Here is a 57,671-nt window from a genome sequence, read left to right as displayed (position 1 = left end):
AGTCTCCACTACAACCACTATTTGAAAATATAAGATGTAATGTATCATTTATTATATAAGCCGAGTCAACTTTTGAAGCGGATACATTTTGATATAATTCTTCGTCAATGAGCACTTCAGAAAGGTTTTCATCCTCTTCTGGAGACATATTATCGTCCACTTTGTTATCTTCACAACTAAAAAAAGAAAGTAGAATCCCCAATAAAATAACTGTCCTTAGTATCATTAGTTAATTAACTTTTGTTTTGTGAATTATCCTTTTTTGTTAAAAAATATTGATTAATTTAGATAAAACTTTTTAATCTTATCCATCAAAGTAAACTAAATTTTTAATGAACTTAAAGCGTTTGACGGGTTTATGTCTACCTGTTTTTGTAGGGATATTTGCCTGTACAGAATCTAAAGATGTAGTTGAGGAAATTATTGATGAAACTCCAGACCTTGAATATGAACTCCCAACTATAGCAGTAGATTCTATCGATTCATATGTAAGAGGTGACTATAGTATTTCTGTGGCATTCAGTGATTACCAAAGTGACATTTTAACACTAGAGAATATTGTACTTAACCATGAGGGAAAACAAATTTCTGAAGGTGTTATCAATGATGAAACTTCAAAAATCACTTTCGAAATTGATTCTAAGACAATAAAAGACGGCATTACCAACCTTGAAGTTAAAGCAACTTTCGAGGCATTAGAGGGACTTAGTGAAACCGAAGCATCTCTAAATTTTGATATTGAAGTAGATAATTACTTCCCGGCCTTATATGTAGGAAATGGATACTCTGATCGCAACTATGACAATAATTATAGTAGAAGAACTGAATATTCTTTAGACTTCTTTATTACTGATCAGAACAACAATCAGATTTCTGAAATTTATAACAGTGCTGAAATTGAAGGAGATTCAGTGATGATTGAAATCCCAGAAGATTTTGAAGGTCAAACTTATAACATTGTTAGAGTAGAACATTATATCGATGAGATATATGGAGATACAAGTGAGGAACCTTACAACAATAATAATAAGAGAAATAATAACTCAATTACGATTGAAACCAAACATACTAATGGAGAAAGTAATGAGTTTAAGTTTCGAGATCCTCTAGTAGAAAAAAGTATCACTTTAGCTATTAGTAAAGATATTGAAGATTATTATGTTAGTGGGTATTATCAAAGTGGTGCTGATACTAGATCTGAAAGCTCTGATGATAACTATAACTACATTACTTATGAAAAAGTAAAAGTCCCAATCTCTTACCGTAATATGTTTATGGACAATGTAACCGTATTTAGTGGTGAGAAATATGCTACTGTCTTACTTAGCTTTATGGAAGATGGTGACACTATGAAGATAGAACAAAACTCTCTCACTGATGAGTATGTGGAATTTCGTTTTAACGAAATAGATCAAGAATACTTCCATATGTATACATTTGGGATAAAAGGAGATCAAGAAGGCTTCTTATCTTCGATGGAGACTTTTGGTTATGAAGATGATGAAAAATTTTATAAGGTAAGAAAACCACTAAATAGTGATACAGAAATTGAATACCTTATTATAGCTACTAAGTATTTTGATGGTGGTAATACTACTGTTAGAACATCAGGAAGAGAAACTCCTATCAACAACTACAGACAGTATATTACAAAAGATAACTTTACTACTGTAAATACTTCTGACAAAATTGGTTTAAAAAGTGATTTAGTTTTAGATAACCAAACAAGAAGAATCACCTTATCAAACAATACGGGAGATAATAAAGATGAGGTAATCAGTGAAATCAGATTATATAGCCAACAAGATATTGAAATGGGACGAAGTTTTAATTTTGATATTTCTTCTCTAAACAATAGTATTCTAAATGAGCTATTATCTTCATCTAGTCACGATGTAAGTTATAGTGTTTCACAATATGATGCTGCTTCAAATTCGCATTTAATTGATGGATCATTTAGTATTAATTGGTCTGATGTTCCTACTCCTGCAAGAGTTCAAAGAACAACAGAACATTATATTAATCATCAAAGAGTACTTCAATAAAAATTAAGGCCGTTAATAAAAAAATTAACGGCCTTAATTTTTACAATCTATGAGGATATAATTCTATTAAGAAGCAGAAAACAATACTATTTGTACCTTCTTATGCTTGACAATTCAACTTGATTTTGTAATATTGGTTCTTAATTTAATCTAACATACAATAATAACTTAAGCAAAGTATTGATATAAAACGCTATTGTAGAAGTAATAGACTTCTATTTTGATCAAATAAGGTATTGATAATTTTTTAACGCTACATCTTCTCATCAGTATCCTTAAGAAAACAAATTCTCAACTTCAATTCAATTAATTAAGTAACTATAGATCAATACTTTAATGCTGTTATTATTGATATTTCCATCGCTAAAACAAAATTACAAATCACTATGATTAAGCAACTATTTTCCATCTTATGTATTTCAATACTCTTTTTTAATGCTTCTTGTACTACCCAAAAAGAAGTAGTAGAAGAGCTAGAAGAAGAACAAGAGCAAAATGAAGAAGACCTTGAGACTGAATTTGACCTTCCCACTTTAGTATCAGACTCTACCTTATCATTTCTAAGAGGTGATGATACTTTATCGGCTTCTATTCAAGACTTGGATCTCGAATATTTAGAAATTACGACAGTTGTACTTGAACATAATAATCAGCAGATATCAGAAGGTATTTTCTCTGAGGATTCAACTTCCATTAATTTTCCAATTGACAGTAAGGAGCTACCTGAAGGTTTTGTAAACTTGGAGGTTAAACTTTTTTTAAAAGAAGTTCTATCAGAAGAGGAAGTAGAAGTTACTACGACAATAAGTATGGAAGTTGATAATTATTTCCCCGCTATCTTTTATGAGAGTAATTATATTCAACTTCAATACTTCTCATACACTGATGTCTGGACGGCTTTTTCAATAGATCTATTTTATGCAGATTTAGAATACAATAGAATTACAGACATTTATAATGTTGCAAATATTGAAGGTGATTCTCTTACTCTTGAAATCCCTGAGGGGTATGAAGGACAAGAGTATTTCCTCTGTAAACTCATTAATAATACCCAAGAAAATCCTTCATCAAATGGTTCTACTGTCACTTCAGTGATTAATAGTATGTATATTGATGAAATTTCTTCAAATGGTTCTTCTAAGATCAATTATGCTTCTTCTAGCAATAAGGGTGATTACAAGTCCGTTACTGTTGCAATTAACAATTCGATAGACTACAGCTTTTCAGGTAGATATGGTAAGTATGAAACTACAACAAAAGATGGCTATCAATTTACAACTTTCGAAAATATTATTGACCCAACTGCAATTAAAAGAGTTACACTAAATGACTTAGTGATCTCTTCAGGTGACAATTCAAATATCGTTGTACTATCGTATATTAATAATGGAGACACATTATGGGTAGAAGAAGATCAATTAACTGAACCTACAGATTGGAAAGCTCTACCTTACAAAGATCGAGAAAGACTACTAGTTTCTTGTTTTGTTAAATCTGATGGTATTGTAGGTCAAATTTATAATATGTTTGACTTCTACGATGAGAATAATATCGAATATTATAAGACGAGAAAAGTACTTAACGAAAATACTGAAGTCATTTATTCATTAAGAGCTGATAATAATCAAACAGAATATTATTCCCTCTTAACTACAACGACAAAAGAACTTCCTTTTACAAATTATAGAAATTTTTATAGTCCAGAAGATTTTGGAATTTCAATTCAAGATGGCGATGTAACAATAAATAATCACAATGCAGATTATTTTTATAAGTTCGTTATGGTGAAGGAATTGGATCAATCAAACCCGAATTTTAGACAGGCCATCTATATTACTTTAAATAAGTCTAATCACTTGACAAGGGAATTTAATTTCAATTTATCTTCTCTAAATCAAGAAAATACCAATACGTTATTTGATAATCTTCCTTTAAATTATGAAGTAAATGTCACTAACTATGATGATAGCTATTATGATGCACTCAATAATGGTGCATTTAAAGTTAATTGGGATCTAGAATAAAACATATAAGGCTACCTATTTGGTAGCCTTTTTTATTATCCTTTTACTTGTACTCTAACCACCTGATTATTGATGATTACTGTAAATCTTGAAAAGTCATTGGATAACTCTCCACAGAGTTCTTCTTCCAATTCAGACTTTTCTGACATCGTAATACCGGTACCTTCTGAGAACTCTTTATAGATCATCACTGCTCCGACAGTGTTTTCCCAAAGTTCAATAACAGAAGCCATTATTGGTAAATTTGGTACACCTTCCATTTGTTTAAAGATCTCCTCTTCTTCATCATCAGTTTCAGATTCTGCCAAATCCATTAATAAATCATAGTGATCTTCATCTAGAATATATTCTACATCGACCTTTTGGCCGTCGCTGTTTAATTGTTGAATCTGTTCTAAAGTATTCATTTTACCTATAGATTAATTTTGAACCGAAGTTAAAAATAGATTGGGTGATATCACATAACATTTATCATAACTTTACTAAATCAAAAAAATGGCCCATGAAAATCTTTCACAGGCCTTGCAGGATTGGTTCTAAGTCACTATTTATTTCTTTAAATTACTTTTATTAAAAACATGGTCAGGAATAGGAACATTATCTTGTAGATCCATAATAATAAAATCGGTTCCTTTTCCATCTTTCAATACGTCTTTATAATTCATTTTAAAAGGGAAATACCTATCTCCTACTTTTCGAATATCAGACATATTCATCTGCTTTAGCATTTGACCACTTTTGGCAAAAAGATCTTGTCTCATGGGTACATAATGATCTTTAGTTACCCACATTTTCATTTTGTAATAAGTTATATCTGCTACTTTCGCCTCTAAATCTAGAACAATACATTGCTCTCCATTCATTTCTTCTTCTCCTACCAATGTAGCTTTGTAGGTATCTACTAACTTACGTTCTTGCATCATATCTTCGTAAGACATATCTGATCCATTGACTGACTGCCTTAACATATGACCCGAGATTTGAATAGTACGATCCGAAGATGGGGAATAGATCCAAAGTTTATCCTCTAATTTCAACATTTTTGTACCTTTTTCTCTTGCGGGAGATAGGTATTCTGAGAAGGAATCTGAAGTTCCTCTAGTATAACCTTTTGAAACAATTTCCTTAGTTTTCCTTTTTCCATAGACGATCATTTTCGACGTAGAAATTTTAGTTTCAGAATACATGTTTTGATCAATCTTCTTTAAGATACTCTGTGCATCTTGAGCAAGTGATAAAGAGGATATATAAAGTAAAACTATTGTTATTATTTTTTTCATTGTTCTAGTATTTAAACACCCAATTCGTTAAATAATTCTGATGTTTGACGCTTAAAAACACCTCTTCCTGACAATAAAGCACCAAGGAAAGTGGCCATTACACCAGGTATAAAACCTATCCAAAGTTGAGTTGAAACCAATTTAGCCCGAATGACATTGCTAATCAAAACACTATTTTGACCAGATGTTACATTAGAAATATCTAAACCTACTTCTTGTAAATAAAATGTAAGAAGCAACCCGAATACAGTTCCTATGATAGAACCTATGACTCCAACTATTACAGACTCCAACAAAAGGCTTTTATAAATTGCTTTTTTAGACTCTCCAATTGCGATTCGGATTCCGAATTCAGTATACCTTCTTAAGCCACCTAATAAACCTGTGTTCCATAAAACAATAGACATCGCGAAAATAAAGAAGATATTAAAAATTGATGCAAATGTGTTCATCAAGTCCAACATAGTGCTTAAACCATTCTGATCTCTCAATGCCAACATTTCTGGTGCATATTCATCAGTATCATTTTCATAAAGTGCATTGAATGAATTCTTTACTTCCTGTATCTTATCTCCATCATAAATATCAATGGGAAGAAAACCGAAAATTTCCTGAGCGGCATTTTCCATATCCAAGATTTGCTCAGCATCTTTTGTATCTATAATAAAAGTTCTATCATCCATGACAGACATTCCAAAAGATACTGCTCCCACGTATGTGAAATTTTGAAAAGACATACTTCCATCCATAGTAGCTCCGAAGAAGGTAATTGTATCCCCTAACTTTACTCCCATTCTTTCGGCCAGACCTTTTCCCAACAACATTTCAAATGAACCAGAAGGCATTTTTCCTTCGACTAGGTTCTCTCGGATCTGCATTCTTTCTAGGTCTTTAGATGAAGATGATAGGTTAAATGCCATTCCACCTGCAATACCTTGTGTTTTAGTAATTCCATTTTTATCGGGTACATCAAGAATACCACCAAAGGAGAACCTTCTTACCCAATCCATCTCTGGGTATTTATCATTCAGTTGTTCTAATAACTTATCAGCTTCTAAGATTGATAAATCTAAAGGACGTTGTGATATATTTTTAACATACTCCCTTGTCATTACTTTCACATGACCAGTTCCAAAACGAGCATTTTGACTAATCATATCTGTAGAAAATCCTTCAATATAACCTATGAAGAATACAGATAATGTTACTCCCAAGCTAACAACAATAACAGGGAGTAAACTTCTACTTTTGTCTCTAATAAGACCTTTAAATAAAAACTCAAACATTATTTCTTCCCTTTTAATGCGTCAACAGTATTCATTTTAGAAATTTTTCTCACCGGTAGATAGCTAATAACAGCCGATAAAAGCACCACCAATATTATAGTTTTGAAAAATAACTCTGGAGTTAACAATGGGTATATAAACTCATCAATAGTAATTCCCATCTTTCTTGATTGCTCCAAATTGGAAGTCATAGGAATACCGACTTTGTTCAGCCACATAATTAATGGAATAGCCACTGCTGAACCGACAATTGTCGCAATAAACGCATACATTGTGCCTTCTAGAGTAAATAAGAAAGTGACTCTTTTTTTGGTAAAACCTAAAGCTATATAGGTCCCAATTTCTTTCTGACGTTTAAAAACAGAAAATACCTGAGAATCGAAAATGGCGATTAATGCGATTAACATGAGAATTCCATATAGAAATGAAGAACCTCCTTTTTTCATTTCTATCAAATCATAAAAAGGTTGAAGTAATTCCTGTTTTGATTCGTATTCCCAACCTTCTATATTTTGATGTTTATATTCTTTATCTGCTAGAAGGTAAGTGGCCTGCTGATGAAACCCTGTTAGTTGATTCAATTTCTCCAAACCTATCCAAACTTGGTTAGCATCAACTGTTGGTACAGTTGTTTCGAAAATATCAACAATAGTAACATTTTGAGCGTCAAAGGTTCCATTTTTATCTTTCCACCTCATTAAGATTTCATCACCCTTTTTCAAGTGATTGTCTTGGGCCATCCCTTGACCAATAATTACCGGAATTGGCACCTTAGAATTGGATAAAACCTTTGTGGGTAGTTTAACTACGTCCTGTTCTGACGCAATCCCCTTTAATAAAATTGGTAACATTCGACCATCAGGGTAAATATTTGCCTGACGGATTAATACTGGGGTTAAATGTGCATTTTCTGAATATTGGCCATGTCCTGACTCAATCGTAAATGGATCCATTTTATCATAATCTGCATGAATCAATTGTCCTTCTGCAAACTCCCAGTTCACTTGATCCTTGATCCCTTGGTATTCCCAACCCATATATAGGCTATTGAAAAATAGGATCATGACAAATGCCAGAGATAATGTGATTATCGTTAACCAAGTTCTCAACCCTGAACTAATGATATTCCTAAAAGCTAGTCGAAAACTTAGTAATATATTATGTATCGTTTCCATCGCTTTATTTACTTTCGTCGTTCTTTACCTTACCATCTTCTAATGATATTACTCGATCGAGTGATTCTATTACTTTATTATCATGTGAGGAGAATATAAAGGTGATGCCTAATTCTTCGTTTAATTGCTTAAGAATCTCCATGATTTTATAAGCATTCTTTGAGTCCAAATTTGCTGTGGGTTCATCTGCTAAAACAATATCTGGTTTTTTCACTATTGATCTAGCTATAGCCACTCTTTGTGCTTGACCTCCTGAAATTTGTGATGGCTTTTTGTTTGCAATATCAGCTAAACCCACCCATTCCAGCGCTTCCATCACTGCTTCTTTTCTTTCTGCTTTTGTACGTTTTTGTAGTAGTAAAGGAAATTCTACATTCTCATAAATGGTATAAACTGGCAATAGGTTATAACTCTGAAAAATAAAGCCTATATGTTGATTCCTGAGCAATGCCGATTCCTCATCAGATTTTGCTGCTACGTTTTTACCACTTATTAATATGTCACCTTCAGAACAGGTATCCAATGCACCAATTAGATTCAGTAATGTTGTCTTTCCAGATCCACTTGGGCCAATTAACCCAGCAAATTCTCCTTTTTTGAAATTGAGTTCGATATCACTTAATGCAGTAAACTCGGATTCTCCTACAGGAAACCGTTTCGTTACTTTTCGAATTTCAATAATGTTGTTTGTTTCCATTTTCAGTTCTATTTAGTGATTTAATGTTGCCATAAGTCTCAATCCAAAACCAGGTGTAAATTGGTTAAGATCGTTATTTACATATGGGGTTGAAATTTGAGTTGTTGGGTTATAATATGCCATGATATACCCTGTCCAGATATCAAAATCATGGTTATAAGTGGCATAAACACCTGTACCATCATTCGTCCAATCCTGATAGACCATCAATGAAATATTATCAAAGAAGCTGACAGGATAATTGAATGAAATGGCACTTGTATTACCTTTATATTGTGGTTGATTGATTTCTTCTCCATATCTAGTAAATAAATGCTCGAAAACGATATTCACTCCTTTGATGGTATAATCTATTCCGACATCCAATAATGCTTGGTGAGTCAATCCTAATGGATCGCTATTAGCATTTAAAACGATAGGATCTTTAGTCTTTGTATATGTCCCTTCAAACCAGATACCAATGCCAATATCCCACTTCCCATCCACACCATACTTGTTCTCTGGTGTTTCAATAAAAAGCGGATCATTGATGTTCCAACGGTTATCAAATACAGCAGTTCTATGGTGATAGGAAAAGGCAATTTCTCCTTTCGGGGTAGGTAATTGTAACCTACCTCCTAGCTCTGGATGATTTCTTACTGTTTGAAGTATATCATATCCTCGCGTCTCTTCATTTCCATATAAAGCCCAAAACCAAATATTTGCATTGTTCTTAAAGTAATACTTCCCTAATGCAGCATAAACTCCATTAGTTAAGCCTAAAGGGTCTCTTGGGTCTATTTGATTAAACCATTGTAACGGTCTTAATAAAGTAGAAGAACCAAAGTCTATTTTCTGTAAGCCAATTCTCACTTCACTGTTTTCGTAAGCATAACGAACCCATGCTCTATAAGGTGCTACTGTTCCCTCCCAAATGGAATTACCTCCTGCATATTGAACAGATCCATAGATATTAGCGGAAACGTAAGCAGAGATACTCTGTAAGGAATCTATTTCAAATTCATATTTCAATTCTGGGATATATCGTACACCGGTCCAAAGCTGTTGTTGATCTGACTCAGGTGAATAAGTAGTAAACCCCTGAAACAGTCCATTGAAATCTAAGGTAGACTGAGCCGTTACATTTATTGATAGACCAAGTAATATGTAAATTAAAGGATACCTCATCATCACATTATTTACTGATACCAAAGAAAAAAAACTTAGTAATCGACCTTGTCATTTCTTCTGATGATGAGAACATATGAAGAAGGTGGTCATCGTTCATCATCTCTTGGAGTTTATTCATCATATACATAATAAATTCAACTGATATATCTTCTGAAATTTCTCCTTTAGATTTAGCCAAAAGTATTTCCTGAACAAACAAAGCATTACTTTCACTTTTTATACGCTCTAATGCTGTGAGGACTTCTGTATCTTTTTGTGAAAAATAACTGTACAAGTCCTGTAAAAAAGTGAGGGATAGATGCTTGCTATACTCAATCTTGAAATTGATCACCTCTATTAATTTTTCTTGAAAAGTGATTTCCTTTTTTATCACTTCCTTAAAGTCCTGAATTCCTTGGTTTGAAATTCCAGTGACTATCTCAAGAATAAGTTCATCTTTATTTTTGAAGTTTCTATAAAAAGTCATCTTAGAAACATTAGCATCAGAAATTATTTCTGTGATACTCACCTTTATGATTCCTCTGTCAAAAAAGAGGTTTTTTGCTGCCTGAATGATCTTATCTTTTGCCTTCATAATGTTACTTATTCAGTAATATGTTACTAATTTAGTATCATTTTTTATTTTAAGTAACTTTGTAAAGAAATTTTAACAATAGTGAATGAAAACAATTTGATCCGAAAAATATTATAACTTAGGAAAACAATATACTTCTACTATAAACTCATGACTTCTAATATATTACACATCTCAACTATCATCGACGGAGAGGAATCCGAATTATACCCAACTTTAATTAAGAGTCCTCTAGGTAACTATCTTGTAGACACTGGTTATAATGAGTCTTATGCCCAATTAGAAATAGAGCTTCAAAAACATGGACTATCATATCAACACCTACAAGGCATTATTATTACACATGATGACATTGACCATATTGGTTGCGTAAAAGCAATTAAAGAATCAAACCGTTCAATTCAGATCATTTCATCTAGAAAGGAAAAAGCTTCATTAGAAGGTAAAGTAATTTCAGAGAGATTAGAACAGGCAATTTCTTCGTTTGATCATTTACCTGATGCTTATAAGCCTTGGGGAAGAAAATTTATCTATTCGCTTCAAAACGTTAGAAGGTTCAAAGTGAATCATACTGTAAAAAATCAAGATGAATTATTAAATACTTGGAAGGTAGTGGAAACTCCTGGTCCTACCAAAGGTCATATTTCACTCTTCAATAAAAAGAGTCATACGCTTATTGCTGGTGATGCAATTGTTTTTAGAGATGGGAAATTAGATATTGCCAACTCTCAGTTCAATCTTGACCTTGATACCGTAGTTGATTCGGTAAAAACCATCAAGAGTTTATCCCCTAAAAAAATCATCTGTTTCCATGGAGGTGAGGTAACAGAAAATATAGATTCTCAACTGAATGATCTGATTAAAAAGTACTCCACTTTTAAAGAAAAGAAGGTAAATCAGTTCAATGTTTTTTATCGTTAAGTTATATCACAATCTGTTAGTTAAAGAAATAGTCAATCATAATTGATTGACTATCTCTATATTTTTATACTAAACGCCTTCTTTCTGTAAATAAGATAAATAACAGAATTAATACTGTCCCAATGGTAATGGCAACAGATTGTGGCATTCCAGAAGTTTCAACTGTTTTCGTAAAATGGTCTGTAAAATCATTTCGATTAGATAAAATGGCTTTACCATTAGACTCACCAATTTTATAAACAAAGAGAGATTGGTGGTCCTCATTTTCAGAAAATGCTTCAATTTGTACTTTTAAAGTATGAATTTTAGAGGGGACTTCAGTAGTGATAAATTTTAGATCGGTTTGATGCTTACCCAACTTAATACCACCATCTAAAAGTATGATTTCCTTTCCATTGATATTCAACTTAAAGTTTTCTTTTATATATCTTACTATTAGTGATTTATATTGCCCTACGGTATAATTTTCAAACTCCTTTTCACCGTATGCTTTTAGTAGAGCTGCATCTACTCCATCTTGGCTGAGGTATATACTTAATAGCCCTTGCGAATCTTGTTTTTCAAGATAGAATTTTGCTGATAGAGGATTATGTGCTTTAACTCCATAACTTAAGCATAACCCAACGATTAGGAAGATTATTTTATTCATATCTGAAATTGTTTGAACGAACGGCCACTCCTTTTAAACATACCGGAACATTAGGTGCATCGGTTGTACTTGCTACATAATGATATACACCGTCAGGATACTCAGTTGTGATAGCTGATCTACCTCCACATTCATCTAAATCATCGGGTTCCACAGCATAAGCGTAAATAGGGTATCCATCTTTTGCAAAACCTACCAACTTTGTTGCATCTCCTAGCAATTGATCGACATAATCTCCGCAATTTATATCTGTGATATTATTAGCAACTAATACTCGATCCATTACTTCTGCAATAAAATGCCAATGGTAATACCCAGCAGGATCCTTATGACCTCCACATCTATCCAAAGATGGTATTTTTGCACTAGCCATTATTCTATTTGTTGGACCACTAATGGCCGAAGGTGGTGTTCCATTAATTGGTACTCCATCTATAGATACACCAATCAATTCTACTGTTTCTATAGTATTTACAGATGAAGCTAGCTTTGGAGTTTTAGGAATTATATAAGTTAATTCTAAGTCATCATCTGGAGCCGCATCAAGACAATAAGAAAGGTTTTTCTCTAATGCTCCGCTTTGGAAATCATCGATTCTAATATTTCCTTGATCATCTACAATATCATAACCATCCTGTTCCATGGCTTCAAATAAAGCCCTTTTCATTACTTGAAAACCTGGATTTGTGTCTCCATCATATATTCCAAGACCTCCTACATCCTCTAAAGTTTCAGGACAAAGTGGGCTATCATTTTCTACGGGGTTAGCAGAGAAAGTAATTTCAAAACACTCTGCAGTAGTGCCATCTTCAAGAGTAGCAGTAACTGTTTCAATAGATATTAGTGATTCCTGATTAAAATACTCGGAGGCAATTAAAAATTCTGGAGTTTCTTCTTCTTCTTCAGTATTCGTTGAATCGTTTTCACTTTGATTTTCATCAGCAGTCTCATCTGTAGCATCTTCGTCAGATGTATCATCATCGCTGGATGTATTTGTAGTGGTATTATTTGAAGGGGTTGCATCATCTTCAGTCGATGAACATGAGTAAGAGAAAATACCAATCAACAAAGTAACAATAAAAAGCAGGGTATACTTTTTCATTAATAATAGTAGTTAAATAAAAAAATAGAATAATATAGATTTTTGGTTTCTGTAATAATATGAGATTAAAATGGTTTTAGCAGAATTAATAAGGTTACAAATAGTAACAAAACCTATAACAAACTGAATATCAGTATTAATTTACAGAATATTTGAATAAATAGAAAAGAAAAGGTCCATCAATAACAAGAATTATTGATGGACCTTTTTGGCGATAGTATGAATTTGTAATGAATTACCCTGCGATTAAGTTCACCACAGAAAGAACTCCAATCACATACATTGTAATTGGTAATTCTTTACCTTTTCCTCCTAAGATCATTAATACTACATAAGAAATAAATCCGAATGTAATACCCATTGAAATAGAGTAAGTTAATGGCATCATGATAATCGTTAAGAACGAAGGTACCGCTGTTAACATATTATCAAATTTGATATGCTTGATGTTCATAAACATATAAACACCGACCATTAATAATGCTGGTGCTGTCGCATAAGCAGGAACGATTCCGGCTAATGGTGCAAAGAATAAACAAGCAGTCATAATTAGTGCTGTAAACACCGATGCTAAACCTGTTCTTGCACCAGATGCAATACCTGAAGCAGACTCAATAAAGATAGTTGTTGTAGAAGTACCTAAAACTGCACCCGCTACTGTAGTTGCTGCATCTGCTTCTAAGATTTTTTCTAATCTTGGTACAGATCCATCCTCTTTCGTTAAACCTGCTTGATTTGAACAAGCAATAATTGTAGATAATGAATCAAATAAATCTACAAACATAAACGAGAAGATTGGTCCGATAAAAGCAAATTTCAAAGCACCCATAATATCTAATTTCATAAATACAGGCTCAATTGAAGGAGGTGTACTTACGATAGAAGAAGGTAATTCGACATAACCGAAAATGGTACTTACTACCGTAATAGCTACGATACCAATTAAAATACCACCAGTTACTTTTTTATATTCTAAATATGCGATTAAAATAAAGCCTAGTAACGATATGATTAAAGTAGGTGTAAATGGACCTAAGCTTACTAATGTAGCTGGGTGATCCACAATTAAACCCATGTTTTTCATACCAATAAACGTAATAAATAATCCAATACCTGCCGTTACTGAAATACGTAATGACAATGGTATAGCGTTAGCAATTTTCTCTCTAACACCAACAAAAGTAAGTATTACGAAAACAACACCTGAAATAAATACAATACCTAAGGCAGTTTCCCAAGGAACACCTGCACCTAAAACGATTGTATAGGTAAAGAAAGCATTAAGTCCCATTCCCGGTGCCATAGCAAATGGCATCTTACCCCAAAACGCAGCCAATAATGTACCTACGATTGAAGCTAATAATGTAACAGAGAATAAGGCATCTTTATCCATCCCAGCTTGTGATAAGATATCAGGATTGACAAAAATGATATATGCCATAGTAAGGAAAGTAGTTAAACCACCAATAAACTCCTTACTAATTGTGGTATTATTTTCTTTTAATTTGAATACTTTTTCCAGTAATTCCATTTCTCTTTTATTTAAACCTGAATGATTATTTGGCGAATATAAGTAGTCAACTTATAAATTAGAATGTTAATCGCACACAAGGTTGTGGAACGAATGCTGTAGCATCGTTTTCAGCCAAGTTTTTGTTAAAGTGCATGTAGATATCACAACCGATTTCCAACTTAGAGTTCTCATCGTTTTTAAATACTGTGTTTCTACCAACGTCAAATAAAAATCTTGTTTGTGAAATGAAATCTGTACCCATGTCTGTACGACCAAACTCAGACTTGTTTGTTGCATTTGGAATTAAATCGAAGAAACCTTGGATTCTGAAACCAGCCTTCTTCCAAATAGGTAAATCAAATACCCCTGTAAACTGAACTGCATCTTCTCTGATGTTGTCAGTTCTCCAATACGTAGAAAGTTTTAAGAAACCACCTTTAGGTGCTTTAAAAGTCATACCTAAACCAGCAAGACCTGCAAAAAATCCATTACCCATGTTTACTTGAGTATCAATTGAAAAATCTGCAATTGGACCTAAAGAAAAATCTTTACCCGTGATACCACCTAAACTGATCCAAGGAGAAACCTCAGAGTATACACGGTAGTTTGCTGCGGCTGGGTCTAAATCTTCGTTATTGAAACCCGTTAAGTAGAAACCATCAGGTGCTCCCATAAAGTTTACGAAGCCATAAACACCACCCCATTTTGTTACAGTAGTATGATCTAGTGTGAAAAGGTTCATGCCACCATTTTTAGGATTGGCACCTGTTACATAATCGGTATTGTTCCAACCGTATGCATATTCAATAAATGTACTAGAAAAGTTTTGTGCTTGTGTTTGAGTAGATGCAAACAAGCCAACCATCATTAGGAAAGGAAGTAAAAGTTTCTTAGAAACCATTGTGTAGATTATTTAAGACGTTTTTTAAACTCGCTTTAGAAACCTTCTAAAACGCACAGATGGTAATCGCCAATACATCTGCTTTTTCAGTGCAAATATGAACCTATTTATAGGTGAATATCAATGCCTTTTTTACACTTATTCTGCAAAGTGTTATGTGTAATTGAAATATTTAAATAAAAAATAGGATTTTCAATACGTTAAGGGAAGTTTTCGGTAGTGTTAAATATATCTAAATATTTCTTAACAGGTACAACTATTCATCTAAAATAGATTTTATAATCGGCTTCATAGCTTTTCGTTGTCACAAACATTTTAATATCGGCTTGGTACAATTGATCTACAAGAATCCAATCGGCACTGCTTTCATAACTTTTTGAAGATACAATGATATCGGCCTGATACGACTGCCCTACGACAAAGACTTTGTAGTCTGCCTTCCAAGACTGGTCAACAATAAACACTTTTGGTTTAGGTTCGATACTGGCTTCAATATCACAATTGGCTGTCAGTGTAAGAAACGTAAATAAAGAAATTAGGTAAAGTAGTACTCTTCTCATCTCTGTTTTGCTATAAAATTATCACAGAATAAATATAGCTAATAATAAGTACTAGTTAAGAATGTGTTTAGAAAAATTATCTATCAAAAATATAGCAGTCACAAAGAAAAATTATTATTTGTAATTCAAATTAATATAATTCACATCGTTCATTTATCCTTTCAGAAGGGTAATTGATACAAAGCTGATTATATGATCAATAACTTTTTGAAAAAGTTCACATCTATCAATTATTGGCTACTTTTTGTCTATATACTACTTAAATATTCCTTTTCCTTCTTCAATATTTGTAATAACAACACTTAATAATATTTACTATAAAGATAACCAGCGAATGTTATCTATTAAATAAAATAGAAACGAATTATACTATGAGATTAAATTTTACAGCTTCTTTACTATTTACGCTATTTACCGTGGGTGTATCCATTTCTAGTTTTGCACAAACCTTCACTGATGACTTTGAATCACTGGAGTTTGTTCATGAACATTCGGATCACCTAATAATAGATCATGGCAACCCTCTCAATTTTAATAATGATTCAAGTAGAATTGTCAGGAGCTCTACAGAGGATGCTTCATTAATTTACCATTTTACAGAAATCACTGATTTCAATTTACACTTTTGGTCTGTCGATGGCGATCAGAATGCCGGAGATCTTTCAATATTGAGTTCCAATGATGGGGTAAATTATACTTCAGTCAATGTAAACCGCTCATTTTTAAGTGATAACAGCTCATTAAGAACACTTGAAAGCATCACCCCTACCAGTACCCTTTCTCACAGTTATTTAAAAATCGTAATATCGGGAGGAGATGCATCTTGGAAAGCTCAATTGGGGGCCATTCAAATTTCATATAAGGAATTACCAAATAGTATTAACACAGATGAATTGACTGACTTTAACCAAACTGTAGACCATTCCGGCTTTATTCTTTCTACAGATAGCGAAGTCAACTTTAATAATGATAATAATAGATTAGTCAGATCTACAGTAGAAGATGCTCATGTTACCTATGCCGTAAATAATCTTCAAACATTAAATATAAAAACATACACTGTAGCTGGAGATGTAGGTAATGCTGATGTCAATGTTTATTATTCAGAAGATAATATAAACTTTACTGCACTTTCAATATATAATTCACTTACTATTGATCTTGGGTACAGAGCAGAAGTTATCTATTCAAATTCGGGCATAATTCCATCAAAAGCCAAGTACATTAGAGTTCAATTTTCAAATGGAAATGCAGCTTGGAAAACTCATTTAGGAAGTGTTGCTTTTGGTACTTCAAGAGCTAGTAGAGCATTTTATTTAAGTAATGATGGTAATGATACTAATAACGGTAGTATTGCATCACCTTGGGCATCACTAGAAAAAATTAGTGCAACCTCTGTTGGCGTTGGTGATAGTATTCTTTTTGAAAAAGGAGATACTTTTTATGGACACTTTATTGTCAATGGATCAGGAAGTGAAAATTCTCCTTTATTGGTGTCATCATATGGTAATGGAGAGTTACCAATCATCAGTGGTGTGGTGGGAAATGAAAACGGTGGAGATTATCAAGAGGCGTTGTTGATTGAAAATAATGACAATATTATTATTGATGGAATTGAAATTAACAATGAAAGAATTGACAACAGAGAGGGTGTCAGTGAACTGGATGCTTTTGGGATTCAAATTGTTAATTCAGGTTCAAAATCACTTTCTAATTTTATAATACGAAATTCAATAATTAGAAATGTATATGCACCAAAAGCTATTTTAAAAGAAGAAGGAGAAGATGCCTTTAATAGTTTAGAAGTTTCAGGTATTAAATTCTATTCCACTAAGAATTCGGTAAATGGTGAAGAAAAAAACATTAATAACATTTTAGTTGAAGACAATTATTTTACTGATATACAACGTTTAGGGGTCTATGTAAAACACGACGGTGGAGATACAGGAGTTGGTAATGACTCTTTAAATGCAAATTATAATAGTGTTTTTAGAAACAATGAATTTGTTGAATTAGGTGGCACTAGTATCCTTCCTATAAGAACATTTAATTGTTTGATCGAACATAATATTTTTGATCGTCCGGGTTCAAGTAAAGACCCAAGAATGCCTGGTAGAGGAAGTTCGGTTTGGAATTGGAGATGTTTCAATACAGTGATTCAATACAACAAATGTTTAAGTACAAGAGGACATTTGGATTCTCATGGTATTCATATAGATCATGAAAATGTCAATACCTTTATCCAATACAATTATATGGAAGATTGTGAAGGGGGATTTGTTGAAATTTTAGGTGGTAACTTAAATTCTATCTATAGATTTAATGTATCGATCAATGACGGTTGGAGAGAAAATCCTTCATGGACTAATAGTAATCATACAATATGGGTTAATGAAGTAGTTCCTGCCGGAACACATTATAGTGATCAGAATTTTATATATAATAATACAGTATATATGGATAGCGCCTATTCTACTTCTATCGATATTGATGGTAAGGCAACATATATTTTCAACAATGTATTCTATGCTAAAAAGGGACGTATTGGTGGTAAACAGGTAAAAATTGATACACATGGAGAAACGCTGTACGTTCAAAATAACCTATTTTATGGGGATGTTCACAATAATTTTTCTAACCTTGACAATAGCAAAGTAGTTGCTGATCCTTTATTTTATGCCGAAGGTGCAAGAAATGCATTAGGGTATCAATTAAAGAAAAACAGTCCAGCAGAAAATAGTGGTGTTTTAAATGTAGGGCCTCCAATACCAAGTGCAGGAACAGGTATTTTTGCCCATATCCCTGCCTATCCTACAGAAGATTTTTATGGAAATCCTGTTGATCTATTTAGTGGTTCTCCTAATATTGGTGCTATCAATAACAAAAATGGACAATTAGTACCAAGTGAGGTGGCTCCTGTAGAAAGCTTACAATTGTCTACTGACGCTATTGCATTAAATTCAGGTAGCCAAGAAACATTAATAGCAACAACACTACCCGCCTATGCTAGTAATCATTCTGTAAATTGGACTTCTAATAACACTGGTGTGGTTACTGTCGATGATAATGGAACGATTACCGCTATCTCTGCAGGAGTTGCAACAATTATTGCAACAACTGAAGATGGTAGTTTTACCAAATCATGTACGGTTACTGTCAATGATGACCAACCTGTTTCGAAGCCAATAATTACAGATGTACTTGCATATATTTATGCAGCAAAAATTACTTGGCAAGAAGGAAATAATGCGACATACCATAGGATTCAATATAAGCAAGAAGGTAAGGCTTGGAATACTATTGATAATATCCAAAATGTAGACCCTGATGAGTTTTGGATATCAAACTTACTGCCTGGTCAAAACTACTCAGTAAGAATTCGAGCAATGAATACAACCTATATGTCAGCTTGGTCGGATATCGTTAATTTTACTATGAATGAAGACAGTAATAGTCGAATTACCTCTTCAGAACAGTTGGTTTCAGAGCAACCCTACTTGGCTCCAAACCCAGTGCAACACCGTTTAAATATTAAAGGGTTATCTGAAGACACACCGATTAAAGTACTTGATTTAAAAGGTAATATTTTGAAGCAATCAACAAGTCATCAATCTCTGGATGTAAGTGGATTGCAAAAGGGAATTTACATTGTAATGATTGAAGGGTTCAGTCCTATTAAATTCATAAAGCAATAATGATAATACAGTATCTTCATAAAAAGTAAAACTGATTATTAATTACTGTCACCCCATTTGTCTTATTAAGACGTTTGGGGTGTTTTTCTAATCTCTTTGATTTAGAGATAAACTAATCTTATCTCCTATTGCTTTTACTACATTTACAGCTACTGAATTTCCAAATTGTTGATATGCTTGTGTTAATTTTGAAGTGATCTTGAAGCTATCTGGAAAACCTTGCAATCGAGCACATTCCCTTGGGGATAGTTTACGTACTTTACCTTTTACAAGATATAAACCGGTTCTAGAACCTACGCCTCCACCATACGCCGAAAGAGTAATTGCATGACCATTTTCATGGTATATTCGTTCGCCTTGACCACCTTTATTTACAGTCCCAATTTGTATAGGCTTATTGGGGTATTCTGTTTCTTTTAGCATATCAAAAGCTGAAATGTCTTTATAAAATCGGATATCATCACGATCTATCACCTTCCCATCCTTTGGATCTTCTAAAAGAAACTCTTTCAAAGCCACCTTTTTATGTGTTCCTATCGGAAATGAAAAATCTATTTCTAAATCTTTTCTAAAAGCTACAATATATAATCGTTCTCTATTTTGAGGCAATCCAAAATCTCTTGCATTCAGAAGTTTTGTTTTTGCCGTATAACCCAATAACTCTAAAGTTGATAAAATCGTTTTTAGTGTTTTTCCTTGATCATGTCGAATCAGATTCCTCACATTTTCAAGAAAAACAACTTTAGGTTTTTTAGATTGAATAATCCTTGCTACATCAAAAAACAAAGTGCCTCTAGTATCCTCAAATCCTTTTTGTCTTCCAGAAATAGAAAAAGCCTGACAAGGAAAACCCGCACATAGAATATCATGCGTAGGAATATCTTTCTCATCCACCTGTGTGATATCTCCTTGTGGTAAGATACCAAAATTGGCTTCATACGTTACTTGGCATCGCTTCTCCCACTCTACAGCAGATAAACACTTTGCTCCTAAACTCGACAAAGCCAAATGGAATCCACCTATTCCTGCAAACAGATCAATAAAGGTGTATCCATGAAGAGGATGAGATGAAGATGATTTCTTAGACATATTCCTTAAAAAAGTTATTTACTTAAACTTTGGAATGTCCACGCAACAAATCTACTTTTCTTTTGCCCTTGCCCCATATCGATAACATGAAATTCAGCAGGTCGTACTGTTTTCATATGCTTTTTAATAGGAACAACATTCGTTGATTTAGAAACTAATGATGTAAACCAAATGACTTGATCTTTAAAATCTTTACTCTCATCAATCATTTTTTTGATGAAGGCAAGTTCGCCTCCTTCACACCAAAGTTCATTACTTTGGCCTCCGAAGTTTAGGGTAACTTCTTTACTATTTGGGTTTAAGTTCTTTACCTTTCTTGTTGATTGTTGTAAAGCCTCTTCCGCACTTTTATGGAATGGAGGATTACACATTGAAAATGCAAACCTGTCTCCTTCTCTTATCACACCTTTAAAAATACTATCCATATTTTTTTGTTTACGGATACCTATTTCTTTTGGTGAAATCTTATTCTTTTTTAGTATATCAAGGGCATTGTCAATAGCAACATCATCAACTTCTGTTCCTACAAATCTCCAACCTAGCATTCCTTTTCCAATTAAAGGGTAGATGATATTTGAACCAGACCCAATGTCTAGCCCTTTTACCATTGTAGGTCTTAATGAAGTGGTTTGCTCTAAAATATCCTCAATTTTTAAAATATAATCTGCTCTACCCGGAATTGGTGGACACAAATATCCTTCTGGAATATCCCAATATTGAACTTTATAGTACGATTTCAATAATGCTGAGTTCAAAGCTTTCACAGCTTTAGGATCAGAAAAAGTGATCGTTTTTCTACCTGATTTACCCATTATCACAAATGGAGCTAAAGCAGGATGTGCTTTTACAAGCTTATCGAAATTGTAACCTTTTTTATGTAAATTATTAGGATGCATGAAGGATTGATTTTATTAAGATGCGAAGTTAATAATAATCTTAGAATCCAAAATCAATAAAATTAAATAGAATAGGCTGAAGAGTATAAAAAAACCAGAACCTATATTTTAGATTCTGGCTTATTGGTACCAATGATTACTTATTTTTTCTTGAAAGTGATCACACTGATAAATTTCTTATGTTTCTCTGAAAATGTTCTTGATGATACTTTTGTGATGCCCATATCATCTTTTGGTTGAATGATATTTAGTTCGTATTCATCATTTAATAGCAACTTAACGCTAGTTGCATTTTCTCTATCTTTAAATTCTTTTATTTCTAAACATTTAAAATCTTCGTTTGTCCAGAAAATGATGTTTTCTGTATCTGGATTATAAATGTATTTTGTTTTACCTTCTTCTTGAATATCTAAATAGAAATCGATGACCTCATAAATTAAGGTAACATCAGAAATATGTTGTCCTTTTAACTCCTTTATTGTTTCCATTGTTAAGGCATTGCCATTTGGAGCAATTTTATCGTTAGGAGCAGCAAGCATAGTGTGAAGTAAATTCACGTTTAATGCAATGAATAAATAAAAAATCTTTTTCATGTATATGAGATTAAAAAATTATAAATACAAACTCATAAACGACCAAAAACCCTTTTAGATTCCTATTTATCAACGTTTTAAATATCGTTATCAATCATATTCATTTATTTACAATAGTAGTTTCATAATGCTTTTATGGACATTCAAAAAACGTCTTTTCAAGAAAATTTGGTCAAAAAAAAGCCTCCATCAATTTTCATATTAATGGAGGCTTTACCTGAAATATTTTTATTATTTATTTTCTTCTGTTACAACTTCGAAATATCTTTCCCAATCTGGAAAATACTTTCTAACGCGTACATCCAAGATATTATCTGTATCATTATAATACACAACATGTAATTTGATATCTTCATTAACGGTCATGTAAACATTAGTCAACTGACTTGTAACTTTACAGTCTGTCACTACTAATTTATCAATACCATCTTTAAAATACATCACTAATTCGTTGTTATCGGGATTGTAAACATAATCCATGTTTCCTTCTTCTCGAACAGACAAGTATTCGCTTAGAATTGCCTTGATCTCATTCGGTTGAGAAAATACTCTTCCCTTAAGTGACGAAATATCTAAAGTGTATTTATCATCAAGTTTATTATCATTATACTGATTATCTGAAGCAAAGGAAGTATTGATAATTAATAAGCTAAAAATTAATATGTTAAGTAACTTTTTCATAGGTATTAGGTAATAGACGAATTTATTGTTTTTTTATATTAACGTTAAATAGGTATTCGTAGCTAAGATTTAAAGACGACATTAAACATTGTTATCACTCATAAGCAGTTGTTTAGAAAAAGAGGGTATGATTAAGGATTTCTAACAGCTCTACTTGTTCCAACTATTCAATTAGATCTGTATATTTGTCGGCTAATTCATACAAAATGAGAGAAAAATTTATACAACTGATTGACTTATTCTATTTTATCTTCAAGCCTTTTATGCCTTTAAAAACATACCGTTATGCTGTATGTGGAGGTGGTAATTTGGTGTTAGATATCGTTTTATACTTTTTAGTCTTTCATTACGGTGTGGATGAACATAATTTGGATTTAGAATTTGTTACAGTAAGTCCTCATATTGCAGCTCTATTTATTGTTTACCCTATTACGTTAACTACTGGCTTCCTATTACAAAAATACATTACCTTCCAAGATTCTGATCTTAGAGGAAGAGTACAGTTTTTCCGATATTTTCAGATTAGTGTGGGAGCGATTATCATCAATTATTTTCTAATGAAGTTATTTGTTGATGTCTGTGGCTTTTACCCTACACCATCAAAAATGCTTACTATTGCTGTTTCTGTGGTTTATAGTTATATATCACAGAATTTATATTCCTTTAAAGTCACGAATAAGGAATCGTAGAACAAGGTCTGTCAATTAAATTCTGTAAGCTAAATAAAAAAGTTTTTTTCACTTTCTACTTTTCCTATCTTGATTATAGAAATTATTAATCAAGCATATATGAGAAAGTTATTACTCCTAATTTTTTTATCAATTAGCATTATGGGATGTAAAAAAGAATTGAATCTCCCTCAGACGAATGGTGTTAGCCTTACGTTAGCACAGCATCGTTTTGAAAATTTATCCAATATTAGATATGAATTACATTTTGTCCTTCCTGAATTAAAGGAAGAAGAAATTCAAGCTACAGCATATATAGAAGTTGATATTAAAGATGCTGACCATCCTTTACTATTAGATTTTGCTACTGAAAATAACGAGATCACTAACCTTGTTGTCAATAATCAACAGAGTGACTACCGCTACAAACTAGAGCATATTGTCATCCCATCTGAGAAATTAACTGAAGGAAAAAATAAGATTTCATTTCATTTTACGGCAGGCGATCAGTCTCTTAATAGAAAGGAGAACTATATGTATACCTTACTTGTTCCTGACCGAGCAAGAACCTTATTCCCCTGTTTTGATCAACCAGATTTAAAAGCTACCTACTTATTGAGCCTAGATATGCCCGAAAGTTGGAAAGCTATAAGTGCTGAATATGGAAAATCTACACCAAGTGAAGATGGAAGAACTTTAATCGTTTTTGGAGAATCACAACCTATGAGTACCTATCTTTTTTCATTTGTAGCAGGTGAATTTGAAGAGGTCGTTTATAATGATGGAAAACAAAAATTCCATATGCTACATATGGAGAGCGATGAAAAGATCAATAATAATAAAAAAGCCATATTTGACCTTCATGTCAATTCGATCAAATGGCTAGAAGAATATACAGGTATACCCTATCCATATCATAAATTAGACTTTGCATTAATTCCTCCATTTCAATATGGTGGAATGGAACATGTAGGTGCGATACAATATAGAGCCTCATCTTTAATTCTTGATGAAAATGCTGGACCTTCTGAACATTTAAGAAGAGCACAGTTAATTGCACATGAAGTCGCCCATACATGGTTTGGAAATTTGGTCACCATGAAATGGTTTAATGATGTTTGGCTCAAGGAAGTTTTTGCAAATTTCATCGCTGCAAAAGCTGTAGAACCTAACTATCCAGAAATAAACCACGACCTTCAATTCTATCTCTCCCACCAAAATAGAGCTTATGTGGTTGACAGGACTGCGGGGAGCCATCCGATCCAACAGCAATTAGATAACCTCAACTTAGCAGGAACGTTATATGGAGCAATTATTTATTCCAAAGCTCCTGTAGTTATGGCACAATTGGAAAAGGTAGTGGGGCCAGAAAATATGCAAAAGGCACTGCAATCCTATTTATCAAAATACGCCTTTAGTAATGCTACATTTGATCAATTAATTGCTGAGATCTCTACTGCCAGTGGATTAGAATTAAAAGAATGGGCTGATAGCTGGGTAAAAAAGGAAGGGATGCCTTTACTTCAATTTTCTTCACAAGAAGATTTACTTTCCATTCAATACTCTGTTCCGAATGCATCACAAATCATAGAGGTGAACAAGGAAGATATATTATTAGATCAACAGAAGATTCAGCTGAATTCTAAAATCAATGGTTTCCCTTTAGATCAATCTGCAAAAGGATACGGATATTTTGAACTAGATGAAGTATTGCAAGAACAGGTTATTAATTCTATCAATACATTGTCCGATACTGAAGCTGTCGTAGCATATGGTACATTATTCGAGAATTTTCTTCATCAAAAAGTAGATATCGAAGTGTATGTACAATTTCTTATTGAGCAAATAAAAGTAGAAGATAATTTATTATTAAAAAATATGCTATCCAGCCAATTGAATGAGGTCTATTGGTATTATCTAAATGATAAAGAGCGTATCGTTATCACTAATAATGAATTTGACACTTTTAAAAAATTAATGGAGTCCGTCTCAAAGAAAGAAATCAAGGCATTCTATTTTAATATTCTAAAATTATTTGCTCATACTGAAAAGCATCAGTCTTTCTTTTCAAGCTACCTAACAAAAAAGAACACTTCCCCAAAACTAAATGATAGAAATAGAATTGCTTTATTACAAAAATTGAGACTCGAACAGTTAGTGACTGATGAGGAATTAGTCGTTTGCCAAAGTTTAATTGAAGCATCGTATTATCAAGATTTTCTAAAATATATTTTACCAAGTAGTAGTCAACAACAAGATCAATTGGATCAATTTATTGAGGATATGAAAAAGGTGGAGAATAGAGGAAACGAACCCTGGGTGGAACAAGCGTTAGGATATATCAATCATCCATTACAGGCTAAATTATCATTAAAACATATACCCACAATTTTAGAACTCTTACCTGAGGTACAAAAGACGGGTGATATATTCTTTCCATACAATTACCTCAGATCTTCGATAGGTAAAAGAACGGAAAAGGAAGTAGTAAAGATCACGAATGATTACATTCAACAACATCCGGAAATTGACAGTAAATTGAAAGCAAAAATTCTTCAGAACTTAGATCCAGTAATCAGAAGGTCAAAATAAAAAAAACGCCACATAGAATTGAATATCTATGTGGCGTTTTGCTTAAAGGTTCATACTAACGTATTCTTGCTTAAAGTTCCTTAGTATTAAAGCTTCTTTATGTTTTGCTTTACTGATTAATATAAATGAATTATCTTCTTTAAAACACACACCCTTATAATCTGACTTCATAGAAGTCTTACTAAAGATAGGATGGTTATACATTAAATTATAGATAAGTGATTTATCATTTTTCAGATCCCAGATATGTACTGATTCATCTGCAATAATAGCCAAATGTTGTCCATTGTCTGAGATATCTACTGATCTTACATTTTTCAGGTTGAGCTCTCCTACTTTCTTTAAAGTACCATTTTTTGTTTCTACTGGCATAGTAAAGATTTCGCAACCTCTTTCATCATATGAGAAGAAGTAATATTGTTCTGAGGACTCATGTACTATTAACCCTTTTATATCTCTCGGTTTATTATGGGGATATAAGTATTCTTTTACTGTTGGTGCAACAAAATTATCAAAGATATCGCACTCATTAAAAGAGTACACTTGGATAGATTCCCTCTTTAAATCAGGATTTCCTGTATCACCAATATGGATCATTACTTTGCCATCTATGTGACTAGTAGAAAGGTCTTCCCAACCTATTGAAGTACCGCGCACAAAGATTTTATCTAATAATTTTCCATTATTGACATTATAAGAATATATATAAGGGTCATTTACAGTGCTTTCATGTACCCATACTTTATCATTTCCATTTGAAATAGCTATACCTGAAATTTGACTTAATGTTGGGGTAATCAACTCAGTATTAACTACTTGAAATGTTTGTCTTAAGGGTAACTCATTCTTATTTTCAATAGTTTTACAACCAGTAAGAATGCTGAAGGATATTAAAATGAATATATGTAAAATTTTATCAAGATTCATCTACGATGAAATTTAGAGAAGTTCGTTATTAATACAAATAAACATGATGACCTCCACGAATGATAAATAATTTATATTCATTGACAAAAAATGATGAAACAAAGCATAAAATGGCAAAACCACTTAAATATACATGCGGTATTTTTTCTTATTTATGCCCGTTTAAAACACTCGAACAATATTAAACCCAAAATAGATCTCTCCATCACTCCAATCTCCCGAAGCATAAGTTAGATAAGAAGGTTCCAAAGTAGATTGACCATTTGAAAATAGCAATTGAAATACATGCCCACCAGTTTCTAAATCAACACCTACTGATAATGGGTTCTGATAAGGGTTTTCACTTGGTCTTGAGAAGTTATAATCATACTCTGCAGTAATAGCTACTCTTTTTGATACTTTATACCTTCCACCTATTCCTAGAATCATATAGTTATAGACATCATAATCACTATACTTTAAATTTTGTCGGATGAACTTTGGTGATAATTCCAATGATAAATTCTCATTGAATCTCCTAGAAAACATCAGCTGATAGAGGTAACTTAAACGGTCTACATTGGTAAGATCAGGGAATGTTTGATCCGATAGTTGTGTATTGGCATACATCGCGACATACCCTACAATATGTAATGGCATCTTTTCTGACTGTTCTACGAATTTATATTTTACAGCTCCTGTGACGGTTTTTCGGTAAGATTCCCTTCCTATACTTACATTTAATTTGTCTGTAATCCCATAAAGTAAACCTAAGTAAGTGTTGGCATTATCTAAACCAAAAAAAGTAGAAATTCCATCTTTAATGCTTCCAAATCTATGAGCAATAATCAGATGAAAGTCTTTCTTCTTAGCCAGCTTGGTAGATTGTCCGTTAATTATTTTTGTCGCTTTGAAAGCTGGTAATTCAAATTTCTCAATTTCTACCTCCTCTTCTAAATCATTGAGTAAGTCATCTTGAGCGATTGTAATAGTGGAAAGAAAGAGAAAAGTTAGTAATAGTATTTGTTTCATTCTTTTGGTTTTAAATTCAATATCAGTTCTACGTTTACCTCTTCAGCAATCTTCTTTGTGATCACTTTAGGTATTTTTATCTTAAAATCTTCAGGTCGGATGACAAAATTGCTACGAACATATACTGAACCTTGTGTTCCTAAGTATACAATATCAGCTTCAATCCCTTTTTCCACTCCATGAATAGTCAACTTACCATTTACCTTACTTCTAGTACTGTCAGCAGATAATTGGAAATCATTAATCTTACCCGTAAATGTAGCCTTTGGAAATTTATGAGAATCCATGTAGTTCTCATTAAAATGTTCCTGCATTAATGAGATAGGAAAATTGAACGTAGTAATTTCTACCAATGCAGCTACCTCTCCATTCTCGGAATTTAAAACACCCAACATTTTTTCCGATTTTGCTTCGATAGGTTCAAAAGCTGGAACTGATGCCGAAAATTCACAAACACCTGTTTTTGTTATAAACTTCTGTGCATGTGAATAATGAAACAAAAAGGTAGCGAATAAAAAACATATTAATTTATACATTATTCTAAGAACCCTCCTTCTGCCCAATCTTCAATGGCTTTAATATTATCCTCTGACATTAGTCCAGCTTGAGGCATTGGATTGTTTACATCTCTTATTCTACTTAACACATTTCCATTTTGTGTACCGTTCTTAGCTGCAGTATAAGAATCCAAACTTAGCCCTCCACTAGGGTTTGCCCCATTATGGCAAGAATTACAATTGGATGCGAGAATTGTTGATACACTATTAGTGTAAGTGACAGCATCTCCATCCATATCATCCGATTGATCATCGTCATCATCATCCATCGGATCATTTGTTGTAGGAGGAGTGGTAGGTTGTGGTGTTTCTAGTTCACCTTCAGAACATGCCAAGCAAAAAAGAAACGTTGAAAGTAGAATGAGTAAGCTTAATTTTTTCATGGTTAATAAATTTAGTCGAAAATATAATTATTGTATTTTGGTAATTCTCCCCATTTATTTCGAAGCACTCTTCGTCTGTACAGGAAAATTTCTTTTAGTTTCTTCTCGATCATAAAAGAATTAGCAATCGCTCCAAGAAAACCAAAAGGAGGTGAATAAGTAACAATATCCTTCATTAAAACACCGCCATCTATTTCTTCTAGTATATGTTGATGGTGCCATAAAGAATATGGTCCTACTCTTTGTTCATCTACGAAATATTTTCTATCCCTGACATGTGTTATTTCGGTCATCCAATCCATCTTGATGCCTAACATTGGACTCACTTTATAGGTGATGATCATTCCGGCATACATTTTTTCTGGAATGTCTGTATTCGTAATATCAAAACCCATGTAATCAGGAGTTATTTCTTTAAGGTTTTTTGGAGATGAAATGAAATCCCACACTTCATCTATCGTAGCTTTAATTCTTTGTTCTCGTTTGAACTGGTAAAAGGAGTTAGATAACATAAAAGTCTAGAGTGATCGTTACCAAATAATATTAATTGAGTAATTGTGATAACAACTAAGTAGTATAAATTGTTTAAACAAATGTAAATAAATCAGTAGTTATATAATTCTGTAAATTGAAAATAAGATTATTTTACTGATTATCATAGATTTATTTAATCTATTTTTAAATAAAAAAATCAACAATACTTTGATACATTGTTGATTTTCTTTTGAGGCTCAAAAATTCGGTAAGCCTAATTCTTTTTTGGTAAATTCACTTAACAGTTTATCACCTAACCTTAATACAGACGTTATATTATATGTAATTTCTTCATTTTGTTTTTGCTATTAAGTGGATGTCATCTAAAAAGGAATTTCTTTCTTATCTCTGAAAAACTTTCCTGAAGCAGCTCCTTTTTGAAGTAATGCCGCCCATATAATTGTTTCAGCTCCTTCGCTTACAGATCTGTTCGCTCCTGCTCCTCCCATATCAGTTTTTACCCAACCTGGACAAACAGAATTAATCAAGATATCGTAATTCGATGCTATATGAGCAAAATTAATCGTCAAGATATTTAATGATGCTTTACTGATAGAATATCCCGGTGTCCCTACTGTCATATTGGTAATGGCTCCTGATCCACTACTTACATTAACAATTCTACCATAATTATTTTGCTGCATTAAAGGCAAAAATGTTTGAATCATTTTCCAAGCACCAAATAAATTAGTTTCTAATGTTTCTCTTACATTGTTCAAATCGGCCGATAATGCATCTTGCCATGTATCATAGTTTATCGCGGCATTATTGACCAATATATCCAATCTGCCATTTTCAAGTTTTATCCTTTCGAAAGCCTTTTGGATAGAATCTTCTTTTGATACATCCAGCTCTATCACTTCAATATTTTCGGAGTTGTTTATTTTTGATTTAGCTGCATTTCCTTTTTCAATATCTCTTGCTCCTAAATAAACTTTATGACCTAACCCTGCCAATTGTGTAGCAGTTTCCAATCCAATCCCTTTATTTGCTCCGGTTACTAATGCTATCATATGTTGTTTGTTCATTATTTAATTACATCTGTATATCTCTTTGGTGTTCAATAGGAAACGGTATTTCTTCCTTGTTATCACCAATCATTTGTCTAATATCTATCTCTATTCCTCTTGCCATTGTTGTTATTGGCACATCGTTGGCTACTCCTTCAAATGGGTTTTCAGAAACTTCTCCAATTCGCTCCATTGTAAAGAAAATCCAAGAGATAACGATACTAAAGGGTATCGTTAACCAGGCGAAATAATTCCCAAGATATCCATACCAATTAGTAGAATTTTCTTTTAAAATTGTTAAACCAATTTCATCAAAAACATTGATTAAGCCAATAGGTAATAGTAGCACAAAAATCCAAACGAAAAACCTATTCAACGTTGCAAATTGTCGAGGATATGGAAAGTTCTTTATTCTTTCTGATTTACCTTGAAGTGCAAACATCTCGATAATTTGTTTTTCCATTTCTAAGAATGAGAATTCCCAAATTCGTTTATCTTCTTGTAAGACTCTTAAATGTTTTGATTGAAGGTTTAGACAAGCCGATTGCTTATTTCCTTGACTTAAAACGTGATTAATTTCTTCCTCAGATAAATATCCTGTCAGTTCTTCTTTTAAAGTATATTTCCTTTCATTGATAACAATATCATCCATATATTCTTTATCAGAAGCATTGATATGAGACATCTCCCAAGGTTTTGGTGTTCTCAATGCATGTCTTAAACAAGTCATCCATGCTATATGTCTTAGTATAATTGTTTTTCGAATCGCAAATAACTCTTCTTGTGATAGATCATTATCTGCATATTGGTTGGTAATAAAATCATTGACCATAATGGTAAAAGATCGAGAAGTATTTACAATTCCTCCCCATATTTTTCTTGCTTCCCATAACCTTCCGTAGGATGCATTGTTTTTAAAACCAATGATAAATGCAAGCGCACTACCAACTAGAGCAATAGGTAACCAAGGTAGGTGGATAAACTTCCAATCCAATAAAACATATAAAGCCGTAGGTATAGCAGATATAAACAAGAACATATAAATGTACCTTCTTGTCCATAACGCCATTGTTCCTATGGAATAATTTCGTTGCGTATACATGTAGAAGTAGTTTGAAGAGAATTAAATAATTGATCGGTTCTTTTAATACATAGTGTTGTCGTTGGCACTTTGTTTTGGAATCTGTTGTATTGCATCCCAATGCTCACAAATTTTTCCCTTCTCATCAAACCTAAAGAAATCCATAGTTACATATTGGTCATCATCAGGCCATGTTTGATGGGTATGTAAAGCAACAAGATTTCCTTCAGCTATACATCTTACAAATTCAATAGACTTTTCAGGGTATTCTTTTTGCATTCTTTCAAAGTACTCTATAAAGCCCGTAAGTCCATCGCTTACATCAGGGTTGTGTTGAATGTATTGATCACCAACATAAAGATCCACTGCTTTTTTGGGGTTACCTTCATAAGCCATTCGATAGAAAGCTATCGCATTTTCTTTATTCTGCGTTAAATCCATTTATGAGATAGTTAGGTTAATGAATTGTAGTAATGAATATACATCAATTTTAGATAAAGAATAATATCAAGTATAAAGTTTTACTCATCAAATAGAGTAAATTATTGGAAGACAATCTCATTAGGAATAACCCCAACTTGAAAAGAATCTAACTTTACTCCCATCTGAGAATATCTGAAGACCCACCCTTTTTGCACATAATCGATAGCATCTGTCACATAGATATCGTTATTATGTGGAGAGACTCCTAGACCATAAAATAAACGTTTCCCTTTTTCTATCATTAATTCGGGGGTTAAAGGAGAATTATCTATAGGCAGTCTGTAAATATTCTTTCTTATATAGAATAACTCATCTTTTTCATTATTGATTCTAAGCCTTGAAGGCATACTCAAATAGTCATCCTTTGTGAAAGTTATCTGGTCTTGTATAGTAAAAGTCTTGGGATCTACCTTTACAATGGCGGCATCTTCTTTATCCAGTCCACCATTACAAAGTATCCAAATTTTATTGTTTTTATCTTTCTGAAGATCAATCGGACCATACGGCAAAGCAAGGCTATCTTCAACTAGATCTGTTGCTTTATTTATTTTAAGTAATAACTGTCCTCCTTGCCTTTTATCGAAAACCGTTCTGGTAACAGTCATATAAACATATTGATCCAATAGACACATTTTTTCCGTCCATCCACTTACTTTTACTTCTTTGGAAAGTGAGAAATTATTGTGGTCAACAACATAAAAACGGTCAGCATATAAATCTGTTACATAAGATTTCCTTTCATCAATCTGTAAAAGATAGCGTGGACTACTTTTCGGTAGATCTATTCTATCCACCCACTTCGATGTTTTTGTTTCAATAACATCAACTCTTGAGGAATTATTTACACAGATATACCCTAGGTCTCCGATAATTGTCATGGATTGAGCGACATTACCTATTTCGAAACTATTTACTTGCTTATATATTTCATTATAGACCGTATCCGAATCGTATTTTTTATGTGATAGTGTACCATGTCCCCAGTCAAAATTCCCTTCATTAATTACAAAAACTCCATCCGTCAATTGTAGAGATTCTGGTATTTCTTTCTCATCAGAAATTGGCATACTATCTTCTACTTCATTACAACCTACTAAAAGTAGAAAAACCATCATTAACTTTTTCATCACTTATATTTTATAGGTTAGACTGATTTGATATACTTGAGTGGGCATTGGTTTTCTTGCTATTGATTGATAATAATATCCAAAAACATTCTCAATTCTACCTTTTAGATCAATCGTATGTGATCCTAAATTCCATTGCTTTCCTAATACCAAGTTGGTGAGATAGTAGGGTGGTAAATATTCACTACCATCACTTTGAGTATATCGTTTACCATACATTTGTTGCTCAATAATTGTATATATTGATTTATAATTACAGCGTATATACCCTTGAAAAGAACCCACCGGTGTATAGATTAACTGCTTCCCTACTGAATTGTCCAACTCATCGTAAGCCTCAATACTTTCAGATTTCACAAAGGATAAAGATCCATACAAAAGGATAGAAAAATCGTCCTTAGAATAAGAAGTGGTAATGATTTGTTCAACTCCTCTACTATGTACTTTTTTTAGGTTTTCAGGTCTCCATAAATTACTGACAGCTGGCTTCCAAATGATCCAATTATTAATTAAACTATTAAAAGCTGTACACTCATATTTGAACAACCAATTTTCATCCTGATATTTTATTTCCAAAGTACCTTCATGGGTCCACCCCTCTTCGGGTAATAAATCAGGGTTTCCTACCGGGTACCAATATCTATCATTTAAAGAAGGAGCATTAAAATTTTTAGAACTATTCCCTCTTACGGAAAGCTGCCAGAAATCATTTTCATATGGATTATATTCTACACCAATAGAGGGTAAAAATGGCTTTTGGTTAAAATCAATCCATTCTTGCCTACATAATGTACTGATCGATAGATGAGGTAGCACCCACCAATCAAAACCTGCATAAACATCTAAAGTATTTTGATGAACCAAATGACTCGTAGTATCTTGAGTGGATTGATAAGCATTACTATTCACTTGATCCATAACCAAATCTACACCACCTTTTATTGTAAAGTTTTCGTATAGTTGATAATCACTTCGTAAATGATTATGCCATTGATACGTTTTACTATCTGATGTGCTTAGTTTTGGATTTTCATCATTATTCAACTCTTTCCGGTACCAAAGTGATTCTTGTACAAAGGCGGTGGATGCATCGATAGTCAAATCGTTTTTATTATAATTCCAATTAAGTAATACTCTTGTTGAGGCATCACTTTGCCATGAATCACCTTCCTGACTGTCCATTGAAGGGGTTAACTCCCGATCACTTTCCTGATACCAAAAATCTAACTTTATTTGTTGATAGTCATCTATTCTCCAACCTACTTCCTGTAAAACCCCGTATTGTATTTGTGCAGAATGATTGTTTTCCCAAGTGGGATTACCAGGTTGTAATGGATTGACGAAAGTAAAGTAATTACCAGCATCCTTATAGAATACTTTTGTTGTACTCTGTATTCTTTCATTCCCTAAAGTGACGCTGGCATTGCTTATATAATTTTGCAATGTGTTCGCCGTTTGGGATAGTAATACATGAGTCTTACCATCCCAATTTAAATTACTATTCATTTGGATACCACCACCCAAACCTCCTGTACCATACAATAAACTCGACCCTCCATAGTTTACCGTTACTTCATCTGTAAATGCCACAGGAAATAAGGATAAGTCTACTTGACCTAGCATTGGTGAATTTAAGTTGATCCCATTCCAATATACTTTGGTATGGCTAGCTCCTGTTCCTCTGAAAGACGGTGTTGCAGTTCCACCAGCACCATAACTTTTAATGAAAATGGGAGTATTTAAAGTCAACAACTCCCCTAAAGATGCAGAGAGATTTTCCTGTATTCTTTCTTTATTTATGGTGGTTGACTTAAAACTAATTCTCTCTGTAACTCTTTGTCCAATTACTTCTACTTCATTTAAGACTCTTGCTGTATCAAATGTTTGAGAAAAGGTAGAAGAAGTAAAGAATAGAAAGAGGCCACACAAGAAAAGCTTACTCTTCATCACTTAGTAAAGAAATATCTGCGGCTTTAAATACTTCTGTTGATCTTTCTCCCAACCAACCCGAATTATCAAAAGTTGCTGTATACACTTTTACAAAATCAATTGCGATCAAATGAACAGCTTGTCCATTATCATCAACTGCATTAGAAATATCAAATACATCTGCACTTCTTAGTATTCCTTCATTTTCATATCCTGCATTATCACAATATCCCCATTCGTATTTAGGATTATAATATATGTCCCCTTCTTTTATCACATTAGAGGCTAATAATGTTCCCGAAAATGTAATCTCATCTGTTAAATAACATGTTGGAAACATAGGTTGATCATGATAAGGAATTATTGCTGTCAAATCGAACTCACCTGTTTGCTCTTCTCCATTCCATTCCATTTTATATGGAATAATATGATCATTTTCCGTAGGTCTGTAGTAAGTGATACTCACATTATGCTTTGTCGTTGATGCATTATATTCTGATCCTTTCAGTTCGTACCAAGGCTCATTATCATCAGGGTAGCCATTGTGATTCAAATCTTGACATACCATAACAATTCCAGGTTCACTGGAGTTTTCAAACGAGTTAGCATAAATGGCTATATCATTTCCGTCCTTATTAAGGATCGAGTGATCAAATTTAAAGGTTACCTCTCCTCCAAATGCACCTAATGAGATAAATTGATCTGTATTACCTACAATGTTTTCTGCTGCTTCAAAATCATTTTCTACCTTATTCATAAACTGACCGGGAGCAGGTTTGAAATCTATTACCTCTGAGATATAAGGTTGTGCATCTGGATTATCAATATGTTTATAGCTTGTGTCTTCAATCTCTGAATTATCACACCCAAAAATGAGTATTACTGGAAGTATTTTTAAAATATTTTTCATAATTAGAATCGTTTGGAGGGAATACTTTTACGTATTCCCTCTTAGTTAGTGTTTAGGGTAAGATTGAAGCGTAAACTTGCAATGTATCTTTGTTTAAAACAGAAACTGTTTCACCTTCTACTTGGATAGTGTAGATATATCTATTCTGTTCTAGATGGTCGTCAAATAAAGATGTATCACTTTCGGATAAATTCTCGTATGTGATATTCCCTTGGCCATCCTCCACTCTCTTTTTAATCATTACTTCCTCAGTACCAACAACTACTGATAAACCTTTTTCAGCAGAATAATTCACTTCTCTAACGTTACCTCTAATAATTTCATCGAAAAACTCGATTCCGTAACGCATAGGTGCATTCCATTTTCCACCATCATAAGCAGGAGTTCCCGTTTCATCAAATTCCTCATTTCGCATATATCCAAAACCTAATTGAGGTGATGACATGTAAACATCTTTTACTAGATTAAATACATAAGTACCGCCCATCATTGGGTCATCGCTTGCTACTGATAATGGGAAAGTGAACATTCCGTAGTTTGAATGGCTATATAAGTCTTTTGAGCTATTTTCTTTATTATCAACAAGGTAAACCTCAGTACCCCAAGCCCAACCTCTAGATAGGTAATTGAGTTGAGCTTTTACCATAATATGATCCCCGTTACTTAAACTATTAAAATCATCTCTTGAAATGGTCGCATATTCAAATGTAGTTTCTCCTGCTACGATTTTCCACTTTGCTATTAAAGTAATATCACCATTAACTTTTGAAGTAAAATCATAAAGTTCATCATTTAAAAACCATCCTAGAAACTCATAATCTTCCTTTTGTGGATTTTCAGGTTCAGTTACTTCAGTATCTTCATCGACCGTTACTAATGTCATTTGCTCACCATTATTTGGGTCAAAGGAAACAACATACTGATCAATGACTTCTTCATAAATTGCCGTCAGTTCAATATTAGAAGTTACAGCCTCTCCAAATTTAAATTCAGCACCATCTTCAGACCAGAATTTAAAGATAAACCCTTCTTTTAGTGGGATTTGAGGAGCTTCTAATAGATTATTTTCGATGACAGTAGCTACACTATCTTCTTGTCCATTGTCAAATTTATATGTGACTTGATAAGTGACTTCGATTTCTTCCCATAACGCCGTTAATGTAAAATCATCAACTACTTCTTTTGAAAAATCGTATTCTTGATCATTTTTCGTCCAATATAAAAATTCGTGACCCTCTTTCGTAGGATCCGTTGGCGTAGTCACCTTTTCGCCCGCTAAAACTTCTTGGCTTTCTATTTTTGTACCACCATTACAATCAAAATCAACAGTATATGCAGTGATTGATGCCTCTTCTTTATCACAACTGAATAGTCCAAATAATAAGAGTATTACGAAATAGAATGATTGTCTTGTAAATTGTTTGTTCATCACTTTGCTTTTAATAATAAAAATTAGGTGACAAAACTCTAGGTAAGCTTATATTTCTTCGATAGAGGGGATCTACCAAGTGGTACCATGAAATTTTTCAAACTTTATTCCCGAAGTTTTGTCTAAAAAATAAATGCTTGGTAGGTCTCCTGACTTAGTTCTCACTTTTCGCCTTCTCGTATATTACAATGGCCTATTGAAAAATGACTTTTTGAACTTTTACAGTTGCGGGTACAGTTCTAGATTTTCACTAGATTCCCTGTTATTCCTTGCGGAACCAATGCGAAACAAAAGTGGTGTGGTTTAATTTAATTGAAAGTGATGTTGATCATTATTTAATCTTATTAGTAAATAATATTAAAAAAAGGTTTGCGGTATCTAATAACCACAAACCTTAACATAATACGATATTTAAACCGCTTATAATTTTTCTAATTCTTTTAGCACTTCGTTCGCTTCGTACATTTTAAGATCGCTAGCTTTTCGATCTGTATGCGACAAACGATGTGATTCTTCCAAAAGCTTCTTGTATTTCGCTTCTAGTTTTTCTTTGGGTGATTTCTTTTTAAATAGTCCAAACATGATGATTATAATTTAAGTGTTGATATACCTCCATCCACATGCAAGATTTGTCCTGTCATCCAAGAGGATTGATCCGATAAAAGAAAAGCAGATAATCTTGCAATATCTTCAGCCTCACCAATTCTCTTTAATGGGTGAGTACTGGCATTCGCTTCCTTCTTTGATTCATCACTAAGTAATTTTGATGCCAAAGGAGTATCGGTTAATGATGGTGCTATTGCATTTACTCTAACTTTTGGAGCATATTCTGCTGCCAATGCTTTTGTTAACCCTTCTATCGCACCTTTTGATGCAGCTACTTGAGTATGAAACTTAAAACCTGTCTGCACTGCAACTGTTGAGTACAATACAATGCTCCCTTGTGATTTTCTCAGTTTATTGATCACTGCTTGTAAAACCTTTACGGCTCCGTTGACTTGAAGCTGAAAATCATCAATAAAACTTTGAGGTGTTAATCTTGTAAAAGGCATCAGGTTTATACTACCAGGACAATATGCTACTCCATTTAGTTCATCTGGAAGCTGATCAAAGTTATTGGTCTCCGAAAGTACATCATACTGTTGGTAATGTGTATTTTCGTTCTCAAACGTAGGCATTGTCTTATTATAAGTTGCAAATACTCTATTTCCACTTTCTGCAAGTGTTTTTACTAATGCTTCTCCTATTCCGGATGCCCCTCCTATTATTAGATAATTTTTCATGGTCTACATAAGTGTTACAGAGAATTAACTACCTATGCTCGGAAATGTTTTCAATAAAAAAAGAGAACATCCAATGTTCTCTTCTCTTATTTCAGCCTAAACTTTACCTATTCTTTTCTCAATAGATTCTGTTTTTGCCTTAATCATCCCTGATTTATTTTTATTGTAATCCATGTTCATTACACAATAAATACGGTCAGAGATGGGATCCATAATCTTATAAGCATCGTCTACTACCTTTAATAATTCAGTAACCGTTTCAGCTTCGATTACCGTCCCCATAGGAGAAAACTGATATGTAAGACCAGAGTCTTTAATATGTTGTACTACTTTAGAAACGTATTCTCCAATATGATCACCTTTGTCTATTGGAAAAATAGCAAAATTCATTATTGCACCCATAAATCATTAATTTTTGAAGTTTATGGGTACAAAACTAAGGAATTATTAAGGATGAACAACTGAAGTGGATGCTTTTAAGTTCTCCTCTAATTCTTTATACCAAATCACGAAAAAAGCATCGTATTGATCATCAGATTTCTCTATATTAATTTCATACTCTACTCCCTTATTTTTGGCAAACATCATGGTTGCTTCATCATAAACCAATACAGAATCAAAGGCTACATCAAATTCTTCTTCCATTGATGATTGAAATTGGTCTACTTGTGTTTTATTTAACGTTGTAGGTACCAAGGTATCATTGTTCACCGGCATAATCATTACGCCTAAACATAATTCGGAGTCATCAGACTCCACTGGCATTATCTGATATGTATTTCCTTTAATCGATACGATTTTGTCTTTCTGTTTGCTTTGCCCAATCTTAATGCCTTCTACATCTTGCGCGTTCACCATTAACATTGTTAAGAAAGAAACCGTAGCTAAAATTATCTTTTTCATAATAGGTCATCAACAATAAATGTTGTTATATAAATCGTTAAACTTTTGTTGTAGTCATATTGGGTTTATCCAAATCAATCTTTGATACGTAACATCATACACACATAGTTACACTATTATTGTTAATAGATCATTTTAACAAAAAAATCCGCTCATGAAGCGGATTCTTTCTGTATCCTCCTACGACAAGAGGATATTATATAACTACTTATTTGACTTAAATTTTTTTTCTTTTTGAGTATATACAAATATTCATATTTTCAACGAATTTTTCAATAACCATTTGTAGGTATTTTTCATTATTTTCTTAAATATATGGTACTTAACGAACATATTTTTTTGAAATATAATTATTGCAATCGATTGTTGGATTTAAATTATACAATTTCTTAGGACACTTCTTTTCTTAAAGTGTTCGGTGTTATGTGATAATATTCATTGAAACATTTTGTAAAATAATTCGGAGTATTGAATCCTGTTCTAAAAGAAATCTCCGCCATGGTAAGATCCGTATTTAAAACTAATTCATGAGCATATCTTAACCTGATGTTTCTTATAAAAACACTACTTGATTGTCCCGAGATTGCTTTCACTTTTCGATGCAGCTGACTCCTACTCATTCCTAAGTGATTGGCAACTTCATCAACGGATAAATCGGTATTATCTAAGTTCTCTTCTACAAAAGAAGTAAGGTTCTTAATTAACTTCTCATCTTCAGATGGTAGGTCTGCTATTTCCTTCTTCAGCATAAAATTCGAACTGAATTTCTCTTGAATTAGCTTTCTATTATTGATCAAACTTTTTACTTGCAGTAATAACTCTTGCTTCTCAAAAGGTTTTGTCACAAAAGCATCTGCTTTTAATGAGTACCCTTCTAACTTAGTATCTAAATCAGCTTTTGCGGTCAGTAATACGACAGGTATATGAGATGATTCAACTTCTGCTTTAAGTTTATCCAGTACCTCTAGACCGTTGACCTTTGGCATCATTAAATCGGATATCACAAGGTCTGGTGCGTAGCGTAAGGTCTGTTCTATACCTACCTCACCATTCTCTGCTGTAATTACGTTGTATTCATCATTCAACATTCTTTCTAAATATTGAAGAATATCCTTGTTATCATCAATCACAACAATTGTTGGTAAATGAGCATCGATCACCTCTACTTGGCTTGACTTCACATCAAATGTCTTTTCAAGAGTCGTAGTAGAACTTTCAGAAATGACAGGTTCTAACTGAACAGGTTCTATGATTTCAACATCAATATTTTCCGCCTCAAAGTCTTCTTTTCGAAGTAGAATATTAATGGTGAACCTACTCCACTGTCCTTCTAAACTATCAACACTAATACTACCACCCATTGTTTTAATCAATTCTGATGTTAATGCAAGTCCAATCCCATTACTAGCCGCTAAACCAGATTCTGAATGATAATATTGATCAAATATTTTATCCAAGTTGGCAGCAGGGATACCTTCACCAGTATCATATACCTCAATAGACAGTCGATCATTCTTCTCCTTCAAAGTTACATTGATCTCATCTTGAGGGTGTGTAAACTTAAAGGCATTGAAAACTAGATTATTGATCACTTTGGTCAATTTATCGAGATCCATCAGCGCCTTTTTATCTTCTGATAAGACAGACCAAGAGAAGTTCACCTCATTCTGTTCCGCAAAAGATTCAAATGAACCTAACATGACTTTGAAAGTATCATTAATACTATATTCAGACAGTTTCACCTTCTGTTTTTTATTGTTCTCTAAAGAAGAAAGGTCTAATATCTGATTGATTAAGCTTAATAGCTGTTTTGACTGTCTTTCGATTGTTTTAAGGTGTAGAGGACTATGCTTACTTTTTGTTCTAAGTTCCGTTACTGCACTTAATATAAGCGTTAAAGGGGTTCTAAACTCATGAGATATATTGGAAAAGAAGCGGGATTTAAACTCATCCAATTCCTTTAACCTTTTCTCATTCTCGATAAGTAACCTCTGCTTATGTTCAATTACTACCCTTTTTCCCTCTGACAATATATATTCTTTGTCTTTGTCCTTGTAGCTCTTGTAATAAAAGACACCTCCACCTGCAAAGGTGATAATGAGTATAATTGAGAAAAGAATAAGATTCTGCTTTTTTGCTAATTCTTCATTGTAAGTCAGTTGAGCCTTAAGCTTCTCTTCTTCTTTTTTAACGACTTCATAATTTGCCTCAAGCTTGGCTATCTTTTCAAATTTCTCAAGATTCAGGTATGCTTGTGATAAACTATCATGAATTCGATTTGTCAGATAAGCATTCTTATAGTCTTTTACATTAAAATAAGCCTGACCTAACATACCTGTTGTACCTACTTCATTTTTTAGATTTTTTGTCTTTTTAGATAAAGCGATACTCTTTTTAAACGCTGTGATTGCTTTGTTATAATGTTGTTGATCGTACTCAATATGGCCTTGAATCACATAGAGTAAATCTTCATCTTTTGTTTCACATTCTGCATCTAATGCAATCCCTTTATTAATATAAAGCATCGCACTATCATATTTCTTGGATTCTCTATACGCCTCTGCTATGGATGGATAGATACCTATTTTAAAACAATTTTGGCCGAGTTCATTACGTAATTGCAGAGCTTTTTTAAAATATCTAATTCTGTAGTCTACTGTTTCTAAGATCGCCTCAGTTTCTGTATTCGGATCTAATTGACTCGATAACTTATCATAGGCTCCTCCAATATTTGTTACCACTGTAGCCTGATAGTGTTTGTTGTTTAAATCTATAGAATACTCCTCTGCCAATTTGAACATTTCAATGGCTTTGTATATATATTTTTTAAACAGTTCTTTGTCTTTAACTGATAAGTTTTTCCAGATTAAAGCTTCGTTGTTGACTACTTTAAATAGACCCATTTTATGGTCATGTAGTTCATAAATCAAACGAGCTTTCTTAAACAGTTCCATCGCTTCATCATAATTACCATGATTTCTATAATAGAGTCCTGTTGAATTATAAATATCTGCCAATGGAATTTCCATCCCTTCTTCTTTGAATATTTGAACCGCTTTATCAAAATACGTCAAACATTCTTCTTTATTTTTGATATTATAATAAAGGCTAAACCCAGAATATGCCTTACCTAAGCCTGCATTGTTATTTGACTCTTTTGATAGTTGCTCTACTTTTTCAAAATAGAAGTATAGGCTGTCCAACTTTCTTTTAATAAGATAAGTCTTTGCCAAAATATCATATAAGTCAATTTCAGCATTAATATTATTCGCTGATTCTGCTTCAAAAATCAATTTTTGAAGGCCACTAACGGCATCATTGGGTTTTGAATAACGTAACTGGTTATAATATTGGCTACCCGTACTAAACTTGTTAGACGGTGTTGAATTCTCAAAAACTGTCCTCAACGAATCAATTTCGCTTGCATAAATAGAGGTAGCAGAAAAAATGATAAGGGTGTATATCAGAAATTTCATCAAATAGTAGTTGTGAGCGAAAAAATCAGAGTAATTAAATTATTCTACAGTAAAGCTTAATATTAAAATATCATCGGTTTGCGGCTCCCCTTGATATTTCCTCCAATTGTTCAGTGTAGTGTCAAGAACACTTTCTTGTTCTCTGACAGGTAAATCTTTTATTTCTTCCAACAAGTTTCTAAAGTTATTGGCCATAAACTTTCTATCTTTTGGCCCTCCTAGCTGGTCTTGGTAGCCATCAGTATAGAAGTAGAATTTAGTTCTTCCTTGAGAGATATCTATCTCATGGTTAATAAAACTATTAAATCTTGTATCCATTCCACCAATACTTCTTCGGTCACCTTTAACCACCTGTTGTTTTCCATTTTGGAAGTAAACCCAAGAGTTTTTAGCACTACTTACGGTTACTATCTTTCTTGAGTAGTTGATACAAGCCACCGTAATATCCATACCGTCCTGCACTCCGTAAGTTTCATATTGACTTAAGGTTGTTTGCAAACGTTGGTGCAATCCTTCAAGTATTTCTTTTGGAGAATGAATGTTTTTCACCTTAATGATTTCATTTAAAATACCATTACCAATAAGGGACATAAAAGCACCTGGAACCCCATGCCCCGTACAATCAATAGAGGCAACTATACTTAGGCGTTCGTTGTTTTTATATAATTTCCCTGAGTAATAATAAAAGTCTCCAGAAACCACTCCACATGGCTTGTAGAAGATCATTAAGTCGTCTAACAACTTCTCCATCTTTCTTCTTGATGGTAAAGTCGCAGACTGTATTCTTTTCGCATAATTGATACCCGATTGCACTTGCTTATTCTTAGTATCTAATAGCTTTACATATTCTTGTAAATGGTCTTTTTGTGCTAAGATTTCTTCCCTCTGGGCCTCAATTTCATTGTTTTTCTCAGTAATATGGCTGTATGCTTTCTTGAGATTGAGGTAAAATTTTAAAAGAAGATAAATGCCTAGTACCATCAAAAGGAACATCAAAACCATCACAAAAATAAACTGACGTTGTTGCTTTAATACCTTTTGATTTAACTCTTGCTCTGTCTTTAAAGATGAAATCTCCGATTCTCTTTTTTCTGACGAATAATTTTCTTTGATCTTAGCAATCCTCTCTTTGATATCAACATTATCAATTTGTTCTTTTATTGTTTGATATTCTTTATAGTGATGGAATGCGTTTTCAATATTGTTTCTCTTATATTCAACTTGGTATAGCATTTTGGACGACTCCATTTTCCAGAAGTCGCTGTCTTTTATATCTGCTCGATTATAAACATCTAATGCTTTCTCTTTAGCGAGGATGTACCGATCTAATGTCAGGTAATAATCAGCCAACCAGATTTCATACTCACAAAAAGCATCAAAATTATTGTTCTCCTTGAAATAAGCTAATGCCTCTTGTATTTCTTGAATCGCTTGTTTTACCTTTCCTTGGTTAAAAAGTACGCGAGAACGAATTGCAATAACATAAAACTCTTGTTCTTTAAAACCATACTTTAAAGACTCAAAAAATGACTCATTCAAGTAATACAAAGCAGAATCATTCTCGTTTAGAATAGTATAGGCTTCTCCGATATTAAACATCATCGATACCTGATTTTCTCTCTGATGTAATAGAATGGTATCCGATTCAGCCATAAATCTATTGATCGATGTTAAACCCTTATGGTAAAATTCTATGGCTTTACGATAATCTTTGTCTCTAAAATAGAATACACCAATATTGTTACTGATAGTTGCTACATCAGCCCAATCTTTTAAGGATTCAGAAATCGTTAATGCTTTTAACTCGTAATCAAAACCAACGGCCATGCGTCCTTTCTTGATGTAATAAGACCCCATGAATTGATAAGCGACACTTTCCCACTGCTTACTTTCTATCATCTTACTGACTTCAAGAATTTTTGTCGCGTAGAATAATGTCGAATCTGAAGCAGTGCGAATATGCTCGTAACACTTATCTTCATATTTTTTCAATATATCAATCCCTTTTCGATGTGTGTCAGAAGCTTGCACAGGTGCAAAGACAAATAGATAGCATAGGATGATGATGAAAAAACCGTTAGTATATTTTTTTGTAGTTATCAATGTTATTGAATACAAGTACAAGTAGAGTTATTTACAAGAAAGAAAACAATTTTCAAAAAGTATAATTTTTAATGGATTAATTTATAAGAATCACATAATTTATTGGGTGAGTTGTTAATGAATTCGAAAAATGGTTTAATTCATAACATTGAAAGCATTTGTGTAACAATTGTCACATTTTCAAAATCCTCTCTCTATTACGTTTGTAACATCATAAAAAAATAAGCGATTAAAATAGAGTTTGAAAATGGATAACAAGAAACGTATTATCATTATCGGAGGTTTATCTGCAGGTCCATCTGCTGCTGCAAAAGCAAGAAGAACAGATGAAAATGCTGAGATTATTTTGTTTGAAAAAACAGCTAATATCAGCTATGCAACTTGTGGTATTCCTTACGCATTTTCAGGAAGAATTAAAGATAGAAACAAACTTTTGGTGGTAAAGCCAGATCTATTACGCCAAAGATTTAATATAGATGTACACTTAGAGGAACCGGTAACAAATATTGACCCGGAGTCTCACACTGTATACACTCCAAAAGGGGAATACAAGTATGACAAATTAGTGTATGCAACAGGTGGTACTGCCATCACTCCACAAATTGAAGGAATTACTGATTATCAGGAGTGGGCACATGCCAAAACAATTGAAGACTTTGATAGAATCATCAAATCAAATGCTTTAGACACAGCTGAACATATCACCATTATTGGAGCAGGATTAATTGGTTTAGAAACAGCTGAAAATTTAGTTCAGATTGGCAAAAAGGTAACTATTGTAGAATTAGGTCAACATATCTTAGGACCTTGGGACGATAAGTTTGCCACAATGGGTGAGAAAGTACTATCAGAAAATGGAGTTCGTTTAGAACTAGGAAAATCTGTGGTTAAAATTAATGAAAATGGTGACTTAACTTTAAGTGATGAAACAGTCATCCCTTCCGATTTTCTCATCATGTCTATTGGTGTAAAACCGATCACTGAGATGTTGACGTCAAAAGGTGCTGCTCACCTCCCTAACGGAGCCTTGGTTGTTAATGAAAAAATGGAAACCAACTTACCAGATATCTATGCTGCTGGAGACTGTGCTTCTATACCAAATATTGTAACCAATTCAGAAGGTTGGTTCCCAATGGGTACTCACTCTAACAAAGGAGGTAGAGTCGCTGGAGCCAATGCTGTTGGTGCAAACGAAACTTTCCCTGGTGGTTATGGAACTGCTATCATGGAAATGTTTGATCATACTATCGCTAGAACTGGAGCAGGGCCGAAAATCTTAGAAAGAGAAGGCATAAAGTATGCATCTACATTTATTATTGCCAACTCTCACCCTGGTTTCTACCCTGGAGGTAAAGACATGTATATTGAGATCTATTATACTCCAGATACTCATGTGATCTTGGGAGCTGAATTGTTTGGTGAAAAAGGGGTAGACAAACGTACAGATGTATTAGCTACTGCTATTTATGCAAAATTGACTATTGAAGATTTACCAAATTTAGACCTAGCCTATGCCCCTCCTTTCTCTCCAGCAAAAGATCCTGTTATTGTGGCTGGATTTGTAGCTCAAAATGCTCAAAAAGGATTGTTTAAAGAGGTAAATGTTAGTGTTGCAAAAGCGGCATTCGAATCAAATGAAGAGATGACAATTCTAGATGTTAGAAATCCACAAGAACTAGAAAACGCTGGAATTATACATCCAAATGCGTTGAATATTCCTCTGGATATTCTAAGAGAACGTTTAGATGAAATTGACCCATCAAAACCTATTTATGTTACATGTGCCAAAGGACTTAGAGGCTACTTAGCTTCTCTAATTTTAGCACATCATGGGTTTAAAAACATACACAATATTGCAGGAGGATTTACTGCATGGAAAAAAATTAACTTATAAGATAGTGCTTGTCGATAGTGTCTAATGTTAGATACTATCGACACACTGCTAAATGATTCATCTACTCAATTATATAATTATCAATAACTTTCACGACAATGGAATTTTTATTAGCACCCTGGCCTTGGTATGTCAGTGGACCCATCGTTGGGGCTACAATGGCTTTACTTTTACTATTTGGAAAAAGCTTAGGACTTTCTTCCAATTTTAGAATCGTTTGCTCAGCATGTGGGGCAGGTAAGAAGAATGACTTTTTCAATTTTAATTGGAAAAATGAATCTTGGAACCTTGTCTTTGCAATTGGTTGTATCCTAGGCGGATACATCAGTATGGAGTATCTAGGCGGTGATCACTTAGCAGGAATTTCTAAAGCAACACAAGAACACTTAGCACAGTTAGGAATTACAAGTGACTCGCACTATGTATTACCTACAGAGCTTTTTAGTAAAGATGCCATCTTTTCCTTTAAGGGAATCAGTATGTTAAGTATTGGTGGTTTCTTAATTGGTTTTGGCTCTCGATATGCAGGCGGTTGTACTTCTGGACATGCTATTAGTGGATTATCGAATCTACAATTACCGTCACTTATTGCCGTTATTGGTTATTTCATCGGAGGCTTAATCATGACTTGGCTTATACTTCCTTTTATTCTTTAATACATTATATATGAAACCGATTAGAACAATAATATATTTAATTCTGGGGGTGTTTTTTGGAATCGCCTTATCAAAAGGTGAAGCTATTTCATGGTTTAGAATCCAGGAAATGTTCCGTTTTGAATCTTTCCATATGTATGGATTTATAGGTTCAGCCATTGTTATTGGTGCACTGTGTATTCAAGTCATTAAGATTTTTCAGATCAAAGATTTTGATGGGAAAGATATCGTTCTTGCTGACAAACAGAAAAGTACTTGGAGATATCTTTTAGGAGGTATCGCTTTTGGTCTAGGTTGGGCATTAGTTGGTGGATGTACGGCTCCCCTATTTATCTTAATGGGGTATGGTGAATACAGTATGGTCATTGTCTTTGTCTTTGCATTGTTAGGAACTTTCTCCTACGGAATATTTAGAAACCGTTTACCTCACTAACATTGTTAACGCACAACCCTTCATCTTGTAAAATTATTATTTTTTGATAGTTAAAATAGATCGTTTCCTATAGCTTTGCAGCATGAAATATTTACTTCATTTTGTAATTGTTTTAGTAGCGTTTGCTTCTTGTAAGAAACAACCTACTACCATCAATGATCTAGAGGCAGGTGATATCATTTTCCAAGATCTTGATTGTGGAGATTTTTGTGTTGCTATTAATAAAGTAACAGAAGGATGGAATGGTAGAGATTTTTCTCACTGTGCCATTGTCGCAGAAGAAAATGATTCACTATTTATCATCGAAGCGGTTAGTGCTGGCGTAAAGAAAACTTCTTTCAAAGAGTTTTTTGGTAAGCATACTGGTAATGGTGGCACAGTGTTAGGGCGTGTAAAACCCGAGTATAAATCTATCGCTCAACAAGCGGCAAAACATGCTTTTAAATATTTGGGGAAATCGTATGATGAGGTTTTCGATATTAATAACGACAAGTATTATTGCTCGGAATTAATCTATGAAACATTTAAGGAAGCAAATGAAGGCAAAGAAGTCTTTCACCTTTTTCCAATGACATACAAAGATCCCGACACTAAAGAGTATTTCCCTATTTGGGTAGATTACTTTAATAATTTAGGAGAGCATATTCCGGAAGATGAACCAGGGCTAAACCCAGGTGGTATCTCCAGATCATCCTATTTGGAAGTTACTCCCCTAAAGCTATAATTTAATAGATAACAAAAAAGCCAAGGTTCATTTTCCTTGGCTTTTTTGTTTATACTACTTCTTTAGCATAATATTCTTCAGCATATACTTTTAGAGCTTCAATGGTTTTCTTCGAGTTTTTTAAAAAGAGCTTCTTCACAAAAAACTCAATAAATAACTTATTGATCCAGTTTTTTGGCTCTAAGTGTAACTGAATTTCAAGCTTAGTATTATGCGTACCAATAGAAGACAGTTGATAAAAGGTATGAATTGACTTAACAATTGGAGGGCTGGCTGTATACTCACCATAAACTAAAACACCCGCCGGAACATCTTTTGTCACTGTCACAAGGTTAAAGTGTTTTCCATTTACCACACAGACATGTTCTGTTCCTAACCTTGTTACTTCATCTTCATTGTATTCAAACTTTTCTACTCCCTCAGTCCATTCATGCCTGAATTTATAATTGGTGATCAATTCCAATAACTGTTCTTTTGAAACCTGTATGTCTTGATCTACAGTAAACGTCGGAGGTTTTCCCAAATTCACCTTGTGAGCATAAGAATAAGGCTTCAGCTGTAGGTTTTTGGTATTTATTTCAGAGTATACATAGGGTATTTCTTCTCCATCATAAAAATCACTGGAGCTATTAAAATTGAATAGCTTCGATTGATAGTTTTCTGATAAATGGATTTCTTTTCTAAGATCATCTGAAATCAGAATATAGTTATCACTGTCCACTGAGTTTTTTAATAATCGATGAACTTGAATAACTGCTTTACCAAAAGGCTTACGCTTGTTCTGAACATTAATAAACTGTATATCACAACAATGGGCTACAATCTTTAATTGTAAATTTGGTGCCGACATACAAGCGTTACAAGGACAAACTCTATTCTTCTTTAGTAATTCAAGATGGGAATAAAATGCTGTATACATTTGCTCCGCTTGGGCTAGAAGACGTTCTAATGATGGCACTTCATTTTCTTTAAAGAAAAATAGGGCATCACCTTCCACCTCTGCTAACTCCAATCCTTCAATGTTAGATTGGATCAATATATCTAATAGTTCAGCAATCACATGCTGACTATGTTCTACTTCTGTATTTTGTATAAATTCTGTAAATCCAGAGATATCAGGAAGAAAAAGCAATGATTTCATAATTGGTCGAGTTATTTTCTTTTTTTGGATTTCCTTTTTTCACTCCCCACTTCATACATGGGTTTCTTTGGCTTACCAAAAAACTTTTCATAAACATTCATCACAAAACGAATAGGCCATGTGACAACTCTGATTACATAATAGAAGGCACTACTTACAAACATACTTGCCATAAAAAACAGCGTAAAAAAAGCCTCAAATGCGGCAACAAAAACCAATAAGACTTTCTTAATAATGCCTACAAAAAATGATCTCATAGTGTAGTTCAGTCAGTTTATAAGATAGATGTTATGTCTAATATAGAATTTAATTCCTTAAATCTATCATTTTCCTCAATTTCATGATCTATCATTTCATGGGCCCAAGTAGTATGGAAAGGAACATGGTAAGCGTAGGCTCCTAAGGATAATACAGGTACAATATCTGATTTCAAAGAGTTACCAATCATCAGAAATTCTTCGGGTGCTACATCCAAATGTTGAAGTAATTTTTGGTACTCGCTTTCCGTTTTCTCTGAGACAATCTCAGTATGGTGAAAATATTGTAATAAATCTGATTTAATTAACTTCTGTTCCTGTTCTAATAAGTCACCTTTCGTCGCAACTACCAATCGATATCTCCCTTTTAAGTATTCCAACGTCTCAATAACTCCATCCAATAGTTTTATTGGGTTATTCAACATTTTTTTACCTAAATCTAAGATCTGTTCGATTTCTTGGGCAGTTACTTTACCATTAGAGAACTTCACAGCCCCTTCAATCATTGATAATGACAGGCCCCTCGTTCCGTAGCCGTACATTTTTAAGTTATGGATGACGAGGTCGAATAAATTCTTTTTCAGTTCACCCTTGGGCATGTACTTCTCAATAATTTTAAAATAATTGTCTTCGAATTCTCTAAAGTATGGTTCGTTAATCCATAGTGTATCGTCTGCATCAAAGGCAATTACTTTAATATTCTTCATTATGAGTATAATTGAGTTAAAACTTCAACAAAGCTAGTAATTTTTAGAATAGAGGGTTCAATAAAAAATTAATTTTTGGACCAAAATTACTTAAATTCTGAAAAGTGAATCCAATATCTTTTTTTCATTAGTTCCATATCAAACATTTTTTTCTTGATGTATCATTTTATAAATTTCTAGATCATCTAAACAGTTCAAGCAAATGATACAAGTAATCCATGTACTAATTCACAATTCATTTATATACAAACCCAATTATACTCCAGAGACTAGAGCAACATTAAACGATTGGTTGACTAAGGATATACAAAGAAATTATACTTATCAAGACGGGATTTTATCATTTCATCAATCACTAAAAAATAGTATTACTGTCGATAAGAGTATTGGAAAGATTATTATCGTTCAAGATGTAGTAAATAAGACTGAGAAAGTGGTATCACTTCCGAAGAATAAGAATAATTTTGATGAAGGTTTCTATCAGATAAAGTTTCATGATGAAGAAATACCGTCATTACATTTCCAATTAGGCGAATATCTCAATATGGAGATCCCGAGTCCATCTAGAGAATCTCATAAATTAGCACTTCTTCATATTGGAAAAACCATAAGACACAGAACAAATTTTAAGTTTGAATGTAGAGGGGATAGTTTAGGTGCTCAGCGTTCCTATGGAGAATATGATACATTAGTCACCTACCTTGGTTCTACCAAAAATGTTGATTTCAATTTGAAAAAATCAACTGTACTACCAATTCAAATCTCCAAAGAGATCAATGAGCGAAAGATGCTATATTAGTTAAAGAGATAGAAATTTATTCATAACAAAGAATTAATTGTGAAAAAAATCAAGTGATCACTATAGCTATGATTTAAAGTTTATCGACTTTTTGTATATTTAATTAGAACTTAAAATAATTCAATTATGCTTACACCCGAAGAACAAAAAGCTGAGGATGCTTTAGATAGCAGTTTTAAAGGCTCAATTGCCCAAATAAAAAAGGGAATGATGGAGCAAGACCTAAATATTATTCGTGAAGTTATAGGTAATATTACTGTTTGGTGCGGCCATTTAGGTGACAGACCAGATTGGCTTACAAGTTTTTCTAGAACAGTACAGGAAAAAATAGATCAATACGGCAATAGTGATCAAGTTGATGCTAAAGAAAAATTCTTCGAAGAACTACAAAAGGCTTACGACTCCATTATCTTAAAAAAAGCATAGGTCAATAAGAAATTAATTGCATGCCCTTACAAAATGAGGGTATGCAACCTTAAAACAGCGTAATGTAACGCAAAAATACAATGATGTAACATCAAAGTGGGTACATGTAACGATAATTCACTACCATGTAATGCTAAATTGGAGGTATGTAACAGTGATATGCCGCCATGTAACGTCAATCTGAGTGCATGTAATGCTAATTTATGTAGATGTAACAGCGAAACACCCCTATGTCATCGCAAAATGATTCTATGTAACGTAAAATCACCTACTGTAAACGCTGAAAACATACCATGTTAAAACAAAAACACACCTTATAAAGGTGTGCCTTTCAACTTTTCTTCTATAAATTATTTCTGCTTGATTTTCATAGATGTATTCTCACTTATATATATACTTAAACTATTTATTCTTCTACTTTTGAATAAAAACAGTGAGAGACTTTGCTCCATGTGCACCTTTTACAAGGGATTGCTCAATATCTGCTGTCTTTGATGGACCTGAGATAAATACTCCATATCCATTTTCTTGTGGTTTGATATATGTATAAGCCTCATGCATATTCCAAACAACTTTTTGATAAGGAAGAACAATAATAAGATGACTTGCTATTGCTGTTAAAGCTCTATGTTCTAAGTCATCGCCTGCTACCCAAATAGCACCATTCTCTGCCACTCCTAGCTGTCCTTCAATTACAGAAAGATGAAGGTCTGACATTGCTGTTTCACCTAATGTATTGGTTAGTCCTAGTTCTTCAATCGGAGAATAAACAGGACCTTCCTTTTTTCTTTCTTCTACTAATTGGTGCAGGTGATCTCGGTTATCACTAATGATTACCTCTACTCCTAAAGTGCCTAAAGCATCAAAAAAGAAAGAGTGTTTATCGTCTGAAAGACCATCGAAAATAGGAACTAATGGAAGCGATTTTGATGGTAGTCCAAGTCCTTTAATATTCCCTAGAATTTTATCTTTTGCTGTCATATTAGTTCTTATTTTTCTTGTACCAATCATCAAATGTCTGCGTTGGAACTGGTAGTTCTCTTTCTAATCCCCAAGTATTCATACCATTGTAAATCAATGCTCTTGGTCCTTTCAAGAAAGTATTGCCTACTTTTCCCATCAATTTAAATAGCGTCGGGTTACCCATGGCTTTTCCTGCCATTTTCATACTCATCTTTTTAGCGGGATCATAATTGGTTTCTTCCATAATGATCTGACGCCACTTATAAAGCTGAGTATGTATATCAATTTTTACTGGACACACATCACTACATGATCCACATAATGTAGAAGCAAAAGGTAATGAACTATGCTTTCGTAAATCTTTACCTGGTGAAAGGATAGAACCAATGGGTCCTGGGATCGTGTAAGTATAACTATGACCACCACTTCTTCTATAGATCGGACAAGTATTCATACATGCTCCGCATCTAATACAGTTTAGTGATTTCCTAAAATCATCTCTTCCTAACTGTTCTGTTCGACCATTGTCTACTAAAACAATATGCATTTCCTTTCCTTCTTTGGGTTGGTGGAAATGAGAACTATATGTAGTAATCGCTTGTCCGGTTGCACTCCTTGCAAGAAGTCGTAAGAAAACGCCTAGATGTTCAACCTTAGGAATAATCTTTTCTATCCCCATACAGGCAATATGAACTGGGGCCAAATTAGCTCCCATATCTACATTTCCTTCGTTGGTACAAACCACAAATCCTCCTGATTCAGCTACAGCAAAGTTGACACCTGTAATGGCAGCATCTGCTTTGAGGAACTCGTCTCTAAGGTGCTTTCTTGCTGCTCTTGTAAGGTAAGTAGGGTCAGTAGCGCCTTTTTCAGTATTAAGGTGTTCATGAAAAAGCTCTCCTACCTCTTCCTTCTTTTTATGAATAGCAGGTAATACAATATGACTAGGGTGTTCTTTGGCCAATTGAACTATACGTTCACCTAGGTCCGTATCCACCACTTCAATATCATGTTGGTTCAAATGAGGGTTCAATCCACATTCTTCTGTCAACATGGATTTACTTTTTACCACATTTTTCACCTTATGTTTTTGGAGAATAGACAAAACAATGTCATTGTGTTCTTTGGCATCTTTTGCCCAATGTACATGAATCCCATTTGCCTTTGCCTGTTCTTCAAATTGTAAAAGGTATTTATCTAGATGCGATAAAGTATGTGCCTTAATTTGAGAAGCTATTTCTCTAAGTTCTTCCCACTCTGGGATGGAATGAGCTGCTGTATCTCTTTTTTCGCGTACAAACCATAACGCTTTGTCATGCCATGAAACACGCTTTGGGTTCTTATTAAAAACCTTTGCTCCTTCCTGATGTGATTTATATTGCGTTGACATGTTGACTATTCTTTGCGTTAGAGTTGATTGCTTTAGAAGCTAAGATTTCTGCCAGATGAATTACCTTAATTGGAAGTTGTTTTCTCTGTATGATTCCATCCAAATGCATTAAACAAGACATATCCCCTGAAGTAATGTACTCCGCACCGGCATTGATATAATCGTTTAATCTATCATTACCCATTCTCACCGACACATCAGGTTGAGATACACTAAATGTTCCTCCAAAACCGCAACATTCATCTGCTCTTGAGGGTTTCACTAATGATAATCCGTCTACTTGTTCTAAAAGTTTATCTTGTTTGGATACATCACAAGTGACCCTTTCTGAGCATTGTCCCAATCTCATTCCTCTTAAACCATGACAGCTTTTGTGTACAGCTACTTGATGCCCAAAAGATGCTTCTAAAGTATCATCCTTCATCACATCATACATAAATTCTGTAAGATCGTATACTTTTGGCACCAATGATGACATCTCCGGGTACAAAGTTGCACCATGCTCCCTAACATGCAACACACAACTTGCTGAAGGACCTACAACATAATCGAAGTCCTTAAAATTTTTATAGAACACTTTTAATGCCTCTACCCCATCTTTTTCACAACCAGAGTTAGCCATAGGCTGGCCACAACAGGTCTGACTCATGGGATAGGTTACATTACCATATTTTTGTAACAATTGTAATGTTGCCTTTCCTACCTCTGGGTAGAATTGGTTGATATAACAAGGTATAAATAATCCGATTTCCATTTTGGTAGTAGATTTAAAGTATTAGGTAGTAAAATGTCTTGCCTGCTTTTATACAGACAAGACATATGATCTTGGTCTGATTAGAACCAAAACTGTTGAAATTATAGTCACACAAAATCTGTAGCCACACAGAGTTTACTATCTTCTATTGATGATTTTAGCCTTTTTATAGAAGTCGTTAAGTAACAATTCTTCGTCTGCCCACTTCGAACGTTTATCGTACATTCCAAGCTTCTCTCTAATTGCGATCATTTCTCTAGCCTTTTCAACACCTACAGCAGAAATTTCAGGAGAAACAATAGTAGCTACTGCCACTGTCTGACAAATCGCCTCTACATTTTCCATTTTCCAGTAAGCATCTTCCAAATGGCTACCCCATACAATTACGCCATGGTTTTCCATTAATACCGCCTGATGATCAATTGCCGTTTCGCCAATTACTTGTGCATTTTCCGGTGAACCTGGAGTTTCATATTTTGCTAAACCAATCTGACCTAAGAAAATGTCTGCCTCAGGAATAACACCTGTTGGAGGTACAATAGAAGCAATTGCGAAGGCAGTACCATGAGGAGGGTGAGCGTGAACACAAGACTTTGCAGAAGGCATACGCTTCATTACAGCTAAGTGCGTCATTACTTCACTAGTTCTTGGTCGGATGCCTGCTTTTTGATTACCATCCATATCTACTAAACAGATATCTTTTGGTTTCATCGCACCTTTAGAGATTAATGTAGGAGTACATAATACAAGGTTATCACCTACACGTACCGTAATGTTACCTCCATTACCATCGACAAATCCTTTTTGCCATAAACGTAGACCTACAGAGCAGATTTCCTTTTTAAGCTTCTTGATAGGTTTAGAATTAAAAAACAACTCTACCTCTTCTCTAGTGACAGGATCCTCACCTTTTTTCCAATGGAATTCTAATTGAGGTAACTCTGGAGTTATTTTCCAGTTACTTTGTTCTTCTCTGTTTTTCTTAGATTTCTTTACTGATCTAATTGGAGTGATTGCGTTCATAATATATATAAATATTTTTTTGTTTCATTTTGCTTTCGATACTCCAAACATAACAGGACAAATACAGGAAAGTATCCTTTAGTGTCCTGGGCACACTACAGGATACTACAGGACATTAACACTAAAAATTAGTCGTAACTAGCAGGTAAGTTCAGCTCGAATGAACATCCAAACAAAGAATTATTACACTATATTTTTATAACACTATGTCACAAAACTCTTATGCTGTTGGTACGCAGGTGAAAACGTACCAACAATATATCGCGGGATCATTTTTTAGCTCAGCTAACCACATTGAAGTTCTAAACCCATGTACTGAAGAAGTAATTGCTTTAGCTCCAAGAGGTACTAAAGAAGATGCTGATAAAGCAGTTGCAGCGGCTAAAGCTGCCCAAGTTGAATGGGGCCTTTTACCCGCAGTTGCAAGAGCAGAGTATTTAAAGAAAATGGCACAAGTCATTAGAGACAACAGAGTATTTCTTGCAGAAACTTTAGCTTCGGAACAAGCGAAAGTAATGGGTCTTGCTCAAGTAGAAATTGATGTTACTGCTGTTTACTTTGATTACTATGCTGGTCTTGCTAGGTCTTATGAAGGTGAGATCATTCAAAGTGACCGTCCAAATGAGCAAATGATGTTACACAAACTACCTATTGGTGTGGCTGTAGGTATTTGTCCTTGGAACTTCCCGTTCTTCGTAATGGCTCGTAAAATTGCTCCTTCTTTATTAACAGGTAATGCTTGTGTCGTAAAAGTAAGTGAAGAAACACCTATGGTATGTTTTGAATTTGCTCGTCTTATCGAAAATATTGGTCTTCCAACTGGAATCTTAAGTATTCTAACAGGATATGGTCATGAAGTAGGACAAGCATTATCAGAAAACCCTGATGTAGGTATTATCAGTTTAACAGGTTCTGTAGGAGCTGGCCAAAAAGTAATGGAGGCAGCTGCAAAGAATATCACAAAAGTATCTTTAGAGCTTGGTGGTAAAGCACCTGCAATTGTATGTAAAGATGCTGATCTTGATTTAGCTGTAAAAGCAATTGTAGCATCAAGAGTTATTTTCAGTGGTCAGGTATGTAACTGTGCTGAAAGAGTATATGTAGAAGAAGAAGTATACGATGAGTTTATGACAAAACTTCTTCCTGCAATGAAAGCGGTTCGCGTAGGTGATGCAAGAACTGATGACAAAGCAGATATGAGTGCTCAAATCAATAAAACGCAATTGATGAAAATCGATAGCATGGTA

General features: G+C 33.6%; 55 protein-coding genes and 1 riboswitch (2 of these 56 running past the window's edge). Of the genes, 13 read left to right on the top strand and 42 right to left on the bottom strand.

Annotated elements, in window-relative coordinates:
* On the bottom strand, positions 1-226 hold the 5' portion of the coding sequence (locus HGP29_RS21015; RefSeq protein ID WP_168884403.1) for a hypothetical protein. It extends 206 nt beyond the left edge of the window; the window shows 226 of its 432 coding nt (coding positions 1-226); it begins with the start codon at positions 224-226; its stop codon lies beyond the left edge, outside the window.
* A 106-nt stretch (positions 227-332) separates the two neighbouring features.
* Between HGP29_RS21015 and HGP29_RS21010 the strand changes: the two genes are divergently transcribed.
* A complete protein-coding gene (locus tag HGP29_RS21010) occupies positions 333-2,045 on the top strand; it encodes a hypothetical protein (RefSeq protein WP_168884402.1) in 1,713 nt (570 codons plus the stop codon).
* 386 nt (positions 2,046-2,431) lie between these two features.
* Positions 2,432-4,069 carry a hypothetical protein gene (locus HGP29_RS21005; protein WP_168884401.1) on the top strand — a complete coding sequence of 546 codons (1,638 nt, stop codon included), beginning with the start codon at positions 2,432-2,434 and terminating at the stop codon, positions 4,067-4,069.
* 35 nt (positions 4,070-4,104) lie between these two features.
* Here the strand turns inward: HGP29_RS21005 and HGP29_RS21000 are convergent, their stop codons facing one another.
* The 7 genes from HGP29_RS21000 to HGP29_RS20970 all read right to left on the bottom strand — a co-directional run bounded on the left by HGP29_RS21000 (position 4,105) and on the right by HGP29_RS20970 (position 10,251).
* A complete protein-coding gene (locus tag HGP29_RS21000; protein ID WP_168884400.1) occupies positions 4,105-4,476 on the bottom strand; it encodes a hypothetical protein in 372 nt (123 codons plus the stop codon).
* A 141-nt stretch (positions 4,477-4,617) separates the two neighbouring features.
* Positions 4,618-5,349 carry an outer membrane lipoprotein-sorting protein gene (locus tag HGP29_RS20995; RefSeq protein ID WP_168884399.1) on the bottom strand — a complete coding sequence of 244 codons (732 nt, stop codon included), beginning with the start codon at positions 5,347-5,349 and terminating at the stop codon, positions 4,618-4,620.
* Positions 5,350-5,360: 11 nt separating this feature from the next.
* Positions 5,361-6,635, bottom strand: a complete 1,275-nt coding sequence (locus HGP29_RS20990) for an ABC transporter permease (RefSeq protein ID WP_168884398.1) — start codon at positions 6,633-6,635, stop codon at positions 5,361-5,363.
* Complete coding sequence (locus HGP29_RS20985; protein ID WP_211093362.1) at positions 6,635-7,810, bottom strand: ABC transporter permease; 1,176 nt, start codon at positions 7,808-7,810, stop codon at positions 6,635-6,637. The genes HGP29_RS20990 and HGP29_RS20985 overlap by 1 nt, the downstream gene beginning before the upstream one ends.
* A 4-nt stretch (positions 7,811-7,814) precedes the next feature.
* A complete protein-coding gene (locus HGP29_RS20980; RefSeq protein ID WP_168884397.1) occupies positions 7,815-8,507 on the bottom strand; it encodes an ABC transporter ATP-binding protein in 693 nt (230 codons plus the stop codon).
* 12 nt (positions 8,508-8,519) lie between these two features.
* Positions 8,520-9,698 (bottom strand): hypothetical protein, encoded by a 1,179-nt coding sequence (locus HGP29_RS20975; RefSeq protein ID WP_211093361.1) that lies wholly within the window; start codon positions 9,696-9,698, stop codon positions 8,520-8,522.
* The gene (locus HGP29_RS20970; RefSeq protein ID WP_168884396.1) at positions 9,682-10,251 is read right to left on the bottom strand and encodes a TetR/AcrR family transcriptional regulator; all 570 of its coding nucleotides are present in this window, start codon (positions 10,249-10,251) and stop codon (positions 9,682-9,684) included. The genes HGP29_RS20975 and HGP29_RS20970 overlap by 17 nt, the downstream gene beginning before the upstream one ends.
* A gap of 150 nt (positions 10,252-10,401) precedes the next feature.
* Between HGP29_RS20970 and HGP29_RS20965 the strand changes: the two genes are divergently transcribed.
* Positions 10,402-11,172 (top strand): MBL fold metallo-hydrolase, encoded by a 771-nt coding sequence (locus HGP29_RS20965; RefSeq protein ID WP_168884395.1) that lies wholly within the window; start codon positions 10,402-10,404, stop codon positions 11,170-11,172.
* 64 nt (positions 11,173-11,236) lie between these two features.
* On the opposite strand, the gene HGP29_RS20960 is transcribed toward HGP29_RS20965, so the two are convergent.
* The 5 genes from HGP29_RS20960 to HGP29_RS20940 form a co-directional block, all read right to left on the bottom strand.
* Entirely contained in the window at positions 11,237-11,821 is a 585-nt protein-coding gene (locus HGP29_RS20960; protein ID WP_168884394.1) for a hypothetical protein, read from the bottom strand.
* Positions 11,814-12,923, bottom strand: coding sequence for a YHYH protein (locus HGP29_RS20955; RefSeq protein WP_168884393.1), 1,110 nt, complete (start codon positions 12,921-12,923; stop codon positions 11,814-11,816). Before HGP29_RS20955 ends, HGP29_RS20960 begins: the two co-directional genes overlap by 8 nt.
* 235 nt (positions 12,924-13,158) lie before the next feature.
* Positions 13,159-14,454: an NCS2 family permease gene (locus tag HGP29_RS20950; protein WP_168884392.1), complete on the bottom strand. Its 1,296-nt coding sequence runs from the start codon at positions 14,452-14,454 to the stop codon at positions 13,159-13,161.
* Positions 14,455-14,512: 58 nt separating this feature from the next.
* Entirely contained in the window at positions 14,513-15,337 is an 825-nt protein-coding gene (locus HGP29_RS20945) for a hypothetical protein (RefSeq protein ID WP_168884391.1), read from the bottom strand.
* A 260-nt stretch (positions 15,338-15,597) separates the two neighbouring features.
* The gene (locus HGP29_RS20940; RefSeq protein ID WP_168884390.1) at positions 15,598-15,897 is read right to left on the bottom strand and encodes a DUF6150 family protein; all 300 of its coding nucleotides are present in this window, start codon (positions 15,895-15,897) and stop codon (positions 15,598-15,600) included.
* A 371-nt stretch (positions 15,898-16,268) separates the two neighbouring features.
* On the opposite strand from HGP29_RS20940, the gene HGP29_RS20935 reads away from it, so the two are divergent.
* On the top strand, positions 16,269-19,592 hold the full coding sequence (locus tag HGP29_RS20935; RefSeq protein WP_168884389.1) for an Ig-like domain-containing protein: 3,324 nt from the start codon (positions 16,269-16,271) through the stop codon (positions 19,590-19,592).
* Between the two features lie 87 nt (positions 19,593-19,679).
* Here the strand turns inward: HGP29_RS20935 and HGP29_RS20930 are convergent, their stop codons facing one another.
* The 4 genes from HGP29_RS20930 to HGP29_RS20915 form a co-directional block, all read right to left on the bottom strand.
* A complete protein-coding gene (locus HGP29_RS20930) occupies positions 19,680-20,681 on the bottom strand; it encodes a DNA cytosine methyltransferase (RefSeq protein ID WP_168884388.1) in 1,002 nt (333 codons plus the stop codon).
* A 14-nt stretch (positions 20,682-20,695) separates the two neighbouring features.
* Positions 20,696-21,577, bottom strand: a complete 882-nt coding sequence (gene rlmF / locus HGP29_RS20925; protein WP_168884387.1) for a 23S rRNA (adenine(1618)-N(6))-methyltransferase RlmF — start codon at positions 21,575-21,577, stop codon at positions 20,696-20,698.
* Between the two features lie 140 nt (positions 21,578-21,717).
* Complete coding sequence (locus tag HGP29_RS20920) at positions 21,718-22,170, bottom strand: hypothetical protein (RefSeq protein ID WP_168884386.1); 453 nt, start codon at positions 22,168-22,170, stop codon at positions 21,718-21,720.
* A gap of 231 nt (positions 22,171-22,401) precedes the next feature.
* Positions 22,402-22,851, bottom strand: coding sequence for a hypothetical protein (locus HGP29_RS20915; protein ID WP_168884385.1), 450 nt, complete (start codon positions 22,849-22,851; stop codon positions 22,402-22,404).
* A gap of 206 nt (positions 22,852-23,057) precedes the next feature.
* Between HGP29_RS20915 and HGP29_RS20910 the strand changes: the two genes are divergently transcribed.
* Both HGP29_RS20910 and HGP29_RS20905 read left to right on the top strand, forming a co-directional pair.
* On the top strand, positions 23,058-23,540 hold the full coding sequence (locus HGP29_RS20910) for a GtrA family protein (protein ID WP_168884384.1): 483 nt from the start codon (positions 23,058-23,060) through the stop codon (positions 23,538-23,540).
* A 99-nt stretch (positions 23,541-23,639) separates the two neighbouring features.
* Positions 23,640-26,111 (top strand): M1 family metallopeptidase, encoded by a 2,472-nt coding sequence (locus HGP29_RS20905; RefSeq protein ID WP_168884383.1) that lies wholly within the window; start codon positions 23,640-23,642, stop codon positions 26,109-26,111.
* A 42-nt stretch (positions 26,112-26,153) separates the two neighbouring features.
* On the opposite strand, the gene HGP29_RS20900 is transcribed toward HGP29_RS20905, so the two are convergent.
* The 18 genes from HGP29_RS20900 to HGP29_RS20815 all read right to left on the bottom strand — a co-directional run bounded on the left by HGP29_RS20900 (position 26,154) and on the right by HGP29_RS20815 (position 45,257).
* A complete protein-coding gene (locus HGP29_RS20900) occupies positions 26,154-27,038 on the bottom strand; it encodes a hypothetical protein (RefSeq protein WP_168884382.1) in 885 nt (294 codons plus the stop codon).
* Positions 27,039-27,200: 162 nt separating this feature from the next.
* The gene (locus HGP29_RS20895) at positions 27,201-28,049 is read right to left on the bottom strand and encodes a DUF5777 family beta-barrel protein (RefSeq protein ID WP_168884381.1); all 849 of its coding nucleotides are present in this window, start codon (positions 28,047-28,049) and stop codon (positions 27,201-27,203) included.
* A complete protein-coding gene (locus HGP29_RS20890) occupies positions 28,046-28,549 on the bottom strand; it encodes a YceI family protein (RefSeq protein WP_168884380.1) in 504 nt (167 codons plus the stop codon). Before HGP29_RS20890 ends, HGP29_RS20895 begins: the two co-directional genes overlap by 4 nt.
* Positions 28,550-28,584: 35 nt before the next feature.
* Positions 28,585-28,989 (bottom strand): hypothetical protein, encoded by a 405-nt coding sequence (locus tag HGP29_RS20885; protein ID WP_168884379.1) that lies wholly within the window; start codon positions 28,987-28,989, stop codon positions 28,585-28,587.
* A gap of 11 nt (positions 28,990-29,000) precedes the next feature.
* Positions 29,001-29,501 (bottom strand): SRPBCC family protein, encoded by a 501-nt coding sequence (locus tag HGP29_RS20880; RefSeq protein ID WP_168884378.1) that lies wholly within the window; start codon positions 29,499-29,501, stop codon positions 29,001-29,003.
* A 345-nt stretch (positions 29,502-29,846) separates the two neighbouring features.
* A complete protein-coding gene (locus HGP29_RS20875) occupies positions 29,847-30,551 on the bottom strand; it encodes an SDR family oxidoreductase (RefSeq protein ID WP_211093360.1) in 705 nt (234 codons plus the stop codon).
* Between the two features lie 7 nt (positions 30,552-30,558).
* Entirely contained in the window at positions 30,559-31,635 is a 1,077-nt protein-coding gene (locus HGP29_RS20870; RefSeq protein WP_168884377.1) for a bestrophin family protein, read from the bottom strand.
* A 42-nt stretch (positions 31,636-31,677) separates the two neighbouring features.
* Positions 31,678-32,055 (bottom strand): nuclear transport factor 2 family protein, encoded by a 378-nt coding sequence (locus HGP29_RS20865; RefSeq protein ID WP_168884376.1) that lies wholly within the window; start codon positions 32,053-32,055, stop codon positions 31,678-31,680.
* A 101-nt stretch (positions 32,056-32,156) separates the two neighbouring features.
* Positions 32,157-33,224 carry a DUF5074 domain-containing protein gene (locus HGP29_RS20860; protein WP_168884375.1) on the bottom strand — a complete coding sequence of 356 codons (1,068 nt, stop codon included), beginning with the start codon at positions 33,222-33,224 and terminating at the stop codon, positions 32,157-32,159.
* Positions 33,225-33,227: 3 nt separating this feature from the next.
* Complete coding sequence (locus HGP29_RS20855; RefSeq protein ID WP_168884374.1) at positions 33,228-35,171, bottom strand: TonB-dependent receptor plug domain-containing protein; 1,944 nt, start codon at positions 35,169-35,171, stop codon at positions 33,228-33,230.
* Positions 35,161-36,063, bottom strand: a complete 903-nt coding sequence (locus HGP29_RS20850) for a PKD domain-containing protein (RefSeq protein ID WP_168884373.1) — start codon at positions 36,061-36,063, stop codon at positions 35,161-35,163. The genes HGP29_RS20855 and HGP29_RS20850 overlap by 11 nt, the downstream gene beginning before the upstream one ends.
* Positions 36,064-36,115: 52 nt before the next feature.
* On the bottom strand, positions 36,116-37,492 hold the full coding sequence (locus HGP29_RS20845; protein WP_168884372.1) for an InlB B-repeat-containing protein: 1,377 nt from the start codon (positions 37,490-37,492) through the stop codon (positions 36,116-36,118).
* Between the two features lie 122 nt (positions 37,493-37,614).
* Positions 37,615-37,789: riboswitch (cobalamin riboswitch) on the bottom strand.
* 123 nt (positions 37,790-37,912) lie between these two features.
* Positions 37,913-38,074 carry a Lacal_2735 family protein gene (locus HGP29_RS20840; RefSeq protein WP_168884371.1) on the bottom strand — a complete coding sequence of 54 codons (162 nt, stop codon included), beginning with the start codon at positions 38,072-38,074 and terminating at the stop codon, positions 37,913-37,915.
* A 5-nt stretch (positions 38,075-38,079) separates the two neighbouring features.
* Positions 38,080-38,775 (bottom strand): SDR family NAD(P)-dependent oxidoreductase, encoded by a 696-nt coding sequence (locus HGP29_RS20835; RefSeq protein ID WP_168884370.1) that lies wholly within the window; start codon positions 38,773-38,775, stop codon positions 38,080-38,082.
* 96 nt (positions 38,776-38,871) lie between these two features.
* The gene (locus HGP29_RS20830; RefSeq protein ID WP_168884369.1) at positions 38,872-39,177 is read right to left on the bottom strand and encodes a thiamine-binding protein; all 306 of its coding nucleotides are present in this window, start codon (positions 39,175-39,177) and stop codon (positions 38,872-38,874) included.
* A gap of 45 nt (positions 39,178-39,222) precedes the next feature.
* A complete protein-coding gene (locus HGP29_RS20825; RefSeq protein WP_168884368.1) occupies positions 39,223-39,678 on the bottom strand; it encodes a hypothetical protein in 456 nt (151 codons plus the stop codon).
* A gap of 389 nt (positions 39,679-40,067) precedes the next feature.
* Positions 40,068-43,154, bottom strand: coding sequence for a response regulator (locus HGP29_RS20820; protein ID WP_168884367.1), 3,087 nt, complete (start codon positions 43,152-43,154; stop codon positions 40,068-40,070).
* Between the two features lie 39 nt (positions 43,155-43,193).
* A complete protein-coding gene (locus HGP29_RS20815; RefSeq protein WP_168884366.1) occupies positions 43,194-45,257 on the bottom strand; it encodes a SpoIIE family protein phosphatase in 2,064 nt (687 codons plus the stop codon).
* Positions 45,258-45,504: 247 nt separating this feature from the next.
* Between HGP29_RS20815 and HGP29_RS20810 the strand changes: the two genes are divergently transcribed.
* The 4 genes from HGP29_RS20810 to HGP29_RS20795 all read left to right on the top strand — a co-directional run bounded on the left by HGP29_RS20810 (position 45,505) and on the right by HGP29_RS20795 (position 48,964).
* Positions 45,505-47,151, top strand: coding sequence for an FAD-dependent oxidoreductase (locus HGP29_RS20810; RefSeq protein WP_168884365.1), 1,647 nt, complete (start codon positions 45,505-45,507; stop codon positions 47,149-47,151).
* Between the two features lie 98 nt (positions 47,152-47,249).
* On the top strand, positions 47,250-47,807 hold the full coding sequence (locus tag HGP29_RS20805) for a YeeE/YedE family protein (RefSeq protein WP_168884364.1): 558 nt from the start codon (positions 47,250-47,252) through the stop codon (positions 47,805-47,807).
* A 10-nt stretch (positions 47,808-47,817) separates the two neighbouring features.
* Positions 47,818-48,240, top strand: a complete 423-nt coding sequence (locus HGP29_RS20800) for a YeeE/YedE thiosulfate transporter family protein (protein ID WP_211093359.1) — start codon at positions 47,818-47,820, stop codon at positions 48,238-48,240.
* 82 nt (positions 48,241-48,322) lie between these two features.
* Positions 48,323-48,964, top strand: a complete 642-nt coding sequence (locus HGP29_RS20795) for a YiiX/YebB-like N1pC/P60 family cysteine hydrolase (protein ID WP_168884363.1) — start codon at positions 48,323-48,325, stop codon at positions 48,962-48,964.
* Between the two features lie 49 nt (positions 48,965-49,013).
* Here the strand turns inward: HGP29_RS20795 and HGP29_RS20790 are convergent, their stop codons facing one another.
* From HGP29_RS20790 to HGP29_RS20780, 3 genes are read right to left on the bottom strand one after another with little or no spacing between them, the layout of a single operon-like run.
* The gene (locus tag HGP29_RS20790; RefSeq protein ID WP_211093358.1) at positions 49,014-50,105 is read right to left on the bottom strand and encodes a DUF2652 domain-containing protein; all 1,092 of its coding nucleotides are present in this window, start codon (positions 50,103-50,105) and stop codon (positions 49,014-49,016) included.
* A gap of 11 nt (positions 50,106-50,116) precedes the next feature.
* Positions 50,117-50,362 carry a hypothetical protein gene (locus tag HGP29_RS20785; protein ID WP_168884362.1) on the bottom strand — a complete coding sequence of 82 codons (246 nt, stop codon included), beginning with the start codon at positions 50,360-50,362 and terminating at the stop codon, positions 50,117-50,119.
* 17 nt (positions 50,363-50,379) lie between these two features.
* Positions 50,380-51,069 (bottom strand): HAD family hydrolase, encoded by a 690-nt coding sequence (locus tag HGP29_RS20780; protein WP_168884361.1) that lies wholly within the window; start codon positions 51,067-51,069, stop codon positions 50,380-50,382.
* A 202-nt stretch (positions 51,070-51,271) separates the two neighbouring features.
* On the opposite strand from HGP29_RS20780, the gene HGP29_RS20775 reads away from it, so the two are divergent.
* Both HGP29_RS20775 and HGP29_RS20770 read left to right on the top strand, forming a co-directional pair.
* The gene (locus tag HGP29_RS20775; protein ID WP_168884360.1) at positions 51,272-51,868 is read left to right on the top strand and encodes a hypothetical protein; all 597 of its coding nucleotides are present in this window, start codon (positions 51,272-51,274) and stop codon (positions 51,866-51,868) included.
* 126 nt (positions 51,869-51,994) lie between these two features.
* Positions 51,995-52,294 carry a hypothetical protein gene (locus HGP29_RS20770; RefSeq protein ID WP_168884359.1) on the top strand — a complete coding sequence of 100 codons (300 nt, stop codon included), beginning with the start codon at positions 51,995-51,997 and terminating at the stop codon, positions 52,292-52,294.
* 414 nt (positions 52,295-52,708) lie between these two features.
* Here the strand turns inward: HGP29_RS20770 and HGP29_RS20765 are convergent, their stop codons facing one another.
* The 4 genes from HGP29_RS20765 to HGP29_RS20750 form a co-directional block, all read right to left on the bottom strand.
* Positions 52,709-53,275 (bottom strand): LutC/YkgG family protein, encoded by a 567-nt coding sequence (locus HGP29_RS20765; protein WP_168884358.1) that lies wholly within the window; start codon positions 53,273-53,275, stop codon positions 52,709-52,711.
* A gap of 1 nt (position 53,276) precedes the next feature.
* Positions 53,277-54,647 carry a lactate utilization protein B gene (locus tag HGP29_RS20760; RefSeq protein ID WP_168884357.1) on the bottom strand — a complete coding sequence of 457 codons (1,371 nt, stop codon included), beginning with the start codon at positions 54,645-54,647 and terminating at the stop codon, positions 53,277-53,279.
* Positions 54,631-55,401: a (Fe-S)-binding protein gene (locus HGP29_RS20755; RefSeq protein ID WP_168884356.1), complete on the bottom strand. Its 771-nt coding sequence runs from the start codon at positions 55,399-55,401 to the stop codon at positions 54,631-54,633. Before HGP29_RS20755 ends, HGP29_RS20760 begins: the two co-directional genes overlap by 17 nt.
* Positions 55,402-55,539: 138 nt before the next feature.
* On the bottom strand, positions 55,540-56,424 hold the full coding sequence (locus HGP29_RS20750; protein ID WP_168884355.1) for a class II aldolase/adducin family protein: 885 nt from the start codon (positions 56,422-56,424) through the stop codon (positions 55,540-55,542).
* A 206-nt stretch (positions 56,425-56,630) separates the two neighbouring features.
* Between HGP29_RS20750 and aldA the strand changes: the two genes are divergently transcribed.
* Positions 56,631-57,671 carry the 5' portion of an aldehyde dehydrogenase gene (aldA, locus tag HGP29_RS20745; RefSeq protein ID WP_211093357.1) on the top strand. Its footprint extends 426 nt past the window's final position, so 1,041 of the gene's 1,467 nt are visible here — the first part of the coding sequence; it begins with the start codon at positions 56,631-56,633; the stop codon falls past the right edge of the window.

The sequence above is a fragment of the Flammeovirga agarivorans genome (assembly GCF_012641475.1).
Classification (GTDB): Bacteria; Bacteroidota; Bacteroidia; order Cytophagales; family Flammeovirgaceae; genus Flammeovirga; species Flammeovirga agarivorans.
This window is presented reverse-complemented; position numbering and strand designations above follow the sequence as displayed.

Excerpts from the sequence above, each read along its gene's own strand:
- HGP29_RS20820 (WP_168884367.1), bottom strand. The coding sequence starts at position 43,154 with ATGAAATTTCTGATATACACCCTTATCATTTTTTCTGCTACCTCTATT.
- HGP29_RS20985 (WP_211093362.1), bottom strand. The coding sequence starts at position 7,810 with ATGGAAACGATACATAATATATTACTAAGTTTTCGACTAGCTTTTAGG.
- HGP29_RS20940 (WP_168884390.1), bottom strand. The coding sequence starts at position 15,897 with ATGAGAAGAGTACTACTTTACCTAATTTCTTTATTTACGTTTCTTACA.
- HGP29_RS20770 (WP_168884359.1), top strand. The coding sequence starts at position 51,995 with ATGCTTACACCCGAAGAACAAAAAGCTGAGGATGCTTTAGATAGCAGT.
- HGP29_RS20790 (WP_211093358.1), bottom strand. The coding sequence starts at position 50,105 with ATGAAATCATTGCTTTTTCTTCCTGATATCTCTGGATTTACAGAATTT.
- HGP29_RS20895 (WP_168884381.1), bottom strand. The coding sequence starts at position 28,049 with ATGAAACAAATACTATTACTAACTTTTCTCTTTCTTTCCACTATTACA.
- HGP29_RS20830 (WP_168884369.1), bottom strand. The coding sequence starts at position 39,177 with ATGGGTGCAATAATGAATTTTGCTATTTTTCCAATAGACAAAGGTGAT.
- HGP29_RS20980 (WP_168884397.1), bottom strand. The coding sequence starts at position 8,507 with ATGGAAACAAACAACATTATTGAAATTCGAAAAGTAACGAAACGGTTT.
- HGP29_RS20775 (WP_168884360.1), top strand. The coding sequence starts at position 51,272 with ATGATACAAGTAATCCATGTACTAATTCACAATTCATTTATATACAAA.
- HGP29_RS20915 (WP_168884385.1), bottom strand. The coding sequence starts at position 22,851 with ATGAAAAAGTTACTTAACATATTAATTTTTAGCTTATTAATTATCAAT.
- HGP29_RS20765 (WP_168884358.1), bottom strand. The coding sequence starts at position 53,275 with ATGACAGCAAAAGATAAAATTCTAGGGAATATTAAAGGACTTGGACTA.
- HGP29_RS20930 (WP_168884388.1), bottom strand. The coding sequence starts at position 20,681 with ATGTCTAAGAAATCATCTTCATCTCATCCTCTTCATGGATACACCTTT.
- HGP29_RS20970 (WP_168884396.1), bottom strand. The coding sequence starts at position 10,251 with ATGAAGGCAAAAGATAAGATCATTCAGGCAGCAAAAAACCTCTTTTTT.
- HGP29_RS20780 (WP_168884361.1), bottom strand. The coding sequence starts at position 51,069 with ATGAAGAATATTAAAGTAATTGCCTTTGATGCAGACGATACACTATGG.
- HGP29_RS20870 (WP_168884377.1), bottom strand. The coding sequence starts at position 31,635 with ATGTATACGCAACGAAATTATTCCATAGGAACAATGGCGTTATGGACA.
- HGP29_RS20860 (WP_168884375.1), bottom strand. The coding sequence starts at position 33,224 with ATGAAAAAGTTAATGATGGTTTTTCTACTTTTAGTAGGTTGTAATGAA.
- HGP29_RS20880 (WP_168884378.1), bottom strand. The coding sequence starts at position 29,501 with ATGTTATCTAACTCCTTTTACCAGTTCAAACGAGAACAAAGAATTAAA.
- HGP29_RS20990 (WP_168884398.1), bottom strand. The coding sequence starts at position 6,635 with ATGTTTGAGTTTTTATTTAAAGGTCTTATTAGAGACAAAAGTAGAAGT.
- HGP29_RS20875 (WP_211093360.1), bottom strand. The coding sequence starts at position 30,551 with ATGAACAAACAACATATGATAGCATTAGTAACCGGAGCAAATAAAGGG.
- HGP29_RS21005 (WP_168884401.1), top strand. The coding sequence starts at position 2,432 with ATGATTAAGCAACTATTTTCCATCTTATGTATTTCAATACTCTTTTTT.
- HGP29_RS20845 (WP_168884372.1), bottom strand. The coding sequence starts at position 37,492 with ATGAACAAACAATTTACAAGACAATCATTCTATTTCGTAATACTCTTA.
- HGP29_RS20910 (WP_168884384.1), top strand. The coding sequence starts at position 23,058 with ATGAGAGAAAAATTTATACAACTGATTGACTTATTCTATTTTATCTTC.
- HGP29_RS20805 (WP_168884364.1), top strand. The coding sequence starts at position 47,250 with ATGGAATTTTTATTAGCACCCTGGCCTTGGTATGTCAGTGGACCCATC.
- HGP29_RS20810 (WP_168884365.1), top strand. The coding sequence starts at position 45,505 with ATGGATAACAAGAAACGTATTATCATTATCGGAGGTTTATCTGCAGGT.
- HGP29_RS20800 (WP_211093359.1), top strand. The coding sequence starts at position 47,818 with ATGAAACCGATTAGAACAATAATATATTTAATTCTGGGGGTGTTTTTT.
- HGP29_RS20960 (WP_168884394.1), bottom strand. The coding sequence starts at position 11,821 with ATGAATAAAATAATCTTCCTAATCGTTGGGTTATGCTTAAGTTATGGA.
- HGP29_RS20965 (WP_168884395.1), top strand. The coding sequence starts at position 10,402 with ATGACTTCTAATATATTACACATCTCAACTATCATCGACGGAGAGGAA.
- HGP29_RS20885 (WP_168884379.1), bottom strand. The coding sequence starts at position 28,989 with ATGAAAAAATTAAGCTTACTCATTCTACTTTCAACGTTTCTTTTTTGC.
- HGP29_RS20750 (WP_168884355.1), bottom strand. The coding sequence starts at position 56,424 with ATGAACGCAATCACTCCAATTAGATCAGTAAAGAAATCTAAGAAAAAC.
- HGP29_RS20785 (WP_168884362.1), bottom strand. The coding sequence starts at position 50,362 with ATGAGATCATTTTTTGTAGGCATTATTAAGAAAGTCTTATTGGTTTTT.
- HGP29_RS20835 (WP_168884370.1), bottom strand. The coding sequence starts at position 38,775 with ATGAAAAATTATCTAATAATAGGAGGGGCATCCGGAATAGGAGAAGCA.
- HGP29_RS20950 (WP_168884392.1), bottom strand. The coding sequence starts at position 14,454 with ATGGAATTACTGGAAAAAGTATTCAAATTAAAAGAAAATAATACCACA.
- HGP29_RS20840 (WP_168884371.1), bottom strand. The coding sequence starts at position 38,074 with ATGTTTGGACTATTTAAAAAGAAATCACCCAAAGAAAAACTAGAAGCG.
- rlmF (WP_168884387.1), bottom strand. The coding sequence starts at position 21,577 with ATGCATCCTAATAATTTACATAAAAAAGGTTACAATTTCGATAAGCTT.
- HGP29_RS20760 (WP_168884357.1), bottom strand. The coding sequence starts at position 54,647 with ATGTCAACGCAATATAAATCACATCAGGAAGGAGCAAAGGTTTTTAAT.
- HGP29_RS20795 (WP_168884363.1), top strand. The coding sequence starts at position 48,323 with ATGAAATATTTACTTCATTTTGTAATTGTTTTAGTAGCGTTTGCTTCT.
- HGP29_RS20935 (WP_168884389.1), top strand. The coding sequence starts at position 16,269 with ATGAGATTAAATTTTACAGCTTCTTTACTATTTACGCTATTTACCGTG.
- HGP29_RS20755 (WP_168884356.1), bottom strand. The coding sequence starts at position 55,401 with ATGGAAATCGGATTATTTATACCTTGTTATATCAACCAATTCTACCCA.
- HGP29_RS20855 (WP_168884374.1), bottom strand. The coding sequence starts at position 35,171 with ATGAAGAGTAAGCTTTTCTTGTGTGGCCTCTTTCTATTCTTTACTTCT.
- HGP29_RS20945 (WP_168884391.1), bottom strand. The coding sequence starts at position 15,337 with ATGGTTTCTAAGAAACTTTTACTTCCTTTCCTAATGATGGTTGGCTTG.
- HGP29_RS20825 (WP_168884368.1), bottom strand. The coding sequence starts at position 39,678 with ATGAAAAAGATAATTTTAGCTACGGTTTCTTTCTTAACAATGTTAATG.
- HGP29_RS20995 (WP_168884399.1), bottom strand. The coding sequence starts at position 5,349 with ATGAAAAAAATAATAACAATAGTTTTACTTTATATATCCTCTTTATCA.
- HGP29_RS21010 (WP_168884402.1), top strand. The coding sequence starts at position 333 with ATGAACTTAAAGCGTTTGACGGGTTTATGTCTACCTGTTTTTGTAGGG.
- HGP29_RS20955 (WP_168884393.1), bottom strand. The coding sequence starts at position 12,923 with ATGAAAAAGTATACCCTGCTTTTTATTGTTACTTTGTTGATTGGTATT.
- HGP29_RS20920 (WP_168884386.1), bottom strand. The coding sequence starts at position 22,170 with ATGAAAAAGATTTTTTATTTATTCATTGCATTAAACGTGAATTTACTT.
- HGP29_RS20905 (WP_168884383.1), top strand. The coding sequence starts at position 23,640 with ATGAGAAAGTTATTACTCCTAATTTTTTTATCAATTAGCATTATGGGA.
- HGP29_RS20850 (WP_168884373.1), bottom strand. The coding sequence starts at position 36,063 with ATGAAAAATATTTTAAAAATACTTCCAGTAATACTCATTTTTGGGTGT.
- HGP29_RS21000 (WP_168884400.1), bottom strand. The coding sequence starts at position 4,476 with ATGAATACTTTAGAACAGATTCAACAATTAAACAGCGACGGCCAAAAG.
- HGP29_RS20900 (WP_168884382.1), bottom strand. The coding sequence starts at position 27,038 with ATGAATCTTGATAAAATTTTACATATATTCATTTTAATATCCTTCAGC.
- HGP29_RS20865 (WP_168884376.1), bottom strand. The coding sequence starts at position 32,055 with ATGGATTTAACGCAGAATAAAGAAAATGCGATAGCTTTCTATCGAATG.